The 57,671-nt window shown below is 66.9% G+C and carries 46 protein-coding genes and 1 pseudogene; 17 read left to right on the forward strand and 30 right to left on the reverse strand.

The window, feature by feature from the left end; genetic code table 11:
• Positions 1-33: 33 nt before the first annotated feature.
• The 7 genes from ACO07J_RS16680 to dctP (ACO07J_RS16710) all read right to left on the reverse strand — a co-directional run bounded on the left by ACO07J_RS16680 (position 34) and on the right by dctP (ACO07J_RS16710) (position 7,184).
• A complete protein-coding gene (locus ACO07J_RS16680) occupies positions 34-1,548 on the reverse strand; it encodes an aldehyde dehydrogenase (NADP(+)) (protein WP_422031011.1) in 1,515 nt (504 codons plus the stop codon).
• Between the two features lie 52 nt (positions 1,549-1,600).
• Positions 1,601-2,326 carry a ribonuclease activity regulator RraA gene (locus ACO07J_RS16685; RefSeq protein ID WP_422031013.1) on the reverse strand — a complete coding sequence of 242 codons (726 nt, stop codon included), beginning with the start codon at positions 2,324-2,326 and terminating at the stop codon, positions 1,601-1,603.
• 10 nt (positions 2,327-2,336) lie between these two features.
• Positions 2,337-4,070, reverse strand: coding sequence for an L-arabinonate dehydratase (araD, locus tag ACO07J_RS16690; protein ID WP_422031015.1), 1,734 nt, complete (start codon positions 4,068-4,070; stop codon positions 2,337-2,339).
• A gap of 5 nt (positions 4,071-4,075) precedes the next feature.
• Positions 4,076-4,246, reverse strand: a complete 171-nt coding sequence (locus ACO07J_RS16695; protein ID WP_422031017.1) for a hypothetical protein — start codon at positions 4,244-4,246, stop codon at positions 4,076-4,078.
• Between the two features lie 14 nt (positions 4,247-4,260).
• Positions 4,261-5,577: a TRAP transporter large permease gene (locus tag ACO07J_RS16700; RefSeq protein ID WP_422031019.1), complete on the reverse strand. Its 1,317-nt coding sequence runs from the start codon at positions 5,575-5,577 to the stop codon at positions 4,261-4,263.
• Entirely contained in the window at positions 5,567-6,088 is a 522-nt protein-coding gene (locus tag ACO07J_RS16705) for a TRAP transporter small permease (RefSeq protein WP_350132938.1), read from the reverse strand. The genes ACO07J_RS16700 and ACO07J_RS16705 overlap by 11 nt, the downstream gene beginning before the upstream one ends.
• Before the next feature lie 70 nt (positions 6,089-6,158).
• Positions 6,159-7,184, reverse strand: coding sequence for a TRAP transporter substrate-binding protein DctP (gene dctP / locus ACO07J_RS16710; protein WP_422031021.1), 1,026 nt, complete (start codon positions 7,182-7,184; stop codon positions 6,159-6,161).
• 128 nt (positions 7,185-7,312) lie between these two features.
• On the opposite strand from dctP (ACO07J_RS16710), the gene ACO07J_RS16715 reads away from it, so the two are divergent.
• Entirely contained in the window at positions 7,313-8,032 is a 720-nt protein-coding gene (locus ACO07J_RS16715) for a GntR family transcriptional regulator (protein WP_422031023.1), read from the forward strand.
• A gap of 43 nt (positions 8,033-8,075) precedes the next feature.
• On the opposite strand, the gene ACO07J_RS16720 is transcribed toward ACO07J_RS16715, so the two are convergent.
• The 5 genes from ACO07J_RS16720 to ACO07J_RS16740 form a co-directional block, all read right to left on the reverse strand.
• Positions 8,076-9,701, reverse strand: a complete 1,626-nt coding sequence (locus tag ACO07J_RS16720; protein ID WP_422031025.1) for a hypothetical protein — start codon at positions 9,699-9,701, stop codon at positions 8,076-8,078.
• Positions 9,702-9,717: 16 nt separating this feature from the next.
• A complete protein-coding gene (locus tag ACO07J_RS16725) occupies positions 9,718-10,611 on the reverse strand; it encodes an isocitrate lyase/PEP mutase family protein (protein WP_422031027.1) in 894 nt (297 codons plus the stop codon).
• A 3-nt stretch (positions 10,612-10,614) separates the two neighbouring features.
• Positions 10,615-11,130 (reverse strand): hypothetical protein, encoded by a 516-nt coding sequence (locus ACO07J_RS16730; RefSeq protein WP_422031029.1) that lies wholly within the window; start codon positions 11,128-11,130, stop codon positions 10,615-10,617.
• Complete coding sequence (locus ACO07J_RS16735; RefSeq protein WP_422031031.1) at positions 11,127-12,404, reverse strand: 3-isopropylmalate dehydratase large subunit; 1,278 nt, start codon at positions 12,402-12,404, stop codon at positions 11,127-11,129. Before ACO07J_RS16735 ends, ACO07J_RS16730 begins: the two co-directional genes overlap by 4 nt.
• Before the next feature lie 92 nt (positions 12,405-12,496).
• Positions 12,497-13,291, reverse strand: coding sequence for an IclR family transcriptional regulator (locus tag ACO07J_RS16740; RefSeq protein ID WP_422031033.1), 795 nt, complete (start codon positions 13,289-13,291; stop codon positions 12,497-12,499).
• A gap of 111 nt (positions 13,292-13,402) precedes the next feature.
• On the opposite strand from ACO07J_RS16740, the gene dctP (ACO07J_RS16745) reads away from it, so the two are divergent.
• From dctP (ACO07J_RS16745) to ACO07J_RS16755, 3 genes are all read left to right on the forward strand, one after another.
• On the forward strand, positions 13,403-14,479 hold the full coding sequence (gene dctP, locus ACO07J_RS16745) for a TRAP transporter substrate-binding protein DctP (protein ID WP_422031035.1): 1,077 nt from the start codon (positions 13,403-13,405) through the stop codon (positions 14,477-14,479).
• Between the two features lie 103 nt (positions 14,480-14,582).
• Positions 14,583-15,125, forward strand: a complete 543-nt coding sequence (locus tag ACO07J_RS16750) for a TRAP transporter small permease (RefSeq protein ID WP_422031037.1) — start codon at positions 14,583-14,585, stop codon at positions 15,123-15,125.
• 3 nt (positions 15,126-15,128) lie between these two features.
• Entirely contained in the window at positions 15,129-16,472 is a 1,344-nt protein-coding gene (locus ACO07J_RS16755; protein ID WP_422031039.1) for a TRAP transporter large permease, read from the forward strand.
• A 24-nt stretch (positions 16,473-16,496) separates the two neighbouring features.
• On the opposite strand, the gene ACO07J_RS16760 is transcribed toward ACO07J_RS16755, so the two are convergent.
• A complete protein-coding gene (locus ACO07J_RS16760; protein ID WP_422031041.1) occupies positions 16,497-17,771 on the reverse strand; it encodes a flavin-containing monooxygenase in 1,275 nt (424 codons plus the stop codon).
• Positions 17,772-17,990: 219 nt separating this feature from the next.
• On the opposite strand from ACO07J_RS16760, the gene ACO07J_RS16765 reads away from it, so the two are divergent.
• From ACO07J_RS16765 to argE, 4 genes are all read left to right on the forward strand, one after another.
• Positions 17,991-18,416, forward strand: a complete 426-nt coding sequence (locus ACO07J_RS16765; RefSeq protein WP_300893172.1) for a RidA family protein — start codon at positions 17,991-17,993, stop codon at positions 18,414-18,416.
• Positions 18,413-19,087, forward strand: coding sequence for a DUF1028 domain-containing protein (locus ACO07J_RS16770; RefSeq protein WP_422031044.1), 675 nt, complete (start codon positions 18,413-18,415; stop codon positions 19,085-19,087). Before ACO07J_RS16765 ends, ACO07J_RS16770 begins: the two co-directional genes overlap by 4 nt.
• Positions 19,088-19,184: 97 nt before the next feature.
• Complete coding sequence (locus ACO07J_RS16775; RefSeq protein ID WP_422031046.1) at positions 19,185-20,108, forward strand: LysR family transcriptional regulator; 924 nt, start codon at positions 19,185-19,187, stop codon at positions 20,106-20,108.
• A 10-nt stretch (positions 20,109-20,118) separates the two neighbouring features.
• Complete coding sequence (gene argE, locus ACO07J_RS16780) at positions 20,119-21,264, forward strand: acetylornithine deacetylase (protein WP_422031048.1); 1,146 nt, start codon at positions 20,119-20,121, stop codon at positions 21,262-21,264.
• 37 nt (positions 21,265-21,301) lie between these two features.
• Here argE and ACO07J_RS16785 read toward each other — a convergent pair whose 3' ends face one another.
• From ACO07J_RS16785 to ACO07J_RS16815, 7 genes and pseudogenes are all read right to left on the reverse strand, one after another.
• Positions 21,302-22,294: an adenosine kinase gene (locus tag ACO07J_RS16785; protein ID WP_422031050.1), complete on the reverse strand. Its 993-nt coding sequence runs from the start codon at positions 22,292-22,294 to the stop codon at positions 21,302-21,304.
• Positions 22,295-22,306: 12 nt separating this feature from the next.
• Positions 22,307-23,722, reverse strand: a complete 1,416-nt coding sequence (ahcY, locus tag ACO07J_RS16790; protein ID WP_422031052.1) for an adenosylhomocysteinase — start codon at positions 23,720-23,722, stop codon at positions 22,307-22,309.
• 35 nt (positions 23,723-23,757) lie between these two features.
• On the reverse strand, positions 23,758-24,948 hold the full coding sequence (metK, locus tag ACO07J_RS16795; RefSeq protein ID WP_422031054.1) for a methionine adenosyltransferase: 1,191 nt from the start codon (positions 24,946-24,948) through the stop codon (positions 23,758-23,760).
• 66 nt (positions 24,949-25,014) lie between these two features.
• Positions 25,015-28,751, reverse strand: a pseudogene (gene metH, locus ACO07J_RS16800) (methionine synthase).
• Between the two features lie 15 nt (positions 28,752-28,766).
• A complete protein-coding gene (gene metF, locus ACO07J_RS16805) occupies positions 28,767-29,639 on the reverse strand; it encodes a methylenetetrahydrofolate reductase [NAD(P)H] (protein WP_422031056.1) in 873 nt (290 codons plus the stop codon).
• Positions 29,640-29,720: 81 nt separating this feature from the next.
• A complete protein-coding gene (locus ACO07J_RS16810) occupies positions 29,721-31,412 on the reverse strand; it encodes a methyltransferase domain-containing protein (protein ID WP_422031058.1) in 1,692 nt (563 codons plus the stop codon).
• Positions 31,413-31,905: 493 nt separating this feature from the next.
• Entirely contained in the window at positions 31,906-32,610 is a 705-nt protein-coding gene (locus ACO07J_RS16815; protein ID WP_422031060.1) for a GntR family transcriptional regulator, read from the reverse strand.
• Positions 32,611-32,860: 250 nt separating this feature from the next.
• Between ACO07J_RS16815 and ACO07J_RS16820 the strand changes: the two genes are divergently transcribed.
• The 4 genes from ACO07J_RS16820 (at position 32,861) to ACO07J_RS16835 (ending at position 37,934) form a co-directional block, all read left to right on the forward strand.
• Positions 32,861-34,405 carry an ABC transporter substrate-binding protein gene (locus tag ACO07J_RS16820; protein WP_422031062.1) on the forward strand — a complete coding sequence of 515 codons (1,545 nt, stop codon included), beginning with the start codon at positions 32,861-32,863 and terminating at the stop codon, positions 34,403-34,405.
• A gap of 88 nt (positions 34,406-34,493) precedes the next feature.
• Entirely contained in the window at positions 34,494-35,459 is a 966-nt protein-coding gene (locus ACO07J_RS16825) for an ABC transporter permease (protein WP_350127412.1), read from the forward strand.
• Between the two features lie 10 nt (positions 35,460-35,469).
• Complete coding sequence (locus ACO07J_RS16830) at positions 35,470-36,309, forward strand: ABC transporter permease (protein WP_422031064.1); 840 nt, start codon at positions 35,470-35,472, stop codon at positions 36,307-36,309.
• Between the two features lie 2 nt (positions 36,310-36,311).
• Positions 36,312-37,934, forward strand: coding sequence for an ABC transporter ATP-binding protein (locus ACO07J_RS16835; RefSeq protein WP_422031066.1), 1,623 nt, complete (start codon positions 36,312-36,314; stop codon positions 37,932-37,934).
• Between the two features lie 217 nt (positions 37,935-38,151).
• On the opposite strand, the gene ACO07J_RS16840 is transcribed toward ACO07J_RS16835, so the two are convergent.
• On the reverse strand, positions 38,152-38,775 hold the full coding sequence (locus ACO07J_RS16840; RefSeq protein WP_422031068.1) for a TetR/AcrR family transcriptional regulator: 624 nt from the start codon (positions 38,773-38,775) through the stop codon (positions 38,152-38,154).
• A gap of 80 nt (positions 38,776-38,855) precedes the next feature.
• On the opposite strand from ACO07J_RS16840, the gene ACO07J_RS16845 reads away from it, so the two are divergent.
• Positions 38,856-40,388 carry a 4-hydroxyphenylacetate 3-hydroxylase family protein gene (locus ACO07J_RS16845; RefSeq protein WP_422031070.1) on the forward strand — a complete coding sequence of 511 codons (1,533 nt, stop codon included), beginning with the start codon at positions 38,856-38,858 and terminating at the stop codon, positions 40,386-40,388.
• A 5-nt stretch (positions 40,389-40,393) separates the two neighbouring features.
• Complete coding sequence (locus ACO07J_RS16850) at positions 40,394-42,070, forward strand: acyl-CoA dehydrogenase family protein (protein WP_422031072.1); 1,677 nt, start codon at positions 40,394-40,396, stop codon at positions 42,068-42,070.
• A 4-nt stretch (positions 42,071-42,074) separates the two neighbouring features.
• Here the strand turns inward: ACO07J_RS16850 and ACO07J_RS16855 are convergent, their stop codons facing one another.
• Positions 42,075-43,469, reverse strand: a complete 1,395-nt coding sequence (locus tag ACO07J_RS16855; protein WP_422031074.1) for a hypothetical protein — start codon at positions 43,467-43,469, stop codon at positions 42,075-42,077.
• Between the two features lie 233 nt (positions 43,470-43,702).
• Between ACO07J_RS16855 and ACO07J_RS16860 the strand changes: the two genes are divergently transcribed.
• The 3 genes from ACO07J_RS16860 to ACO07J_RS16870 all read left to right on the forward strand — a co-directional run bounded on the left by ACO07J_RS16860 (position 43,703) and on the right by ACO07J_RS16870 (position 48,763).
• Complete coding sequence (locus tag ACO07J_RS16860) at positions 43,703-44,812, forward strand: efflux RND transporter periplasmic adaptor subunit (RefSeq protein WP_422031076.1); 1,110 nt, start codon at positions 43,703-43,705, stop codon at positions 44,810-44,812.
• Positions 44,809-47,886: an efflux RND transporter permease subunit gene (locus ACO07J_RS16865; protein WP_422031078.1), complete on the forward strand. Its 3,078-nt coding sequence runs from the start codon at positions 44,809-44,811 to the stop codon at positions 47,884-47,886. The genes ACO07J_RS16860 and ACO07J_RS16865 overlap by 4 nt, the downstream gene beginning before the upstream one ends.
• Positions 47,887-47,947: 61 nt before the next feature.
• The gene (locus ACO07J_RS16870) at positions 47,948-48,763 is read left to right on the forward strand and encodes an SDR family oxidoreductase (RefSeq protein WP_422031080.1); all 816 of its coding nucleotides are present in this window, start codon (positions 47,948-47,950) and stop codon (positions 48,761-48,763) included.
• A gap of 10 nt (positions 48,764-48,773) precedes the next feature.
• Here ACO07J_RS16870 and ACO07J_RS16875 read toward each other — a convergent pair whose 3' ends face one another.
• From ACO07J_RS16875 to ACO07J_RS16910, 8 genes are all read right to left on the reverse strand, one after another.
• Positions 48,774-49,196 carry a universal stress protein gene (locus tag ACO07J_RS16875; protein ID WP_422031082.1) on the reverse strand — a complete coding sequence of 141 codons (423 nt, stop codon included), beginning with the start codon at positions 49,194-49,196 and terminating at the stop codon, positions 48,774-48,776.
• A 13-nt stretch (positions 49,197-49,209) separates the two neighbouring features.
• Positions 49,210-51,975: a TRAP transporter permease gene (locus ACO07J_RS16880; protein WP_422031084.1), complete on the reverse strand. Its 2,766-nt coding sequence runs from the start codon at positions 51,973-51,975 to the stop codon at positions 49,210-49,212.
• 109 nt (positions 51,976-52,084) lie between these two features.
• Positions 52,085-53,047: a TAXI family TRAP transporter solute-binding subunit gene (locus ACO07J_RS16885; RefSeq protein ID WP_422031085.1), complete on the reverse strand. Its 963-nt coding sequence runs from the start codon at positions 53,045-53,047 to the stop codon at positions 52,085-52,087.
• A 176-nt stretch (positions 53,048-53,223) separates the two neighbouring features.
• Entirely contained in the window at positions 53,224-55,128 is a 1,905-nt protein-coding gene (locus ACO07J_RS16890) for a sensor histidine kinase (protein WP_422031410.1), read from the reverse strand.
• Positions 55,129-55,199: 71 nt separating this feature from the next.
• Positions 55,200-55,679 carry a DUF6505 family protein gene (locus tag ACO07J_RS16895; RefSeq protein ID WP_422031086.1) on the reverse strand — a complete coding sequence of 160 codons (480 nt, stop codon included), beginning with the start codon at positions 55,677-55,679 and terminating at the stop codon, positions 55,200-55,202.
• On the reverse strand, positions 55,676-56,389 hold the full coding sequence (locus ACO07J_RS16900; protein ID WP_422031087.1) for a DUF4444 domain-containing protein: 714 nt from the start codon (positions 56,387-56,389) through the stop codon (positions 55,676-55,678). The genes ACO07J_RS16895 and ACO07J_RS16900 overlap by 4 nt, the downstream gene beginning before the upstream one ends.
• On the reverse strand, positions 56,386-57,441 hold the full coding sequence (locus ACO07J_RS16905; protein ID WP_422031088.1) for an Mrp/NBP35 family ATP-binding protein: 1,056 nt from the start codon (positions 57,439-57,441) through the stop codon (positions 56,386-56,388). Before ACO07J_RS16905 ends, ACO07J_RS16900 begins: the two co-directional genes overlap by 4 nt.
• A gap of 5 nt (positions 57,442-57,446) precedes the next feature.
• Entirely contained in the window at positions 57,447-57,638 is a 192-nt protein-coding gene (locus tag ACO07J_RS16910; RefSeq protein ID WP_300893249.1) for a DUF6494 family protein, read from the reverse strand.
• Positions 57,639-57,671: the final 33 nt, after the last annotated feature.

The following is a 57,671-nucleotide window of genomic DNA, read 5'->3' on the forward strand; positions in this document are numbered from 1 at the left end:
CCCCGGCGTCTTTACTGCCCGTTCTGGTCTTGCCTACGCGATGTCGGCGGGGAGCACCGCTTCCGGCAGGTTCTGGTAGCAGACCGGCCGCAGGAAGCGGCGGATCGAGAGGGTGCCGACGGATGTGGCGCCGAAATTGGTGGAGGCCGGGTAAGGGCCGCCATGCACCATGCTGTCGGACACCTCGACCCCGGTGGGGAAGCCGTTGGCCAGAAGCCGGCCGGCCTTGCGTTCGAGGATCGGCAGCAGTTCGCGCGCCGCGCCGGCGTCGCCGTCATCCATGTGCAGCGTGCAGGTGAGCTGGCCGCGCAGGCTGCTGGCCACCTGCTTCATCTGGTCCATGTCGGCGACGCGGACGACCAGGCCGAGCGGGCCGAAGACCTCTTCGCCCAGCTCCTCGTTCTCGAGCCACGTGGTGCCGTCGGTCTCGTAGAGGTAGGGCGTGGCGTTGCGCTGGTCGCAGGTGGAGGTGAGCACCTCCTGCACGCCCTTGGAGGCGGCGACGCGGTCGCGCCCGTCGCGATAGGCCTTGGCGATGCCGTCGGTCAGCATGACCTGCGGGCCGGTACCGGCCAGCGCGTCCTTGGCGGCATTGGTGAAGGCGTCGGCTTCCGGCCCGTCGAGCAGGATGGCGATGCCGGGGTTGGTGCAGAACTGGCCCGCGCCCATGGTGAGGGAGCCGGCCCAGCCCTCGCCGATCGAGGCGCCGCGGGCGGCGACGGCCTCGGGCAGGAGGAACATCGGGTTGACCGAGCCCAGTTCGCCGAAGAAGGGGATCGGTTCGGGGCGTTGGGCGCAGAGGTCGAAGAGCGCCCGGCCGCCGGCGAGCGAGCCGGTGAAGCCCACCGCCTTGATCAGCGGGTGTTGCACGAGGGCCTGGCCGACCTGCCGGTTGCCGCCCTGCACCAGGCTGAAGGTGCCCTTGGGCATGTTGCACTTGCCGATGGCGGCGTGGATGGCCTCGGCCACGATCTCGCCCGTGCCGGGATGGGCGCCGTGGCCCTTGACGACCACGGGGCAGCCGGCGGCGAGCGCGGCGGCGGTGTCGCCCCCGGCGGTGGAGAAGGCCAGCGGGAAGTTCGAGGCGCCGAAGACGGCGACCGGGCCGATGGGCCGCTGCATCATCCGCAGGTCGGGGCGGGGCATGGGGGCGCGGTCGGGCAGCGCCTCGTCATGGCGGCGGTCGAGGTAGTCGCCCTTGCGGATATGCTCGGCGAAGAGGCGGAGCTGGCCGGTGGTGCGGCCGCGTTCGCCCTGCAGGCGGGCCTCGGGGAGGCCGGATTCGGAGGTGCCGATCTCGGTGATCTGGTCACCACGCGCCTCGATCTCGTCGGCGATGGTGTCGAGGAAGGCGGCCCGCTCCTCGCGGCTGGTATAGCCGTAGGTGAGGAACGCCTCCTCGCCGGCCCTGGCGGCCTGATCGACAAGCTGGGGATTGCCCACCGAGAAGCTGTGCGCCTCGCCGCTGGCGGGCTCGGAGGTGAAGGTGTCGTCGGTGGCGATCCACTCGCCGGCGATCAGGTGCTTGCCGTGCGGTTTGAATGTCATTCGGGGTCCTTCCGGGCTTGGTCGTGGGTTTGGTTGGCAGGGGCGCGGGCCGTCAGCGGCCGGTCCGTTCGCGCCATGCGTCGAACTTTTTCTGGTTCTCGTCCCTGGTGCAAGGGTAGAGCCCGATGATCGGCGCGCCACCCTCGACTTCTTCCAGCACGAAATCCTCGAAGGTTTCCATGCCGGTGCATTCCTCGGCGATCTCGTCGGCGAGGTGGGCGGGGATGACCATGACGCCGTCGCGGTCGCCAACCAGCACGTCGCCGGGGAAGACCGCCGCATCGCCGCAGGCGATGGGCACGTTGATGTCGAGCGCCTCGTGCAGGGTGAGGTTGGTGGGGGCCGAGGGGCCGGCGCAATAGGCGGGCATGGCAAGCTGGCCGATGCCGTGAGCGTCGCGGAAGCCGCCGTCGGAGACGATGCCGGCCGCGCCGCGCTTGGCCAGCCGGGTCACGAGAATCGAGCCGGCGGTGGCGGCGCGGGCGTCCTTGCGGGCGTCCATCACCAGCACGTGGCCCTCGGGGCAGGTTTCGACCGCGACGCGCTGGGGGTGGTCGGCGTTGCGGAAGACAGTGATCGGGTTGCGGTCTTCGCGCGCCGGGATGTAGCGCAGGGTGAAGGCGGGGCCGACCATGTTCTCGTCCTTGGGAGAGACGGGCGTGACGCCCTGGATGAACTGGTTGCGCAGGCCGCGCTTGAAGAGCGCGGTGGCGATCGAGGCGGTCGAGACCTTTTTCAGCTTGGCGCGGGTCTCGTCGGAGAGCGTGTGTTCAGTCATGGGGGATCCTTCAGAAGATGTCGGGTTCGCCGGCGGTGCGGCCGAAATCGGATTGCAGGAAGTCGAAGTCACAGCCCTGGTCGGCTTGCGTGACGTGTTGCAGGAACATCCAGCCGTAGCCGCGTTCGAACCTGGGTTCGGGGCGCTTGAGGGCCTTGCGGCGGGCGTCAAGCTCGTCCTCGTCGACCAGCATGTCAAGCCGGCGGTTGGCGAGGTCGAGGCGTACGGTGTCGCCGGTTTTCAGCAGTGCCAGCGGGCCGCCCACATGGGCCTCGGGCGAGACGTGCAGGACGCAGGCGCCGTAGGAGGTGCCGGACATGCGGGCATCCGAGATGCGCAGCATGTCGCGGTGGCCCTGCTTGATCAGTGCCTTGGGGATCGGCAGCATGCCCCATTCGGGAAAGCCCGGCCCGCCCTGCGGCCCGGCATTGCGCAGGACCATGACGTGATCGGGGGTGATGTCGAGGCTCTCGTCATCGACGGCCTTCTTCATCTCGGGGTAGCTGTCGAAGACCAGTGCCGGGCCTTGGTGGTTGTAGAATTTCGGGTCGCAGGCCGCCGGTTTTATGACCGCGCCGGAGGGGCAGAGATTGCCCTTGAGAACCGCCAGCGAGCCCTCGTGATAGACCGGGTTCGAGAGCGGACGGATCACGTCGTCATTGTAGACCTCGGCGCCTTCGAGATTCTCGCCCATGGACTTGCCGGTGACGGTGAGGGCGGAGGTATCCAGCATCTCCTCGATCTGTTTCATCAGGGCGCGCAGGCCGCCGGCGTAGTAGAAATCCTCCATCAGGTAGTCCTTGCCGGAGGGGCGGACATTGGCGATGAGCGGCGTGGTGCGGCCGAGGGCGTCGAGGTCTTCGAGCTGCATGTCGACGCCGGCACGCCGGGCCATGGCGATCAGGTGGACGACCGCGTTGGTCGAGCAGCCGGTGGCCATGGCGACAATCGCGGCGTTGCGGCAGGCCGCGTCGGTGATGATGCGGTCGGGGGTGAGGTCTTCCCACACCATGTCGACGATGCGCCGCCCGCAGGCCGCCGACATCCGCTGGTGGCCGCTGTCGACCGCCGGGATCGAGGAGGCGCCGGGAAGGGTGAGGCCCATGGCGTCGGCGATGGCGGTCATGGTCGAGGCGGTGCCCATGGTCATGCAGGTGCCGGCCGAGCGGGCGATGCCGCCCTGCACGCCCAGCCATTCCTCGTCGGAGATGTTGCCGGCGCGGCGTTCGTCCCAGTATTTCCAGGCGTCCGAGCCGGAGCCGAGGATTTTCCCCGCGTAGTTGCCGCGCAGCATCGGGCCGGCGGGCAGGTAGATCATCGGCACGCCGGCCGAGATCGCGCCCATCACCAGCCCCGGCGTGGTCTTGTCGCAGCCGCCCATCAGCACCACGCCGTCGAGCGGGTGCGAGCGGATCGTCTCTTCCGTCTCCATCGCCAGCATGTTGCGGTAGAGCATCGAGCTGGGCTTGGTGAAGCTTTCGTCGACCGAGAGCGAGGGCATTTCGACGCCGAAGCCGCCGGCCTGGGTGATGCCGCGTTTGACGTCCTTCACCCGTTCGCGGAAGTGGGAGTGGCAGGTGTTGAGCTCGGACCAGGTGTTCAGCACGCCGATCACCGGGCGGTCGCGGAAATCCTCCTCGTTGTAGCCGAGCTGCATCATCCGCGAGCGGTGGCCGAAGCTGCGCAGGTCGTCGGGGGCGAACCAGCGGGCCGAGCGCAGGGTTTGCGGGTCTTTCTTGGTCATTCCTGTCACCCTGTGAAGCTGAAGCTGTACCAGATCACGGCGGCCGCGACGGCCAGCCCGACGAGGTCGGGCCAGTTGCCGAAATGGTGGGCGTCGCGCATCTCCTCGGCCGCGAAATGGGCCGCGTCGATGTCTTCGTCCTGGCGGGTGAGATCGTGGTCGTCGTCCTGTGACATGGGGACGGTCCTCCTCAGTCAAGCATGTTGGGCAGCCACATCGCGATCTCCGGGATGAAGAGCACGAGGGCGAGGCCGATGGCCTGCAGCGCGATGAAGGGCAGCACGGCGACGAAGATATCCTGAAGCTCGACGCCCTTTGGCGCCACGGATTTCAGGAAGAAGCAGGCTGGCCCGAAGGGCGGCGAGAGGTAGTAGATCTGGATGTTCATGGCGAAGAGCACGCCGAACCAGACCGGGTCGAAGCCCAGCGCGACCACCACCGGCGCGAAGATCGGGACGGTGATGAAGATGATCGCGATCCATTCCAGGAAGGTGCCGAGCACCATGACGATCAGCATCATTACCAGCACGATCATGATCGGCGCCATGTCGAGCCCGGTCAGCACGCCGCGCAGGAAGTCGCCCCCGCCGATGCGATTGTAGATCCCGATCAGCGAGACCGCGCCCAGCACCAGCCAGATGATCGAGCCCACGGTCAGCACCGTCTGGCGCATGGCGTCGCGCGCCATGGTCCAGTTGAGCTCCTTGCGGATGCCGGCGACGACCAGCGCGCCGACCGCACCGATGGCCGCGGCCTCGGTCACCGTGGCGATGCCGGAATAGATCACCCCCAGCACCGTGAAGATCAGCGCGGCGGGCAGGATGATGCCCTTGAGGAACTTCAGGCGCTGGAAGAACGGCATGCCGGTTTCCGGGATGTCGTAGATCGGCGCCATCTCTGGGCGGAGCCGCACGCGCACCAGGATATAGGTGATGTAGAGTGAGGCCAGCATGATCCCGGGGATGGCGGAGGCCGCGAAGAGCTTGGTGATCGAGACCTGTGCCGCCAGCCCGTAGACGATGAGCACGACCGACGGCGGAATGAGCGTGGCGAGCGCGCCCGCGGCGCAGATGATGCCGATCGAGAGCTTCTTGTCATAGCCCAGCCGCAGCATCTGGGGCAGCGCGATCAGGCCCAGCATGACGATCTCGCCGCCCATGATGCCGGACATGGCGGCCAGCAGCACGGCCACGACACAGGTCTGCACGCCGACCGAGCCGCGAAAGCGGCCGCCGGCGATGGCCATCGAGTCGAAGAGCGACTTGGCGATGCCGGATCGTTCGAGCACGTTGGCCATGAAGACGAAGAACGGCACCGCGATGAGCTCGTACTTGTGCAGCACCTCGCTCACGTTGGCGGCGACGATGAAGAAGCCGGCGCGTTCGCCGAAATAGAGGATCGCCGTGACCAGCGAGACGGTCAGCGTGGTGATGCCCAGCGGCACGCCCACGGCCATCAGCCCAAGAAGGGCGACGACGATCAGGAGTGTGATCAGTTCAATGCCCACCGGTCACGTCCTTTTCTGTGTTCTGGAACCAACGGATGATGTTGGCCAGCAATTGTGCCATGTAGAGACCGCAGCCCACGACGATCAGCACCTTGAGGTATGTCGGCTGGGGCGAGTTGAAGGCGGTGCCGGAATGTTCGGTCCGGCCCAGCACCTTGACCGCCGGCCCCCAGAGCGCCATCGCCAGCACGAGGATCGCGCCGAAGGCGATGCAGAGCTGGGCGAGGCGGAAGTAATGCCAGACCCGCGGGCTGACCAGCAGCTCCATCATGGTGATCGAGATGTGGCGGTTGCGCTGGGTGACGTAGCCCACCGACAGCACCCAGACGGTGGCGCAGAGGGTCATCGCCAGTTCAGTCGACCAGACCGTCGGGCTGTCGAAGCCGTAGCGCAGCACGACCTCGAGCGCCGAGACCGCGATGCAGGTGAAGAAGAGGGTGGAACAGGCATGGCCGATGAAGACGCTGAACCGGTCCATCACCTCGGCATAGCCCGCGAGCAGGCGTTTCATGGGGTCTCTCCCGTTGGCCTTGGAAAGCGGCGGGGCGGCGCGCGTGACGCCGCCCCGGCCAGAGCGGAGATTACTCTTTGAAGAGACCGATTTCGGTCATGTAGGAAATGTGCGCGTCGAGCGCTTCCTGTGCCAGGTCGGATTTCTGGGCATAGGCTTCCCATTCCTTGCGGGCCACTTCGCGCAGCTGGTCGCGGTCTTCCTGGGCCCAGTCGATCACCTCGATATCGTCGGTGGCGTCGTCACGCTCTGCCAGTTCCTTGTCGAGCTTGGTGACCTCGTCGGCCATGGCGTACATCGCTTCGTACCACCAGGTGCGCAGCGCTTCCTGGTCCTGCTCTTCCAGCCCTTCCCAGACCTCGCGGTTCACGGTGAACTGCATGGCGGGCATGGAGTGGATGCCGGGGTAGAGCGGGTACGGCGCCACGTCGTGCAGGCCGGTCGCGTCGTTGTTGACATAGGCCGAGGCGTCGGCGGCATCGACGATGCCTTTCTCGAGCGCGCCGAACACTTCCGAGAAGGGTATCGCGACGGGCGAGGCACCGGCGGCCTGGAAGACGGCGGCGGCCAGCCCCTCGGGCGAGCGGATCTTCTTGCCTTCGAGGTCTTCGAAGGTGCGGATCGGTTCGCGGGCGACGAGCGCCTCGCGTGAGTAGGGCCCGCAGGCCACAACCTTGACCTCGCCGCCGGTTATGGCGTCGGCGGCCTTCTGCATCATCTCCTCGCCCGGGCCTTCCTCGCAGAAGCCGATCATCTGCTGGGGCGTGTCGTAGCCCGAGATCAGGTCGCCCAGCAGGGCAAAGGCGGGTTCCTGGCCGGAGAAGTAGTTGACGGAAGTGAAATCACCGTCGAGCGCGCCGGCGGCCACAGCCTCGGGCGTGTCGCGGGCGGGCACGACCGAGCCGTTGGGCGTCAGCACGATGGAGATGCGGCCCTCGGTGCGTTCCTCGATCTTCGGCAGCCATTCCTCGGTGATGTACTTGGTCGAGAAGTCGCCGGCGTTGAACGAGGTCTGGATGTTGAGCGTGTCGGCCTGGGCCAGCCCGGCCAGCATCGAAACGGACGCGGCCAGCGTGGCGGTTCTGGAAAAGGTCATTCGGGTCCTCCCTGAATATCGCCGGGGGCCTCCCCCCGCGGCTGATTGATGTACTAATATATTAGTGTATTGTTGGCAAGCGAAGCTTATGTTGCCACCGACACCGAAGAGAGGCCCAGCGGAACCCGATGACCGAAACGCCTGACCTGTCTGGAAAATTTGCCGCCGCCCCTGCCCCGCACGGCCGGCCGATCAAGCGCGGCTCGGCCAGTGCGCAGATCCATGATGCGCTGCGCGAGCGAATCATCGCGCTGGAATTCGCGCCGGGCGCCTTCCTGTCCCGCTCGGAAATCGCCACCTATTACGGGGTCAGCCAGACGCCGGTGCGCGACGCGATGATGCGGCTGGAGGAGGAAGGGCTGCTGATCATCTATCCGCAGTCCAAGACGCTGGTGTCGAAGATCGACGTGGCCCATGCGCAGGAGACGCAGTTCCTGCGCCTGTCGATCGAGCTGGAGGTGACGCGGCGGCTGGCGCAGGAGAGCGCGGCCGACCGGATCGGCCGGGCGCGGACCTGCCTGAGCCTGCAGCGGGCGGCGCTCGAGTCGGGCGACCTCGACGAATTCGGCCGGCTGGACCGGGAGTATCACGGCGCGCTTTACGAGGCCGCGGGCGTGGCCAACCTGTGGCAGATCGTGACCGCGCGGTCGGGCCATATCGACCGGCTGCGCAAGCTGAACCTGCCCGATCCGGGGAAATCGACCTCGATCCTGTCCTGCCATGACCGGATCCTGAAGGCCATCGAGTCGGGCGACGTGCCGGGCGTCGAGGCGGTGGTGCGCGAGCACCTGTCAGGCACACTGGCGCAGGTGCCGAAAATTACCGAGAAGTATCCGGAGTATTTCTGAGGCGCGCCCTGCCCGGTTGCCTCGGACAGGGCGCGATCAGGCCTCAGCCATGCCCGCCGCAGCAATTGCCCGGCAGCCCGCCGCCGGTGACGCCCGAGTGGTTGCAGCAGCCGCCCTTCCACCACTCGGCGCCCGCGCCGTGGCAATACTTGCCGTCCGCCCCGGTCATCTTCATGAACAGCGGGTGGTAGTTGCGGCAGACCTCCAGCTCGGTCTTGACCCAGTGCAGCGGGTCGCGGCCGTAGTGATCCCAGTAGTCGCCTTCCATGTTCAGCCCCGGCACCGCCGGGTTCCAGCTTTCGTCCAGCCACAGGTCGACATCGCCGTACTTGGCGCAGAGCTTGCGGATCTCCGGGTCGTCCAGCGCGCCGAGGCGACCGTTCTCGATCAGGGTCTCGTTGTCGCCTTCCCGCTCCATCGTGTAGGTCGGGAAATAGAGGTGCAGGTGCCAGTGGCCCACCGGGTGCCCGGCCCGCGCCGCGCGGCGTTCCGCCATCGACGAGATGATCGTGCCGAAGCCCATGTGGATGACGCCCGAGCGCACCCGCTCGTAAAGACAGTTGACGAAGCCCGACGGGAAATCCTTGCGCGGGCGGTGGACGTGGGGGTTCGTCCCGATCGAGGCTTCCCACCAATAGAGCAAGCCCTTGCCCGGAAACTCGGGGTATTCGAGGTGGTCGGTCTGCTCCTTCAGCTCGCGCAGCCGGTCGCCGAATTCGCCGCCCTCGTTGATCTGGGTGATCTTCGAGTTCTCGACGATCAGCTGGGTCCAGTCACAGGGCGCGATGTGGTTGGTGGTGCCGGCGATGACGCCGTTGCCGTCTTCCTTGCCGGGCAGGAACATCCACGGGCGGCCGGTGACGTGGCCGGGCAGGTATTGCTTGCCGAAATGCTCGTTCGTGGTCCATGTCCGCCCGGTCAGCTCCGGGTCGTAGAACTCGCGCTTGCTGTCCCAGTAGCCGGCATGGTTGGTGAACTCGATATCGGTGCCTTCGGGGTCGACGATGCGGGCGCGTTTGCAGGTGCGCACGCGGTCCCATGTCCAGCGGTCGATGGCGTTCAGCACCTCGATCGGCATGGTATGCGCCGGCGAGGCCAGGATTTCCGGCGTGATGAACGGCATGCGCTGGATCTTGATGTGCCGCTCGGCCAGAACCGGGCCGCCATAGCCCATCAGGATCTTGTCATAGGCCTGTTCCTTCTCGGCCTCTTCCCACCAGTCCATCCACTCGGCCAGCTCGCGGGTGCGGAACAGGTAGTAATCCACCTCGTCCGTGCCGATCCACTGGGGCACGGGGCCGCGGTCGATCTTCTTGATCTCGTACTTCACCCCGTATTTCTCGAGGATCTTCTGGCAGGCCCGGATCACCAGGTCGGAATGCCAGTTGTCGACCCGCAGAAGCACGCGCTCGCCCGGTTTCAGATCCCAGCAGGCATTGAGCCCGTGGTTGTAGGGGCGCTGCGCCACGTGTTCGAGATAGGGCAGCAACTGGTCGGGGTCGGTGACCTCAACAAAGGGCGGACAGCGCGGCGGGCGCGTCTCGATCAGCGGCGGGCGGTCGAAGCTGGGCACGGCCTTGGGGCGCGCGGCGATCCGCTCGCGGCCCGGCGTGGCGCCGAGCGCATGAGGCGGGCGTTCGGCGGCGATACGGGTGAAATCTTCTGGCATCCTGGTCTTCCTTAACTCATTCCGCGGCGCTGGCCCGGATATCCATCAGCAGGAACTTCTCCTGCTGGTTCTCGATTTCCTCGAACCCGATGAAGGTTTTGAAATCGCCCATGCTCATGACCGGATGCGGCAGCGCCCCGGTGTTCAGGTCGGCCATCAGCCTGGCGTAATTGTCCTGCATCGCCTGCGCGGCGGACATCAGCCCGACCAGCGGATAGGTCGCCAGCCCCGCAACTTCGCGGATCTGGTCGGCGTCGAGGTCCTTCTCCAGCCAGCCGAGGATCTGCAGCGAGAGGGGCACGCCCGCCGCCTCGCGCAGTTGCCTGAGGCTGTCGAGATCGGTGAAGGTCTTGCTGATCGGCTGGACGAGGTCGGCGCCGGCCTCGACATAGAGCTTCGCCCGTTCGATGGCGCCCGAGACGGTGGGCGCGTCGGTGCGGGCGATGATCAGCGTGTCGGGGTTCCTGCGGGCCGACACGGCGGCACGGATCTTGCCCGCCTGCTCATGCGCGGGCAGGATTTCCACCTGGTTCGCCACGGCGGGGCAGCGTTTGGGGGCGAGCTGATCCTCGAAGATCATGGCGGCCACGCCCGCGTGCTCGAACTCGCGCACGGTGCGCATCACGTTGATGGCGTTGCCATAGCCGGTATCGGCATCGGCAATGACCGGGATGTTGACGGCATTGGCCACGTTGCGCACCACGCCGAGATTCTCGGTCATGGTGTAAAGCTCGACATCCGGGAAGCCGAAATTCGTGGCCGAAAGCGCGAAGCCCGAGGTCATGACCGCCGGCGCCCCGGCCTTCTCGGCCAGCATGGCCGACATGGCGTCGAAACAGCCAGCCACGAACTGGGTCTCGCCCGCGCGGGCCTTTGCCGCGAAATCGCGTTTCACGTCATCTTCAATCATGGATCAGGCCTCCTCGCCTTCACGTGCATGCAGGTATCCCACGATCCCGCCGGCCTCGAGCATTTGCCGGTCGCTCTCGCTCAGCGGTTCGATGGGCAGTTCCGTACCGGCCGTCAGGTTGCGCAGCACGCCCGCCTCCCAGTCGACCTCGATCTCGTCCCAGCGGCTGACCGCGCCGATGATGCCGGGGCAGACCACCTGCGGAAAGCCCATCGCGATCTCGCCGCGCCAGTAGCCAGGCGAGAAGCTTTCGCCGATCACCCCGCCGATCCCCAGTTTCCGCATGCCGATCATCGGCGGGTAATGCGGGTGGCCGTAGCCGAAATTGTGGTTGCCGATCAGCAGGTCGCCGGGCTTCACCTTCTCGGCGAAATCGGGCTCCTCGGCGGCCATGCACAGCCTGGCCAGCTCGTCGGGGTCCTTGATCTTGATGTTCTTCACGCCGACGATCTGGTCGACGTCGAAATCCTCGTCCTCGAAGATCCAGGCCACGCGGCCCCGGAGATTGGCCAGCGTCATGACGGCACCTTTTCCTTGGCCAGGTAGGGGCGCGGATCGGCGATCTGGCCCTCGATGGCCGAGGCCGCGACGGCAGCGGCGTTGACGATGTAGATATCGCTGTCGGGCGAGCCCATGCGCCCGCGCACGTTGAGCGTGCCGGTCGAGACGGCCTTCTGCCCCTCGCGCATCGCGCCCATGCGGCCGAAGCAATAGTCGCAGGAGGACGAGCTGATGAAGGCGCCCGCGTTGATCAGGCGGTTGAGGATGCCCTGCCGGGCGGCCTCCTCCATGATCTCCTGGCTGGTGGGGATCACGTAAAGCTGGAAGCCGTCCTTGATCCGGCGGCCTTCCAGCACGTCGGCGGCCAGTGCCAGGTCCTCGACCCGGCCGGAGGCGCAGGAACCGAGATAGCCCACCTGCACCTCTGTGCCTGCCACCTCGCTCAGGTCGCGGGTATTGGCGGGGCTGGGCGGGATCACGGCGACGGGTTCGAGGTTGGTGATGTCGATCTCGTGCCGCGCGTGATAGGTGGCGTCGGGGTCCGAGAAGAGCGGCTCGATATCCAGCTTCTGGCGCTCGCGCATGTAGGCCAGCGCCTTCTCGTCGGGGTTGTTGATGGCGGTGATGGCGCCGGTGAACATGGCCAGGCAGTTGATCGTCTGCCGCGCCTCCAGCGACATCGCCTCGATCGCCGGGCCGCCGATCTCCATCACCATGCCACGGCAGGCCCGCGGGCCCAGTTCACGCACGATATGGTGGAACACGTCGCGCGAGGTCACGCCCATCTGCAACTCGCCGGTGATGTCGATGCGCACCGTCTCGGGCACCTGGAACTTGATCCGTTCCTTCACGAACGCCTCGAGCAGGTGGCGGCGGACACCGATGGCGAGCGTCCCGAACGTGCCAAGCTGCGAGATATGCCCGTCGAAATGCACCACGAAGGCGCCGGGCGTGGCATAACCCAGCTCGGCCGCGACCTGGTGGCCGATGCCCTTGCGCTCGTAGACGGGTACGTTGTTCTTCTTGCCCCAGCTTCGCGTGTTCTCGTGCAGGTCCTCTTCCGCCGCGGTGGCGGTGGGGACCATGTGATCGATGAACAGCGCGTAGCGGTCCGGTTCGGCGACCTTCTCGATGCCGAACTCCTCTTCCATCTGGCGGAAGATCACGTCGGTGTAGCCCGGGAAATCATAGGCGATGACGAAATCCGGCTTGGCGAGCAGCTCGTCGCCCGCCCGCGCTTCGGTTTTGCCCGAGACCCGGGCGAGAATCTTTTCGGCTATGGTGAAGCCCATGCTCCGACCTCCCTTCGGATTGGGTTTGCGCGATGGTGAGCCTTCCGGCGCGGCAAGTCAACCAACAACTCTGATTTCATCTGGTGAAACGATCAGACCGCCAGGCCGCGCACCGCGTTGCGCATGTCCGATACGGCCGTCTGCATCTTCTCCAGGTGCTCCGCCTGCGCGGCGCCCACGTAATTCGGCGTCAGCCCGCCCGAGGAGATCGCGCCCAGCAACTGGCCGTTGTCATCCAGCAACGGCACCGCCATGGCCGATATCCCCTCGACGATCTCGTCATGCTTGACGATGAACCCCTTCTTGCGGGCGCGGGCAATCTCGGCGCGCAGGGTCTTCTCCTCGCCCGGCTCCAGCTTCAGCGGGCCGGACAGGATGCGCTCCTGCTCCGATTCGGGCAGGTAGGCGAGCAGCACGCGCGGCCCGGTGCCCCGGTCGAACGCGCGGATTTCCCCCACCGCCCACCAGCGCACCTCGATCGCCTGCCCGCCGTTGTGACAGGCCTGGCAGATCGCCACGTCGTTATCGACCGTGGACAGGTAGATCGTCGTCTGGGTGTCGCGGGCAAGTTGAAGCAGCCGGTCGTTCACGAGGCTGACAAGCGTGACCGTTTCCGGCACGGCGCGGGCCAGTTCAAGCAGGCCGGCCGACGCGCTGTAAAGCCCGTTCACCGGATCCTGGAAGACCAGCCCCTCGTCCCTCAGGGTGACCAGAATCCGCCGGGTGGTCCCCGCGTCCAGCCCGGTCTCGCGCACGATTTCATTGAGCGCCCGGTGCGGGTGCGTCGACGAAAAGGCCCGGAGAATCGCCACCGCGCGGGAGATCGACCGGACCCGCGGAAGGGTGGCGCCCTGCTGGCCTCGCAACTTTACCGCGTCATTTGCCATTTTATCTCCCTTTCATCTAGTGAAATATAAATTGACTGTTGACACAACGCAATCCTCTCGTGCGATATTCGGCACGACTGGCCGGCATCGGCCTGAACAGGGAGGAATACCATGAAACACATGCTCAGGGGGCTTGTGGTCCCCGCACTCGTATCGGCCGGCCTCGTGTCCGCGGCCCTGACCACCGCGGCAGAGGCGCAGACGCGCGAGCTGCGCTTTGCCGAGTTCGGCCCGAATGCCGGCGCCCGGGCGGGCGGCCTCGTCTGGCTCGACGAGGAGCTGCGCAAGCGCACCGACGGCGAGCTTGGCCTCGATATCATCTGGGGCGGCGCCCTTGTCGGCGCGGCCGGCGCGGCGCAGGCGATTTCCGACGGCGTGGCCGACATGGGCTCGATCGTACCGGTCTATGCGCCGGGCGAGCTGGTGGTCTACGAGGTCGTGGATACCGGCGAAATCGCCGACGAATACGCCGGGATGATGGCCGCCTACGAGCTGATGACCACGCACCCCGACGCGCTGAAGGAAGCCGAGGATTTCAACGTCAAGTATTTCGGCAACTACACCACCGGCCCGACCCAGCTTCTGACCCGCGACAAGCCGGTGCGCAGCCTCGAGGATCTCGAGGGCCTGACCATCCGCACCACCGGCGCCCACGTGCCGGCGCTCGAGGCCCATGGCGCGGCCACCGTGTCGATGTCGCAGCCCAAGGTCTACGAGGCGCTGTCGAACGGCTCGGTCGACGGCTCGACCACCTATTACTACGTGGTCAACGGCTACAAGCAGTACGAGGTCGCCGACTACATGACCGAAACCGCGCTCGGCCAGACGCTGGGCTTCGGGATCATCATGAACAAGCAGACCTTTGACAGCCTGTCGCCCGAGCACCAGGAAATCGTCGAGGAGCTGGGCCGCGACTTCACACTCGAAATGGCACAGATCATGGCCAACTCGCGCGTCGAGACCAAGGCCATGCTGGCCGAGGGCATCGACGGCAAGAAGGTCGAGATGATCGACGCGCCGGAAGAGATGCGCCAGGCGCTGATCGAGGAAGCCCTGAAGGACAACGTCAACTGGGTCGAGAAGGCGAATGCCAAGGGCCTGGATGGCGAGACGATCTCGCAGGACTGGCTCTCGCTGGCCGAGAAGTACCGCAAGGAAGTCGAAGAGAACGGCTACCCCTGGGACTGATCCCAGCTCTCAAACGGCACATGGCGCCGGGCACTCGATCGAACGGGTGCCCGGCGTTTTTGAAATCCCTTCCCTTTCCGCACAGCTTCAAGGTGTCGCCCCCATGACTTCCGTAGGCACGCATGTTCGCAAGGCGCAGTCGCTGCTCGAAACCCTCGCCATGATCCTTGCGGGGATCGTCCTGCTGACGATGGGGCTGATCATCGTCGCCTCGATCCTCGGCAAGCTCCTGTTTCTCCGGCCGATCCCCGACGACCTGCTGATGGTGGGCCTGCTGAACGTGGCGGTGATCGTCCTGCCGCTGGCCTATGTCGAGCGGATGCGCGGCCATATCACCGTGACCGTCACCACCGACTGGCTCGGCACGCGGATGCTGGGGGCGCTGCGGGTGTTCGGCGCGCTGGCGATGGCGGTGTTCTTCGGTGGGATCGGCCTCATGGTGGCCGGGCGGATGCCCAACGAGATCGCCAAGGGTGCCTATTACGACGGCGTGCTGCAAATCCCCACATGGCCGATGAAGGCGGTGTTCGGCGCCGCCATCCTGCTGTTCGTCGCCCGCCTTGTCCTGAGCATGATCGACGGCATCCACACCGTCATCACCGGCCGCGACGAGACCGCCCCCGAAACCCCGAACGAAGAGGTTTGACCCATGGATCCGCTTATGGTCGGCCTGATCGCGCTCGGCATCACCATCCTGCTTCTGGCCATCCGCGTGCCCATCGCGGCGGCGCTCGGCATTTCCGCCTCGGTCGGCGTGTTCATCATCTTCTCGTGGCGCCCCGGGGCCGAGTTCATGCCGGAATACGCCTGGCGCCCCACCCTGTCGCTGATTGCGAACGGGCCCTATGACTTCCTCAAAAGCTACAGCCTCGCCACCGTGCCGCTTTTCGTGCTGATGGGGCATCTCGCCTACGAGGCGGGGTTCACCACCGATGTCTACCGCGCCGCGCGCCTGTGGCTGGCGAAGCTGCCGGGCGGCGTGGCCATGGCCTCGGTCGTGGGCTGCGGCGGGTTCTCGGCGATCACCGGCTCCTCGGTCGCCTGCGCGGCGGCGATGGGGCGGATCGCGATCCCGGAAATGCTGAAATTCGGCTATTCCAAGCCGCTCGCCACCGGGTCGGTCGCCATCGGCGGCACGCTGGGCTCGCTGATCCCGCCGTCGATCCTGTTCATCCTCTACGGCGTCTTTGCCGAGCAATCCATCGCGCGGCTGTTCATGGCGGCGATCGTGCCGGGCCTCCTGTCGCTGCTGGCCTACCTGATGGTGATCTTCCTCTGGGCCAAGTTCAAACCCTCCGCCGCGCCGCGCCCCGAGGAGACCATCTCGGCCCGCGACCGCTGGCAGAGCCTCGGGAACTGCTGGTCCATCGTGGCGCTGTTCGTGGTGGTGATCGGCGGCATCTATGCCGGCTTCTTCACCCCGTCCGAGGCCGCCGGCGTCGGCGCCATCTCGGCGCTGGTGCTGGGCCTTCTGCTCGGCCGGCTGAACTTCCAGCGCATCGTCTCGGCCCTGCGGGAAAGCGTGTTCCAGTCATCGATGATCTTCGCCATCGCCGTGGCGGGCAAGATCTACGTCAGCTTCATCGCGCTCACCGGCCTGTCGGGCGCCATCGGCGACTGGATAGCCGCGTCGGAGGTGTCGATGGTCGCGGTGCTGCTGCTGATCGTGCTGTTCTACCTCGTCCTCGGCATGTTCCTCGACCCGATCGGGATCATCCTGCTGACCCTGCCGCTGACCATCCCGATCGTCAGCGGCTACGACCTGTCGCTGATCTGGTTCGGCGTGCTGGTCATCAAGCTGCTGGAAATCGGGCTGGTGACGCCACCCATCGGGCTGAACGTCTTCGTGATCAAGTCGATCCTGGGCGAGAAGGTGCGCCTCGAGTCGATCTTCGCGGGGATTTCGCTGTTCCTGATCGCCGAGGTGGTGGTGCTGGGGCTGATCGCGGCGATACCGGCGATATCGCTCTGGCTGCCCGGCATCCTGATGTAACCATGGCCCCGCCGGCGCCAGAAATCAGGCGCCGGCAAGCGCCTTCTGCGGCATCGGCCGGTACGCGAGATAGCCCTCGCGCGTGGCGATGTGGTCGGCGATGTACCTGGCGTCGTGCCACACGCCCCAGATGAACGACGACCCCCGCCGCGACAGCCACGGCAGGCCGACGAAATAGACCCCCTGTTCGGGCGAGACGCCGCGCTGGTGGCGGGGCTTGCCCGAAGCTTCGAAAACATCGACATCCAGCCAGCCGTAATCGAGCGTGAAACCGGTGGCCCAGATGATCGATGTGATCCCGGCCCCGGCAAGGTCAAGCTCTTGGATCGGATCGGTCACGCAGTCCGGGTCGGGGCCGATCTCTCGCGCCGACGGCTCCTTCGGCAGGTCGAGCCCGTTGCGGGCGATATAGGCATCCGCCTCGTCCAGCACCGACAGGTAATTGCTGTCGCCATGGGCGATATTCCCGGCAAGGTCCGCCGCGAAGCTCAGCTTGCCGCCCTTGCACGCCTCCGTCCGCCCGACCAGCACCATGCCCTGCGCCGCCAGCCTGCGGAAATCCACGGTCTGCCCGCCATTGGCACCGCTCACGGCAATCGTCACGTGCTCGGTGCCCGGCCCCGGCGTGGACAGGTCCCACTTGCCCAGCACGCCCAGCCACCAGGTGAAATCCCGCCCGCGATAGCTGCGCGGCGGGCGGTCATGCGGCCCGACCGACAGGTAGGTCTTGCGCCCCGATCTCAGCAGCTCTTCGGCGATCTGCGAGCCCGACGATCCGGCGCCCACGACCAGAACCGCCCCCTCGGGCAGCTGGTCGGGGTTGCGATAGCCGGTAGAATGCATCTGCACCACCCCCGTCTCCTCCGGCACGATCTGGGGTATCACGGGCCGCTGGAACGGCCCGGTCGCCGCCACGACGTTCTCTGCCTCGATCACGCCGGCCGAGGTCTCCGCCCGGAACCCGGGCCGCCCCTCGTTGCGCCGGACATGCGTCACCTCGACCCCGCAGCGCACCGGCGCGCCGATCATCTTCGCGTAGTCCACGAAGTAATCCGCCACCTCCTCCTTGCCCGGAAAGTCGTCCGCCACCGAGCGGGTGAATTCCATGCCCGGAAACCGGTCATGCCAGGCCGGCCCGTTCGCCACCAGCGAATCCCACCGCTCCGAGCGCCAGCGCTCGGCGATCCGGTGCCGTTCCAGCACGATATGGTCGATGCCGTTCTTCGCCAGGTGCTCGCTCATCGCGATCCCGGCCTGTCCGCCGCCGACGACGAGCGTGTTGGTTTTCTCGGGGGTCATCTCTGCGTCCTGTTCTCGTGTCCTGTTGCGTCCTGTCCAGAAGACTAGGCGAGCGGCCGGCGTACAAAAACGATGATCTCTCTAACCGTTGCTTGGGCCCAGCCTAACCCCGTCCCTTAGCTTGCGCCTAATCCGCGATGAGGCATAGCGTGCTTTTGCAACGGCGCCCCGCGTGACAGGATCGCGCCACCGCCCGGCGCACGTGAATCGGAGAGACCCATGGCCCATACCCGCATCCGCAAGTTCAACACCAAGGACACCTACCCCGAACAGAAGCTCGACAACGATCTCTGCCAAGCCGTGGTGACGGAAGGCGGCCGGATCGTCTGGCTGCGCGGGCAATGCCCCCAGAACCTCGACGACGCGAAGAACATCGACAGCCACGACCCGGTCGAACAGACCCACAAGGTGATGCAGAACATCCAGCAGCTGATCGAGGAGGCCGGCGGGCGGATGGAACACCTCGTCAAGGTCGTGGTCTACATCACCGATGTCCGCCACCGCGAGGCCGTCTATCGCACCATGGGCGAATACATCAAAGGTGTGCATCCCGTCTCGACCGGGCTGGTGGTGCAGGCGCTGGCGCGGCCCGAATGGCTGGTGGAAATCGACGGCACCGCCGTCATCCCGCAGGGGGACGCATGACCTTTTCCCTCGTCGCCCGCTGCGCCGAAACGGGCATGTTTGGCGTGGCGATCTCCTCCTCCTCCCCCGCCGTCGCCGCGCGCTGCTCCTATGCCCGGGCGGGCGTGGGCGCCGTCGCCTCGCAGAACGTCACCGACCCCACGCTCGGCCCGCTGGCGCTCGACCTGATGGAACAGCGGATGAACGCGGCGGAGGCCATCGCCGAGGTGCAGAAACGCGGCCGGTTCATCGAGTACCGGCAGGTTCTGGCGATCGACCCCCAGGGCGGCACCGCCATCCATTCCGGCCCCAACTCGCTGGGCATCTGGACCCAGGCCCAGGGCCGTGACGTGGCCTCGGGCGGCAATCTTCTGGCCAATGACGGCGTGCCGTCGGCCATCGTCGAAGGATTCGAAACCGCCACCGGCCACCTTGGCGACCGCCTGATCGCCGCCATGCGCGCAGGGCTGGCGGCGGGCGGCGAGGCCGGGCCCGTCCACTCCGCCGGCATGATGCTGGTCGACCGCGTGCCATGGCCCGTCGCCGACCTGCGCTGCGACTGGACAGAGGATTGCCCCGTAGAGGCCATCGCCACCGCATGGGCCGTCTACAAACCCCAGCTCGACGCCTATATCCAGCGCGCCCTCGACCCGCGCGAGGCGCCCTCCTACGGCGTGCCGGGCGACGACTGACGCCCGGCCCCTCCCTTCCATGTACGCGCCCCGTCGCTATAATCCCGCCCCAGCGGCCCGGATGCCCCACCCCTCCCCGGCCGCCGGAGGCGCGCGCATGCTGGGATACACGCTCAGGCAACTGGAATATTTCGTGGCCGTCGGCGAAACCGGCAGCATCGCCGCGGCATCGGAAAAGGTGAACGTCTCCTCGCCCTCCATTTCCGCCGCCATCGCCCATCTCGAAGCCGTCTTCGGCCTGCCCCTCTTCGTCCGGCAACACGCGCAGGGCCTGTCGCTGACCTCGGGCGGGCGGCGGATGCTGGAACAGGCCCGCACCGTCCTGCGCGAGGCCGACGCGCTGATGGACCTTTCCGGCGACATCTCCGGCCTCATACGCGGGCCGCTGGCCGTGGGCTGCCTGCTGACCTTCGCGCAGGTCGTCCTGCCCCCCGTCCGCCGCAGCTTTCAGGATGCCTTCCCCGAGGTGCGCGTCGAACAGCACGAACTGAACCAGGCCGATATCTTCAGCTTCCTGCGCCGGGCCGAAATCGACGTGGCCCTCACCTACGATCTCGACCTGCCCGCCGACCTTTCCTTCGAGCCGCTGATAGAACTGCCCCCCTACGCCATCGTCGCCGAGGATCACGTGCTGGCCGACCGCAAGACCGTCGCGGTCGAAGACCTGCTGGGCCTGCCCATGGTCCTGCTCGACCTGCCGTTCAGCGCGGAATACTTCCTGTCCTTCTTCACCCGGATCGGCGCCAAGCCGGTGATCGCCGAGCGCACCCGCGACATGGCTGTGATGCGCGGGCTGGTGGCCAACGGCTTCGGCTATTCGCTGGCCAATGTCCGCCTGCTGAGCGATGTCTCGCCCGACGGCAAGCCGCTGAAATTCATCCCCCTCGAGGGCGACGCCCGCCCGATGCGGCTGGGCCTGCTGATGGCCGAAGGCGCCGGCAGTGCCAGCGTGGTGCGCGCCTTCGTCGAGCATTGCAAGGCGCGCGTCACCCCCGACCACCTACCGGGTGTGAAGATTTGAGCGGCGCGATATGACACGCACGTTGGAGCATCTCGAGAAGCTGGTGAGCTTCGACACGGTCAGCCACCGCAGCAACCTGGCGATCATCGACTACATCGAGGGCGTCCTGCAAACCCTCGGCCTCCGCACAACCCGCCTGCCCGATGTAAGCGGGCAGAAAGCCGGGCTCTACGCCGAAACCGGGCCGGGCGATGGCGGCATCCTGCTCTCCGGTCATACCGACGTGGTGCCCGTCGAAGGTCAGAACTGGACCCGCGACCCCTTCCGCCTCACACCCGAGAGCGACCGCCTCTACGGTCGTGGCACCACGGACATGAAGGGCTACCTCGCCTGCATGCTCACCGCCGCGGAACGGGCCGCCGGGCAGAACCTGCGCGAACCGCTGAAACTCGTCTTCTCCTATGACGAGGAAATCGGCTGCGTCGGGATACAACAGATGGCCGAAACCCTCGCCCCCCTCCTCGGCCAGCCCCGCGCCTGCATCGTGGGCGAGCCCACGCAGATGCGGATCGCCACCGGCCACAAGGGCAAGGCCGCGTGGCGCGCCACCTGCCACGGGCAGGCCGGCCATTCCGCGCTGGCGCCGGGCTTCGTCAACGCGCTGCATCTCGCGGGGGATTTCATGGCCGAACTGCGCGACCTGCAGGCATGGCTTGAACGGACCGGCGCGCGCGATCCGGGCTATGACATTCCCTACAGCACCGTGCATGTGGGCCAACTTTCGGGCGGGCTCGCCGTCAACATGGTGTCGGACCGGGCCGAGATGCGCTTCGAACTCCGCCACCTCGCCGCCGACCCGGCCGACGAGATGTCCCAACGGATCGCCGAGGCGGCAGAGCGCGTCGCCGACCGCTACAAGGGCACCTTCCCCGAGGCCCGCATCGAGCTTGACCAGACCACCGCCTATCCCGGGCTCGACGTGGCCGAGGATGCCGCAGTCACCCAACTCGCCCGCAGTCTTGCACAAACCGAGCTCACCAAGGTTGCCTTCGGCACCGAGGCCGGCGTGTTCGACCGGCTGGGCATCCCCACCATCGTCTGCGGTCCGGGCGACATGGCCGGCCAGGGCCACAAGGCCGACGAATACATCACCACCGCACAGCTTGACGCCTGCGACCGGATGATGACCCGGATTGTCTCGGAAATATCCAACTAGGGTCAGGCCCCGCACCACCGGCGGGGCCTGCCAGTCCTTACGCCGCGGGCAGCGAGATCGCCTGCGCCGCCGCCCCGTTCCGGGCGCCGTAATGGGTCAGCACGCGCGCGGCCATCTCGGCGCCGCGCCTGCCGGCCTCTTCGACCGTCTCGCCCCGCGCCAGCGCGCCGAGGAAGCCGCTGGCATAGGCATCGCCCGCGCCGGTCGTGTCCACGACCTTCGCCACGGGCGCGGCGGGAATGCGGTAGACGCCGCTGGCATCCGCCACCATCGAACCCTCGTCATGCAGCGTCACCGCCGCCACCGGCGCGTTGCCGATGGCCCAGCCCATCGCGCTGTCGGCGTCCTCCGTGCCCGCCAGCTGCCCGACCTCGGCCAGGTTGCCGACAAGGATATCCACGTGCCGGGTGATGAAGTTCCACATCACGTCGCGGTTGCGCTCGACACAGCCGGCATCCGACGGGGTCAGCGCGATGCGCGCCCCCGCCGCCTTGGCCTTCTGTGCCGCATCCTCGATCACCGCGGCCCCCTGCGGGGCGTCCCACAGGTAGCCCTCGATGAACAGGATATCCAAGCCCTCTGGCATCGCCTGCGCCAGGTCCGAGGGCGCCATCGTCACGGCGGCGCCGAGGTAGGTGCTCATCGTCCGCTCGCCATCCGGCGTCACCAGCACGACACAGCGGCCCGTGCCGGTGCTGGCATCCGGCGACGGGGCCACCGGGGCGGCGATCTTCAGCCCCGACATCTCCTCGCGGAAGGTCTGGCCAAGGTCGTCATCCGCAACCTTGCCCAGGTAGGTGCCGGTGACCCCGGTTTCCGACAGGTGGGCGATGGAATTGGCCACCGACCCGCCCGATTGCCGCACGCCGGGGCCGACCTCGTCGAACAGCGCCTGCGCGGCGCCGGCATCGACAAGGTGCATGCCGCCGGGGGTCAGGCCGTGGCGGTCGATCACGGCGGTCTCCACCGCCGCGACCACGTCGACAATCGCATTGCCGAGGCCCACGATATGGGGCGTCTTGTTGCTCATGTCAGCCATCCCTCAGTACCTGTAGTGTTCCGGCTTGTAGGGGCCGTCCTTCGGCACGCCGATATAGTCGGCCTGGTCTTCCCGAAGTTCGCTGAGCTTAACGCCGATCCGCTCGAGATGGAGCCGCGCGACCTTTTCGTCGAGATGCTTGGGCAGGATGTAGACGTTGTTGTCATACTGATCGCCCTTGGTCCAAAGCTCGATCTGCGCCAGTACCTGGTTGGTGAACGACGCGCTCATCACGAAAGACGGGTGCCCGGTGGCGTTGCCGAGGTTCAGCAGGCGCCCCTCGGAAAGCAGGATGATCCGAGCTCCGCTCGGCATCTCAATCATGTCCACCTGGTCCTTGATGTTGGTCCATTTGTGGTTCTTCAAGTTCGCCACCTGGATCTCGTTGTCGAAGTGGCCGATATTGCCAACGATCGCCATGTCCTTCATCTCGCGCATGTGCTCGATGCGGATCACGTCCTTGTTGCCGGTCGTGGTGATGAAAATATCGGCCGATTTCACCACATCTTCCAGCGTCACCACCTCGAACCCGTCCATCGCCGCCTGCAGGGCGCAGATCGGGTCGACCTCCGTGACCTTCACGCGAGCGCCCGCACCGCGCAGAGAGGCGGCCGATCCTTTGCCCACGTCACCGTAGCCACAGACCACGGCCACCTTGCCGGCCATCATCGTGTCGGTCGCCCGCCGGATGCCGTCGACAAGGCTTTCCTTGCAGCCGTACTTGTTGTCGAACTTCGACTTCGTGACAGAGTCATTTACGTTGATCGCCGGGAACGGCAGGTGCCCCTTCTCCATCATCTTGTAGAGACGATGCACGCCGGTGGTCGTTTCCTCGGAAACGCCCTTGATCATGTGCCGCTGCTTGACGAACCAGCCCGGGCTTTCCTTCATCCGCTTCTTGATCTGCGCGAAAAGGTATTGCTCCTCCTCGCTCTGCGGATTCTCGATCAGGTCGGTCTCGCCCTCTTCGACGCGGGCGCCGATGAGAACGTAGAGCGTCGCATCCCCGCCATCGTCGAGGATCATGTTGGCGCCACCCTCTTCGAACTGGAAGATCCGGTCGGCGTAGTCCCAATACTCCTCCAGCGTCTCGCCCTTTACGGCGAAAACCGGCGTGCCACCCTCGGCGATCACCGCCGCCGCGTGGTCCTGCGTGGAAAAGATGTTGCAGCTCGCCCAGCGCACCTGCGCCCCAAGCGCCACCAGCGTCTCGATCAGGCAGGCCGTCTGGATCGTCATATGCAGCGACCCCGCGATGCGCGCGCCCTTCAGCGGCTTCGCCTCGCCATACTCTTCCCGCAGGGCCATCAGCCCCGGCATCTCCGTCTCGGCGATGTCCAGTTCCCGCCGGCCAAAGCCGGCGAGGTTGATGTCGCGGATCGCGCTGTCTTCGGGTGCAAAGCTTTCCGGCTTGTTCATGTCCCGTGTCCTTTCTTTTCAGTCCGTGTTCCGTCTCACTCGGCCGCGGCAGAGGCGCCAAACGTGCGCGCCAGCTCGTCGGCGAGGTCGGTGCGTTCCCAGCTGAACCCGCCATCCTCGGCCGGCACCCGCCCGAAATGGCCATAGGCCGCGGTGCGGGCATAGATCGGCTTCAGCAGGTCGAGGTGATCGCGGATGCCGCGCGGGGTCAGGCGCACCATCTCGCGCAGCATCGCGGCCAGCTTGGTCTCGTCCACCCGGCCGGTGCCCAGTGTGTCGACATAGACGGCCACCGGTTCCGGCACGCCGATCGCATAGGCGAGCTGGATCTGGCACTTGTCGGCCAGCCCGGCGGCCACGACGTTCTTCGCCATGTAGCGCGAGATATAGGCCGCCGAGCGGTCGACCTTCGTCGGGTCCTTGCCCGAGAACGCCCCGCCGCCATGCGGTGCCGCCCCGCCATAGGTGTCGACGATGATCTTGCGGCCCGTCAGGCCCGCGTCGCCATCCGGCCCGCCGATCACGAAATTGCCGGTCGGGTTGACGATGATCTTGTCCTGCGACGGCAGGCTCCAGCCCTCTTCCTTGAAGCAGTCGGTGATATAGGGCTCCACCAGCTTGCGCACGTCATCCTGGCTCAGCCCCTCGGCATGCTGCGTGGACACGACGACCGTGTCGATCCCCACCGGCTTGCCGTTCTGGTACTTCAGCGTCACCTGGCTTTTCGCATCCGGCCCGAAATTCGGCTGCTTGCCGGATTTCCGGTCCTCGGCCATCGTCCGCAGGATCTTGTGGGCGAACTGGATCGGCGCCGGCATCAGCTCCTCGGTCTCGTTGCAGGCATAGCCGAACATGATGCCCTGGTCGCCGGCACCTTCCTCGCCCTTGTCGCCCTCGTCGACGCCCATGGCGATATCGGCCGATTGCGCGTGCAGGCGGCAGACGATCTCGGCGTTCTTCCAGGAGAACCCGTGCTGGTCATAGCCGATATCGCGGATCGCATCCCGCGCGATCTGCTCGACATCCTTCAGCACGCTTTCCGGCCCGCGCACTTCGCCGGCGATGGTCACGTGGTCCGTGGTGGCCAGCGTCTCGCAGGCCACGCGCGATTGCGGATCGGCGGCCAGATAGGCATCGAGCACCGCGTCCGAGATCCGGTCGCAAACCTTGTCGGGGTGCCCTTCGGACACCGACTCGGAGGTGAAAAGCCATGACTTGTCGCTCATGATTGGTCCTTTCTCCACTGTCGTGGGGTTGGGTCGCTTTTGGCAAAAACCGTATTTTTGCGGGGGTCAGGCGATCTTGCGATCGGCCGATGACTTGTCGGGCGTGTAGGACAGGCTGGGCTGCAGCCAGGCCTCCACCTCGGCAATCTTCATGCCCTTGCGCTCGGCGTAATCGGCCACCTGGTCGGGGCCGATGCGGCCGATCCCGAAATAGGCCGAGTCCGGGTGGGCGAAATACAGCCCCGACACCGCCGAGGCCGGCCACATCGCGCAGCTTTCGGTCAGCGTCACGCCGGTATGCTCGGGCGCATCGAGCAGGTCGAACAGCGTGCGTTTCTCGGTGTGGTCGGGGTTGGCCGGATAGCCGGGCGCGGGGCGGATGCCGCGATACTGCTCGCTGATCAGCGCCTCGTTATCCAGCGCCTCGTCCGAGGCATAGCCCCACAGGCTGCGCCGCACGCGGGCGTGCAGCGCCTCGGCAAAAGCCTCGGCGATCCGGTCGCCCAGCGCCTGCACCATGATCGAGTCGTAATCGTTGCCCTCGGCCTTCATCCGGTCGGCAATCTCGTGCACCTCCGGCCCGGCGGTGACGGTGAACCCGCCGACCCAGTCGTCGGTGCCCTCGGGCGCCACGAAATCGGCAAGACACATCTGCGGGCGGCCGTTCGACTTGCTGCGCTGCTGGCGCAGCTGCGGCATCCGGGCGCTCACGTGCTTGCGGCTCTCGTCGGCCCAGACCACGATGTCGTCGCCCTGCGCATTGGCGGGCCAGAGCCCGACAACACCCCGCGGGCTGAGCCAGTCCTCTTGCTCGATCCGGTCCAGCATTTTCTGCGCGCTGTCATACAACTCGCGCGCGGCGGGCCCCTTGTCGGGATCCTCGAATATCTTGGGGTACTTGCCCTTCATCTCCCATGTGTTGAAGAACGGCGTCCAGTCGATGAACTCCCGCAGCTTGGCGATGCCCATGTCGTCGATCACGGTCAGGCCCGGCGTCTGCGGCGCGGGCGGGGTGTAATCCTCCCATCCGCCGTCGAACTTGTCCTTCCGCGCCTCGGCCAGCGGGGCGGTCGGGCGGTCGCCCTGCCCGCTCATGCCGTCGCGCAGGGTCTCCTGCTCCTGAACGATGCCAGCCAGGTACTCGGGCCGCGCCGTCTTCGACAGCAGCCGCGAGACCACGCCCACGGCCTTCGACGCATCGTCCACGTGGATCACGCCGTGCTCATACTCCGGCGCGATCTTCAGCGCGGTGTGCTTCTTCGAGGTGGTCGCCCCGCCAATGAGCAGCGGCAGGTCCATCCCCTGCCGCTTCATCTCGGCGGCCACGTCGACCATCCGGTCGAGCGAGGGCGTGATCAGCCCGGAAAGCCCGATGATATCGGCCTTTTCCTTCTTCGCGGCGGCCAGGATATCCTCGGTCGGCACCATCACGCCAAGGTCGACCACGTCGTAATTGTTGCACTGCAACACGACGCCCACGATGTTCTTGCCGATATCGTGCACGTCGCCCTTCACCGTGGCCATCACCACCTTGCCCTTGGCCGAAGTATCGCCCGACTGGCGCTTTTCCTCTTCCATGAAAGGCAGAAGATGCGCCACCGCGGCCTTCATCACCCGGGCCGATTTCACCACCTGCGGCAGGAACATCTTGCCGTCGCCGAACAGGTCGCCGACCACGTTCATCCCGTCCATCAGCGGCCCCTCGATCACGTCGAGCGGCTTCTCGGCGCGCTGGCGGCACTCCTCGGTGTCATCCACCACGTAATCGGTGATGCCATGCACCAGCGCGTGCTCGAGCCGCTTCTCGACCGCCTGCTCGCGCCATTTCGGGTCTTCCTTCTTCGACGCCTCGCCCGAGCCCTTGTACTTGTCGGCAATCTCCAGCAGCCGCTCGGTCGCATCGTCGCGCCGGTTCAGCAGCACGTCCTCGACCCGCTCGCGCAGCTCCTCGGGAATGTCGTCATAGACGGTGATCTGCCCGGCATTGACGATCCCCATGTTCATGCCCAGCGGGATCGCGTGATACAGGAACGCCGAATGCATCGCCTCGCGCACGGCATTGTTGCCACGGAAGCTGAAGGACACGTTCGACAGCCCGCCCGAGACATGGCAATGCGGCATCGCCTCCTTGATCATCCGGGTCGCCTCGAAAAAGGCGTTGGCATAGTCGTTATGCTCCTCGATGCCCGTCGCCACGGCAAAGATGTTGGGATCGAAGATGATGTCCCAAGGCTCGAACCCCGCCTTTTCCACCAGCAGGTCATGCGAGCGTTTGCAGATTTCGAACTTGTGCTGCGCGGTCTCGGCCTGCCCGTTCTCGTCGAAGGCCATGACCACCACGGCGGCGCCATAGCGGCGCACGGTGCGGGCCTGTTCGAGGAACGCCTCCTCGCCCTCCTTGAGCGAGATGGAGTTGACCACGGCCCGGCCCTGCACGCATTTCAGCCCGGCTTCGATCACCTCGAACTTCGAGCTGTCGATCATCACCGGCACGCGGCTGATATCGGGCTCCGAGGCGATCAGGTTCAGGAAGGTCTTCATCGCCTCTTCCGAGTCGAGCAGCCCCTCGTCCATGTTCACGTCGATGATCTGCGCGCCGTTCTCGACCTGCTGGCGCGCCACGTCGAGCGCGGCGGCATAATCGCCGTCCATGATCAGGTTCTTGAACTTGGCGGACCCCGTCACATTGGTGCGCTCGCCGATATTGATGAAGCTGGAAACGCCTGTACTCATGCCGCGCCCTCCTTCGTGTCGGCGCCCTGCGCTTCGAACATCTCCAGCCCGCTCAGGCGCATCCGGCGCACCTTCTGCGGTATCTTGCGCGGGCTCTTGCCCTCGACCGCCTGCGCGATGGCGCGGATATGATCGGGCGTCGTGCCACAGCAGCCGCCGACGATATTGACCAGCCCCGACCGGGCCCACTCTTCCAGGTGCTCGGCGGTCTCCTCCGGCGTCTCGTCATAACCGCCCATCTCGTTGGGCAGGCCGGCGTTGGGATAGGCGCTGATGCGCGTGTCCGCCACTTCGGACAGCGTGCGCACGTGCTGGCGCATCTCGCCCGCGCCCAGCGCACAGTTCAGCCCGATGGAAAACGGCCGCGCATGGCTCATCGACACCCAGAACGCCTCGGGCGTCTGCCCGGTCAGCGTGCGCCCCGAGCGGTCGGTAATGGTGCCGGAAATCATCAGCGGCGGAATGGCCAGCCCCTCGTCCGACAGGCTGTCGATGGCGAAAAGCGCGGCCTTGGCGTTGAGCGTGTCGAAGATCGTCTCGATCAGCAGCAGGTCGGCGCCCGCCTCGATCAGCGCGCGGGCGGCCTCGCCATAGGCTTTAGCGAGATCGTCAAACGTCACCCCCCGGAAGCCGGGATCGTTCACGTCCGGCGAAATGCTGGCGGTCTGGTTGGTCGGCCCGATCGCACCCGCCACCCAGCGGGGTTTCTCGGGCGTCGCCACCGCGTCCGCCGCCTCGCGCGCCAGCTTCACCGACTCGACATTCATCTCGACCACCAGGTCGGTCATGTCGTAATCCGCCTGGCTGATCGCGTTGGCCCCGAAGGTGTTGGTGCCAAGGATATCGGCGCCCGCCGCCAGGAAGTCATCGTGGATCTTCCGGATCATGTCCGGCTGCGTCAGCGAGAGCAGCTCGTTGTTGCCGCCCACGTCGCTGGGATGATCCTTGAACCGCTCCCCGCGATAGGTCGCCTCGTCCGGCTTGCCCTGCTGGATCATCGTGCCCATGGCCCCGTCCAGCACAAGGATACGGTCCTCGATCGCGGCTCTTATGTCGTTGGTCTTGGTCATGCGTCTTTCAGTCCTTCAGGCAGCGTCTTCCGCAGGTATATCCGGTGTCAGCCCCAATGTCCTGCACACGGCCAGGGTCACCTTGGGCTGGTTGAGCGTGTAGAAATGGAACTCGGTGATCCCCGCGTCGATCAGGCGCCGGCATTGCTCGGCGGCCACGCCGGTGGCCACCATGGCGCGGGTCTCGGGCGCATCGTCCAGCCCGTCGAACATCTGGCCCAGCCAATCGGGGATCGACGCGCCGCACCCTTCCGAGAACCGCTTCAGCCCGGCAAAGTTCGACACCGGCATGATCCCCGGCACGATCGGCGCCGCGATACCGGCCGCCCGGGCCCGGTCGATGAACCGCAGCACCGTGTCGGTATCGAAGGCATATTGCGTGATCGCCCGTGCCGCGCCGTTGTCGATCTTGCGCTTGAGATGGTCAAGGTCTCCCTTCGCATCGCTCGCCTCCGGATGCACCTCCGGATAGGCCGCGACGGAAATGTCGAAATCCCCCACCCGGCGCAGCGCCCCGACCAGCTCGGCGGCATCGCGATAGCCGTCCTCGGGCACCGTCTCGCCATCGGGCAGGTCCCCGCGCAGGGCGACGATCTTGCGGATACCGCTCTCCCAGAACCCCTCGGCCTGCCGGTCGATCTCGGCCCGGCTGGCGCCGACACAGGTGAAGTGATGCGCCACGGGAAGGCCCGTCCGGTTCGCCACCATCTCGACCATGCGCGCGGTGCGGTCGCGGGTCGTGCCGCCGGCGCCATAGGTGACCGAGAAATACTTCGGATCGGCCGCGCTCAGCTGCGTCACGGTATCCCGCAGGCGGGTGACGCCGGCCTCGGTCTTGGGCGGGAAAAGCTCGAAGGATATCGACAGATCGTCGGACATACCTGTCATGTGCGGGGTCTCCATCTCGGGGATCGGGAAGGACGTAAGCGGGCGGCGGCGGGGGTGATCAAACACCCCCGCCCCGTCGGGTCAGTGCCGCACGGGTTTGCGGAACTGCTGGATGCCCCAGGCAAGATGCCCGTCATCCGCGGCCTTGACCCAGTTCTGCAGGCCCGTCGCCATCTTGTCGAGATACTCGGCCGAACAGCCCTTCTCGCGAAGCTGCTCGTAATGGGCCAGAAGCTCCTCGCGGACCCGGTCGTAATGCGTCCGCAGGTCCGACACGGCGTCTTCCTGTTTGACCGTCTCGAAGCCCAGCTTCTCGGCCGTCTCGCGATAGAAGGCGGGCGAGCCCAGGCTGTTGAGCTGAAGCCGGTCATAGACGGGCTGCAACACGCCCTCGGGCACGTCGTCGGCCTGCATCGGGTCGGTAAAGATCAGGTGCCCGCCGGGCTTGAGCACGCGGAACGCCTCGGCCAGGACCTGGTCGCGCTGGTCGGAATGCAGGAACGCATCCTGGCTCCAGACCACGTCGACGCTGTCGTCGGCCTCGGGCACATCCTCGAACACGCCGTGGCGGATGCCGATCTTGCCGGCCAGCCGTGCGGCCCGGACCTTGCCCAGGTTGTACTCGTTCTGCGTCTCGGAAATGTTCAGGCAGACGGCCTCGCACCCTGTCTTCTTCACCAGTTGCCGCATGGCCCCGCCATAACCGGCGCCAAGATCCAGCACCCGCGAGCCCGATTTCAGCTCCGGCAGCGCCTCGATCATTGCGTCGATCGACAGGTCGCTCGCCTCGCGGATGTTCTTGGTGGTCTCGTACCGCCCGATATGCAGGTCCTCGCCACCCCAGATGGTGGAATAGAACGTGTCGGCATCGTCGCTGTCGTAATAGGTCTCGGTGATATCGCGGATATCGGCCTCGCCATCGGCGCCGTTGCCGCCCCAGCGCGCCACGTGCTCGGCCGATTTCTCGGCGACGTGGATGAAGAAGTCGGGCTCCTCCTCGGCATAGGTCTCCTGGAAGTCGCCATAGGTGCGCACCCGCTCGAACCCGGCCTCGCGGAACAGGCGGCGCATGTAATCCTTGCGGATCGGACACAGGTTCAGCGTGTAGGACGCCCCGTCGGGGAAGTCATAGCGCATCCGGCACAGCCCCTCGTCGATATGCTCGGGCTCGGCGCTCACGTCGTCGCCGCAGTAATAATACTTGTGCTTGCTCGAGAACCCGTGGTCGAGCATGTGGTCGTAATTCCGCTGGTCGAGGATCAGCACCCCGTCATGCTTGAGCGCGGCATAGAACTCGGCCAGCGCGCGGCGGCGGTCCTGTTCCTTGTGCAGGTGGGTGAAGGAATTGCCCAGGCAGATGATCGCGTCATACTTGCCGTGAATGTCCCGGTTCAGCCAGCGCCAGTCGGCCTGCGAGGTCTTCAGGATCAGGCCGCGGCTCTGGCCGTTCTCGAAGGCCTTGGCGACCATCGCGGCGTTGCCGTCCGACGCCGTCACGTCGAACCCCGCCTCGGTCAGCCGGACCGAATGGAACCCGGTCCCGCAGGCCACGTCCAGCACCCGCTCCTTGCCGCGGGCCTTGAGGATGTCGATGAAGAACTGGCCCTCGCTCTCGGCCCGGCCATCCCAGTCGATCAGCTCGTCCCACTTGTCGACGAAGGGCGTGACGTATTCCATCCGGTAGTGCCCGGTCTCACGATCCTCCAGCGGATCCTTGCTGTAAGCCTGCTGGGTCATGGTGAGTTCGGCATTGCCGGCGAGGTCGCTGGTCATGTGTTTCTCTCCGCTATCTGGCTGGCGACAACCCCGGTCCGGGCGCTGGTCAGCCCCCCGCAAACCGCAATGCGGAGCACGGAAGCGTCGCCAATGGTGTCGTTGTTTTCGCCCTGCACCTCGGGTCGGATGCACGGCCTGTCAGCCCGCGCGGCCGGTGTCATCCACCTCGCCGCCGAGGGTCGGGATGCTTTCCTTGTCGAAGCATTTCGGTTCCCGACTCGATGTGCCTAGTGTTATCACCGGCAAGTTACGACTATTCAAGGTTTGTATGCGACTTTTTCATGAAGTTTGGTACTTTGGCGCACAAACCATTCTTCTTGCCTAAAAATCCGTCTGCGCAATCGGTAGGCATCAGGTGCACGTCACACTTAAAGGTTGTGCGTAGATCACACCAAACTACCGTAAGATGCAAATCACCAGGCTAAGTTTTCCTGCACCTGACGCCACGGCAGCCTCGCGCCGCCGGTCGCCGTCCCCGGCCCCGGTGTCGTCACCGTTTGGCGGCCTCTTCCGCCTCCAGCTTGCGGAACCGGCCCACCACCGTCTCCCTTGCCACGCCGATATGGTAATCCAGCGCCGCGCGCGCCTCGTCCTCGTCGCCCGACAGAAGCGCGTCGATGATCAGGTAATGGTTCCGCGCCACCAGCCCCGGCTCGTCGAACACCGTCTCGATCATCGCCGTACAGGCCTGGATTTCCGACGCCAGCTTGTCGAAGGCCGCAAGGAACCGCTTGTTGCCGCTGCTCTCGACGATCAGCCGGTGAAACTGAAGGTCCACCCCGATCTGCAGGATAAGCTGGTTCTCCTCGGACATGCCCACCATGTCCTCGATCTGCGCCCTCAGCCGGTCGATGATTCCCGCCACCTTGCCCTCGCGCACCACGCGCGCGGCGGCCTCTCGTTCGATGCACAGGCGCAGCTCGTAAAGCGAATCGAGGTCCTCTGCGTCGATCGTCCGGACAAAGAACCCCCGGTTCGCATGCGACACCAGCAGCCCCGCGCTTTCCAGCAGGCGCGCCGCCTCGCGCACCGGGGCGCGGCTGACCCCGAACTCCTTGGCAATCACGGATTCGGCGACCCTGGCGCCCGGTTTGAGCTTCCCCGACACGATCGCATCGGTCAGCATCTTCGCGATCTGCTGGGACAGCGCGTCGCGCGCCAGAGGCTGGAAGAGGGGGCCGGGTTTCGTCGTCATGATCTCCAAATTAGCCACCAAACTGTCGGTTGTCGACAATTCGGCTTGACTCGGCGCCAGCCAGCCGCTGAACATGGCCCCCGTGATGGCCGGCAGCGACACGTTGCCCGGCCACGAGACAACCTGCGCCGCAGACCGGGCCAACCGGCAGGGCGCGCAAGGACGAACGAAGCGGGGCCGGCGCACACCATCGGCGCATGGCACTGGCCGGACAAACCGGCACCCGCGCAACCAAATCAGGGAGCCACAGATGAAGAAACTACTCACAGCCTCGATCCTGGGCCTCGGGCTGGCCATGCCGGCCGCCGCACAGGACGCGGGCGGACGTCTCGACATCGTCGTTCAGCCCGAGCCGCCCAGCCTGATGCTGGGCCTTGTGCAGAACGGCCCGACCCAGCTTGTCGCGGGCGACATCTACGAAAGCCTGCTGCGCTACGACACCGACCTCGAGCCGCAGCCCTCGCTCGCCAAGTCGTGGGAAGCCTCGGATGACGGGCTGACCTATACCTTCACCCTGCATGACGGCGTGAAATGGCACGATGGCGAGCCCTTCACCGCAGAGGACGTGGTGTTTTCCGTCGACACCTTCCTGCGCGAAACCCATGCCCGCCTGCGCGTGAGCCTCGAGCATGTCGAGTCGGTCACGGCCCCCGACGACACCACCGTCGTCTTCAAGCTGAAGAACCCCTTCGGGCCCTTCATGGGCGTCTTCGAGGTCGGCACCATGCCGATCGTGCCCAAGCACATCTACGAAGGCACCGATTTCGCCAACAACCCGGCCAACAACACGCCCATCGGCACCGGCCCCTTCAAGTTCGAGGAATGGGAAAAGGGCAGCTACATCCACCTGGTGAAGAACGAGGATTACTACCTCGACGGCCAGCCCTACCTGGATGAAGTCTACTACCGCGTCATCCCCGACGCAGCCTCGCGCGCCGTGGCGTTCGAGAACGGCGAGGTCGATGTCCTCCCCGGCGGCTCGATCGAGAACTGGGACGTCAAGCGCCTGACCGAGATGGAAGGCGTCTGCTCGACCGGCGAGGGCTGGGAATACTTCGCCCCGCACGCCATGGCCTGGATGAACAACCGCGAGGGCCCGACCTCCGACAAGCTGTTCCGCAAGGCGGTCATGTACGCGATGGACCGGAACTTCGTGAAGGACGTGATCTGGAACGGCTTCGGCACCGTCGCCACCAGCCCCGTGTCGTCCAAGACCAACTTCTACTCCGACGACACGATCATGTACGACCACAACCCCGAGAAGGCGAAAGAGCTGCTCGAGGAAATGGGCTATGACGGCGAAACCGTCCGCATCCTGCCCCTGCCCTATGGCGAAACCTGGCAACGCTGGGCCGAGGCGATGAAGCAGAACCTCGAAGAGGTGGGCATCAGCGTCGAGATGGTCGCCACCGACGTGGCCGGCTGGAACCAGAAACAGGCCGAGTGGGACTTCGACATCGCCTTCACCTACCTCTACCAGTACGGTGACCCGGCGCTCGGCGTAGCCCGCAGCTACCTGTCCTCGAACATCGCCAAGGGCAGCCCGTGGAACAACGTCGCCGGCTACGAGAACCCGGAAATCGACGACATGTTCGCCGAGGCCGCCGTCGCCGCCAGCGCCGAAGAGCGTCAGGAGATCTACACCGAGATCCAGAAACAGCTCGTCGACGACGTGCCCGTGGCCTGGCTGCTCGAGATCGAGTTCCCGACGATCTACCGCTGCGAGGTGCAAGATCTCGTGACCACCGCGATCGGCGTCAATGACGGCCTGCGCGACGCGTGGATCGAGCAATAACTCCGAAAAGATCGCGGCCGGCCCCACCTCACGCGGGCCGGCCGCTTTCGGCGACCGACGTCCTCAACAAACCGGGTAGCCTGATCTCATGACACTTGCCGCCGCCATCCTCGGGCGCCTTGCCAAGGCGGCGATCACGCTCCTGCTGATCGTCATCCTGAACTTCTTCCTGATCCACGCCGCCCCCGGCGACCCGGCCATGGTCATGGCGGGCGAAGCGGGCGCCGCCGACGAACAGTTCATCCAGCAATTGCGCGAACAGTTCGGCCTCGATCAGCCCCTCTACGTCCAGTTCTGGAACTACGTCTCCGGCGTGCTCCAGCTCGACCTCGGCTATTCCTATCGCCAGCAGATGCCGGTCCTCGACCTGATCCTCGACCGCCTGCCCGCGACCCTGCTGCTGACCCTCACCGCCTTCTTCATGTCGCTCCTGCTCGGCATCGCCTTCGGCCTCGCCGCCGCCGCGCGCCAGGGCCGGATGGGCGACACCGCGATCACCTCGATGGCGCTTCTGTTCTACGCCACGCCGCTCTTCTGGGTGGCGCTGATGGCGGTGGTGCTCTTCTCGGTCAAGCTCGGCTGGTTCCCCGCCTTCGGCTACGAGACCGTGGGCGCCGGCTATACCGGCCTCGACCTAGTCCTCGACCGGCTCAAGCACCTGTTCCTCCCCGCCCTTACGCTCGGCCTCTTCTTCATGGCGGTCTACCTGCGCATGACCCGCTCCTCGGTGCTCGAGGTCAGCCAGATGGATTTCGTCAAGACCGCCCGCGCCAAGGGCCTGGGCGAAGGCACGATCCGCCGCCGCCACATCCTGCGCAACGCGCTCCTGCCGGTGGTCACGCTCGCCGGCCTTCAGGCGGGCCAGCTGGTCGGCGGCGCGGTTTTGACCGAGACGGTCTTCGCCTGGCCCGGCATCGGCCGGCTCATGTTCGAAAGCCTCACCGCCCGCGATTACAACACCCTTCTCGGCGTGTTCCTTGTCTCGGCGGCCATGGTCATCGCCTTCAACATCATCACCGATATCGTCTATCGGCTGATCGACCCGCGGATATGAGGAGCCAGCCATGATCGACTTCCTCAAACGCTTCTCCCGCAACCGCGGCGCGCTCTTCGGGATGATCATCCTGATCGTGGTGATCCTGCTCGCGGTCTTCGCGCCGCTGATCTACCCCGACAGCCCGTGGAAGATGGTCCAGCGCCCCTTCCTGCCGCCCTTCTCGACCGATGGCCTGCCGCTCGGGACCGACACGCTGGGCCGCGACGTGGCGGCGGGGCTCGTCCACGGCGCCCGCGTCTCGCTCATCGTCGGGCTGGTCTCGACCCTCGTGGCCCTGCTGATCGGCGTGCCGCTCGGCGCCTTCGCCGGCTTCTACGGCGGGCTCGTCGATGACGGCGCAATGCGCTTTACCGAGTTCTTCCAGACCATCCCCAACTTCGCGCTGGCCATCGTCCTCGTCGCGATCATGGAACCGACGCTCCCCACCATCACGCTGGCCATCGCCATCGTAAGCTGGCCCCCCGTCGCCCGCCTTGTCCGGGCCGAGGTGCTCTCCTTGCGAAAACGCGAATTCGTCGATGCCGCGCGGCTGGCGGGCCTGTCGAACATCCGCATCCTCTTCGGCCACGTGCTGCCCAACGCCATGTCGCCGATCATCGTCATGGCCTCCCTCATGGTCGCCACCGCCATCCTGCTGGAAAGCTCGCTCTCCTTCCTGGGCCTCGGCGATCCGAACATCATGAGCTGGGGCTACATGATCGGCGCCGCCCGCACGGTGATCCGCACCGCCTGGTGGCTCAGCTTCATCCCCGGCGTCGCCATCCTGCTGACGGTGCTGTCGCTCAACCTCATCGGCGAGGGGCTCAACGACGCCCTGAACCCCCGGCTGGCACGGAAGGGGCGCTGATCATGACCACCCCCGTTCTCGCCATCCGCGACCTCGCGATCTCGCTCCCCCGGGGCGCCGACCGCGAATTCGCCGTCCAGAACATCGATTTCGACCTGAACTCCGGCGAAATCCTCTGCGTCGTGGGCGAATCCGGCTCGGGCAAGTCGATGACCGCCAACGCGCTCATGGGCCTCCTGCCCGACCAGGTCGAGGTCGCCAAAGGCTCCGCCGAGTTCGAGGGCCGCGACCTGCTCGCCCTGCCCGACAACGAACGCCGCAAGCTGCGCGGCGCCCGCATCGGCATGATCTTCCAGGAGCCGATGACGGCGCTCAACCCGCTGATGCGCATCGGCGACCAGATCGCCGAGGTGTTCGAGGCGCACAACCTCCACACCACCTCCGAACGCCGCCAAAAGGCGCTCGCCCTGATCCGCGAGGTCGGCCTCCCCGACCCCGAGAAGATCATCCGCGCCTACCCCTTCCAGCTGTCCGGTGGCCAGCGCCAGCGCGCCATGATCGCCATGGCCCTCGCCCTCGACCCCGCGATCCTCATCGCCGACGAGCCTACGACCGCGCTCGACGTCACCACGCAGGCCCAGATCCTCGAGCTGATCAAGTCGATACAGTCGAAACACGGCATGGCGGTGATGTTCATCACCCACGATTTCGGCGTCGTCGCGGAAATCGCCGACCGGGTGATCGTCATGCGCTACGGCGAGATCGTCGAACAGGGCGCGGCAAGCGAGGTGCTGGAAAACCCCCAGCACAGCTACACGAAGGCCCTGCTCGAGGCGATTCCGTCCGACCACGTCCCCGAACCCACGCCCATCACCGAACAACCGGTGCTCGAGGTCCGCAACCTCCGCAAGACCTTCGTCACCTCCGGCGGCCTCTTCAAACCCAAGCGCAGCGTGACGGCCATCGACGACATCTCATTCACCATCGCCAGGGGCGAGGTGCTGGGCATCGTCGGCGAATCCGGCTCCGGCAAGTCCACCGTCGGCCGCGCCATCGTAAGGCTGGTCGAGGCCGACAGCGGCGAGATCATCCTCGACGGCAAGGACATGAATTCGCTCACGACCGAGGAACTCCGCTCCGCCCGCCGCCGCGTCCAGATGATCTTCCAGGATCCCTACGCCTCCCTCAACCCGCGCAAGAAGATCCTGCACGCCCTCTCCGAAGGGCCCATCGTGCAGGGAGTGGCAAAAGAAAAGGCCCACGCCCGCGCCCGCGAGCTGCTGGAGATCGTCGAACTCGACGCCGGCGCCGCCGACCGCTACCCGCACGAGTTTTCCGGCGGCCAGCGCCAGCGCATCGGCATCGCCCGCGCCCTCGCGATGGACCCCGACCTGATCATCGCCGACGAGGCGGTCTCCGCCCTCGACGTCTCGATCCAGGCGCAGGTGCTCGAACTCCTCCGCGACCTGCAGACCCGACTGCACCTGTCGCTGATGTTCATCACCCACGACATGCGCGTCGCGGCCCAGCTCTGCGATCGCGTGGCAGTGATGCAAAAGGGCCAGCTGGTCGAGATCGGCCCCGTCGCCGAGGTCTTCCTGCGCCCGCAGAAGGACTACACCCGCACCCTTCTCGCCGCCGTGCCGGGCACGGACTGGCAGATCGGCAGCGCACAGGCGGGCTGAGGCCCGCCGGTGCGGAGCCGCGCATCGACGGGACGTGGTACGGCGAACCAACGATGGTAGCTGCCCCTTTATCCCCGCCAAGCACATCCAACCCAAGAGCGTGGCACTCCGACCGCAAAATCGCCGTGCCGTCGGGGCGGCCCGTCGATGCGCGGCGGGCTTCGCCCTTGTCCCGCGCAGGCGCTTCACGGATATGTCCAGTGGGCCGGTAAAGCCCCTATCCCGCCCTCAACACCGCCACCTGCTGCTCCACATACTGCGCCATCAGCGCCTCGGCCGAGGCGCCGAACATCCGGATCCGCCCGGTGTGCAGCAACAACAGCAAGCCCGTCGCATGGGCGAAGATATTCACCATCGACAGCCCCGCCGCCTCCTCCCCGGCACCCATATCCCGCGCCGCCGCCGCCAGCGGCATCAACGCCCCCTCCAGCGCCGCGTTCAGCTCTCGGTCGGTGTCCCGGTCCAGCCCCGCGGGCTTCATGCCCCCGCGAAACAGGTAGAACCCCAGGTCCAGCTCGCTCGGGTTCGCCGCGTAATACCCGAAGAACCCCATCCCCGCCGCGCGAAACCGCGCCTCTGCCGTGTCGGCCCCGTCCACCGCCGCTGCAACGCTCTCGCCCAAAGAGTGCAAGGATGTGCGCAACAACTCTGCATAAATCGCTTCTTTCGACGAAAAATGGAAATACAGCGCCGCCGGCGTATACCCCGCCTTCGTCGCAATTGCCCGCAGGCTCGCCTTCTCCAGCCCGTCCTCCGCGAACGCCTCCCGCGCCGCATCCAGGATGATCTGCCGCTTGCTCTCCGCCAGCCGTCTCTGTCGCGCCGCCTTCCGATCCTCCACCGGGCATCCTCCAATTCGAACACTTGACGCAAAATCTAACAGTGTTTAATTTTCGCCGCAACCCACGGGAGGACCACCACATGCTCATGACCGCCGAAGCCTACCGCGACTCACTTCGCGCCTATTCTCCCCGCGTCTTCATCGACGGTGACCGCATCGACAGCGTCGCCGACGACCCCCGCCTCGCCCCCGGCATCAACGGCGTCGGCATCACCTACGATTTCGCCCACCGCCCCGAATCCGAACGCCTGCTGACCGCCACCCAGTCGACCAGCGGGAAGACGGTCAACCGCATGCTCCACATCAACGAGAGCAGCGACGACCTCCTGCAAAAGCTCGAAGCCGTCCGCCTCGTCTGCAAGGTCTCCGGCTGCGCCCAGCGCTACCTCAGCCACGACGCCCTGAACGGCATCTACCAGGCCACCCACCGCACCGATGCCACCCACGGCACCGACTATGCGCAACGCTTCATGGCCTACCTCCACGACGTGCAGGACCGCGACCTCACCCTCGGCGTCGCCATGACCGACGCCAAGGGCGACCGCTCCAAGCGCCCCGGCCAACAGGCAAACCCCGATGTCTATGTCCACATCAAGGAACGTCGCCCCGACGGCATCGTCATCCGCGGCACCAAGGCCATCGTCACCGGCGCGCCCTACATGCACGAATTCCTCGTCATGCCCTGCCGCACCCACACGGCGGAAGACGCCGACTACGCCGTCTGCTGCGCCGTCCCCGTCGACGCCGAGGGCGTCACCATCGTCGCCAAGCCCGCCGGCCGCCCCGGCGAGGCTGCGGCGAAATTTTCCGCCCGCTACGGCCAGTCCACCGGCGTGGTGATCTTCGACGACGTCTTCGTCCCGCACGACCGCGTCTTCCTCGCCGGCGAGACGACCGAGGGCGGCTTCCTCACCACCTCCTACGCCACGCACCACCGCCATTCCTGCATCGGCGCCCGCGCGGGCTTCGGCGACCTCCTGATCGGCGCCGGCGCCATGATGGTCGACGCCAACGGCCTCGACGTCGACCGCCACGCGCATATCCGCGACGCCATGGTCGACCTGATCACCATCACCGAAAGCTTCTACGCCTGCGGCGTCGCGGCCTCGGTCTATTGCGAGGCTGACCCCGCCGGCTCGGTCATGCCCGACGCCGTCTTTTCCAACATTGGCAAGCTGCTGCTCGCCACCAAGATCTACGACATGCACCGCGTCGCCCACTACGTCTCCGGCGGCCTGATCGTCGCCCTCCCCGGTCCCGACGAGGATCACAACCCCGAAACCCGCGCCGACCTCACCGCCGTCCTCGGCGGCCGCCCCGACATCCCGGCGGAACGGCGCATGGAAATCTCCCGCATGATCGAAGACCTCACCGTCTCGAACCAGGGCAACTGGTACTCCGTCATCTCCCTCCACGGCGGCGGCTCGCCCGAGGCCATGAAGCGCGAGATCTGGCGCAACTACCCCGTCGCCGAACGGCAGGAGCTGGTCTCCGATCTGATGGATCGCGGCGTTCTCGCCGAAGGGCGCAAGGTCTCGCGCCAGCCCGGCCGCTGCTGTGCCACCGGCTGCCAGCCGCCCGAGAAAATCTCCACCACCGAAGCCGCGGAATGACCCCCATGCCCGACACATTCGCCACCCACGAGGTCCGCAACCAGGCCCGCCCCGCCACCGGCTTCAACGCCTTCACCGGCGACACCGTCCTGCGCGAGGCCATCGCCCGCGAAGCCCCCTGGGCCGCCGACAAATGCGCGGCCCTCGGCGCCATGGCCGGAGACGAGCACGTGCAGGAGCTGGCCTACCTCGCCAACCGCCATGCGCCCGAGCTGAAGACCCATGACCGCTTCGGCAACCGCATCGACTGGGTCGAGTTCCACCAAAGCTGGCACGACCTGATGGCGCTCGCCTGGAAGCACGAGGTGCCCAACCTCGCCTGGCGCACCAACCAGCAGAACGGCCACTATGCCCGCGCCGTCCTCTCCTATGTCTGGAACCAGGTCGAACAGGGCACCGGCTGCCCCACCGGCATGGCCTATGCCTCCTATGCCGGGTTCGAAGCCGAGCCGGCCCTCGGCATCTGGGCGGAAAAGGTGAAAGGCACCGAGTACGAGTACAGCCGCCGCGAAGTGGCCGACAAACCCTCCGTCGTCATCGGCTACGGCATGACCGAGAAACAGGGCGGCTCCGACCTGCGCGAAACCCAGACCACGGCCCGCTTCCTCCATACCGAGGACTACCACGGCAAACCCGCCCACTGGTACGAACTGACCGGGCACAAGTGGTTCTGCTCCGTCCCGCAATCCGACGGCTTCTTCACGCTGGCCAAAGTGGGTGGCGGCGTCACCTGCTTCTTCCTGCCCCGCACCCTGCCCGACGGCAGCTACAACCGCTTCAACATCCAGCGGCTCAAGGACAAGGCCGGCAACCGCTCCAACGCCTCCTCCGAGGTGGAGTACAACGGCACCCTCGCCATCCGCGTGGGCGAAGAGGGCAAGGGCATCCGCGAGATCCTCTCCCACTCCCACCTCACCCGCCTCGACTTCGCCATAGGCTCCGCCGGGCTCATGCGCCAGATGCTCACCCTCGCCATGACCCACACCTCCACCCGCACTGCCTTCGGCACCTCCATCGCCGACCGGCCGATGATGACCAGCGTGCTGGCCGACATGGCGGTCGAGACCGAGGCCTGCACCCTCATGGCGCTGCGCGTCGCCAAGGCGACCGACCGGCTGGCCGAGGACGCGCATGACCGCCTCCTCGCCCGCCTCGCCACGCCCGCGGCCAAGTATTTCAACTGCTCCCGCGTGCCCGCCATCGCCAACGAGGCGCTGCAATGCCACGGCGGCAACGGCTTCATCGAGGAAAACCCGATGGCCCGCCTCTACCGCGAGGCGCCGCTCAACTCGATCTGGGAAGGCACGGCCAATATGATGTGCATGGACGTCCGCCGCGCCATGCTGAAAGACCCTGCCACCATTGACGCCCTGCATGACGAGGTGGCGCCGCTCAAGGGCAATGACGACCGCTTCGACGCCATGATCCGCCACACCGAAAGCCTGATCGACGCGGCCCGGGAAGACGAATTCTACGCCCGCCCCATGACCGAGGCCGTCGCCCGCCTCCTGCAAGGCGCCGAACTTCTCCGCGCCAGCACGCAGGAGGTGGCCGATACCTTCCTCACCACCCGCACCCCCGGAAGCCCTGGCACATGGGGCGCGCATTTCGGCACCCTCGCCCGGCCGGTCACGCAGGCCACCGCGAAAGCCATCATGGACCGCGCCATGGTCACCCCCTGACCCCTCAGGTCAGGACCAGCCCGTAAAGCAGCACCCACCCGGTCAAAATCGACGTCGCCACGAGGAAATACACCCCGTTCCAGCGCACCCCCACATGGGTCGCGCTGACCCCGCCGAACGACCCGATCAGCAGCGTCGTCGCGGTAAAGGGCGAGGTCGCCCCGCTCATCGCCCAGCCGGCGGCAATCGCCGCCACCATCGCGCCGGGGCTGATACCCAGCGCCTCGGGGCTGGGAAACAGCGGCGAAATCAGCGTCACGGCCAGGATCGGGTTCATGCCCACCTGCCCCAGCGCCGGCACGATCCAGACAAGGATCACCAGCACCAGCCACGTGGGCAGCGCCTCGGGCGAGAAGCCCGCCGACATCAGCAGCGGCTGCAAGACCGGCGCGCCCACCGTGCCGATATACCCCGCCATCATCAGCAGCACGATTTCGCCCCGATAGCCCGGCAACTCGCCCGTCACATATCCCCGCACCCGTCCGCGCAAGCTGCCCTCCCGGCCCAGCCCGATCCGCTGGATCACCGCCCAGACCGCGGCAATCGCCGGCACCACCACCATCACCACACCCACCACCCGGATGCCTGTCAGGACATGCGCCCCCGACACCGACACGGCCAGCAGCGCCAGCAGGACCAACAGCGGCAGCATCAGGCTCCAAGACCCCTCCACCTCCCGCTTGGGCGGCGGCCGGCCCAGCCGCGGCTTGAAGATCGAATCCATCGCCCAGCCGGTCATCGTGATGATCACCGCCGTCACCAGCCCGGGCAGCGCCGCCCCGGCCCAGCTCGCCCCGGGGATAAGCGCCGTGGTGATGGCCAGCGAAAACGCCAGCGGCGACCACGGCAGCGAGGCGATGAACCCCCGCTGGATCGCCAACAGCATCCGCCGCGTCCGGTGGCCCCGGATCACCGGGTCGGCCTCGGCCCGCGCCGCGTTCGACGCCAGGCTCCCCAGAAGCGAGATCGAGCCGTAATTGATCAACAGCGCAAAAAGATGCCCGCCCACCGTCAGCGCCCCGTAGCGCCGCCCCGGCGGCTGCGCCGCAAGGAACGCCCCGCCCTTCCGCAGCGCGGGCGAGGTCTCGGCCACGTTCCGCAATGTCGACAGCGCCACGAAGAACGCCGCCACGAAGGCCGCCTTCTCCAGCCCCCGCCGCGCATGGCCCAGCCAGTCCTCCCCCGCCAGCGCCAGCCACAGCGTCAGCGCAAGCCCCACGAGGATGAACGCCTTCCGCGTCAGCCGGACATTCACCCCCAGCAGCCCCAGCACCGCCAGCGTCAGCCCCTCGACGATCTCCCCCGGCACCGCCGCGCCCCATTCCCGCGCCGCGAACAGCGCCGTCAGCACGATCAGCAGCCCGGCGGCGGCACGGTCGATGAAGGCATTGGGGGGCATCAGGCTCGGGGATGTCGCGACAGGGGCATGACCCGGTTTAATCCGCCCGTCCGGCATCGCCAAGGGGCTGGCGGCCCGAAGGTGCTATCTGCCGGATTTATGGGCAATCATGCCCGCCGGTCACGACGCCGGGCCGGCTCGGCCGCCCGAACCGGCCAACATCGCGCCCGACAGGTGACGGGGCGGCAATTCGGGCTAGGTCCAGCCCAAAGCCGGGCCGCAGGGAACAGCCGTTGAAGAAAACCGCCTTCTGGAAACAAGCCCTCGTCTCCGCCGTCCTGATCGGCGGCGCCGTGCTGGCATGGCAGAACCGCGACGCGCTGCGCACCTTCTGGACCTCCGCCACCGCCCCGGACCAGCGGCAGACCGAGACCGAAGCCCAGGGCCCCGGCACCCCCGTCATCGTCGCCGAGGTCCGCTTCGTGCAGGACGACCTCGCCTTCTCCGCCATCGGCACCGGTTTCGCCCTGCGCTCGGTCACCCTGCGCGCCCCCTCCTCGGGCGAGGTTACGGCGCTGGAAATCGCCCCCGGCGCCAGGTTCGCCGCCGGCGACACGCTGATGCAGCTCGACGACACCGACGAACGCCTCGCCGTGGCGTTGGCCGAGGCCCGCCTCTCCCGCGCCACCTCCGAACGCGACCGCTACCAGGCGCTGCAGGACACCGGCGCCGCCGCCACCGCCCGCTTCGAACAGGCCCAGACCGATTTCAAGGTCGCGCGGATCGAGCTCGACCAGGCCCGCGCCGACCTCGCCCGCCGCACCCTCCGCGCCCCCTTCGACGGCGTCACCGGCCTCGCCTCGGTGGAAACCGGCGACCGGATCGCCACGGATGAAACCGTCTCCAGCTTCGACGACCGCAGCCGCATCCTCGTCGAGTTCGACCTCCCCGAGGCGCTCCTCGGCCGCGTCGAGATCGGCCAGCCCGTCACCGCCAGCACCCCGGCGGTCGAAGACCGAAGCTTCGACGGCGAGATCACCGCCATCGACAGCCGCGTCGACGTCGCCACCCGCACCGCCCGCATCCGCGCCGCCATCGACAACGCCGCCGACATCCTCCGCCCCGGCGCCTCGTTCAGCCTCCGCATCGACCTGCCCGGCAAGACCTACCCGGCCGTCCCCGAGCTCGCCCTGCAATTCTCCCGCGGCGAGCTCAACCTCTGGCGCGTCTCGGGCGGCACCGCCGAGCAGGTCACCGTCCGCCTCGTCCGCCGCCGCGAGGGGCTGGTCCTCGTCGACGGCCCCCTCGCCGAGGGCGACCACATCGTCGTCGAGGGCACCCAGCGCCTGCGCGAGGGCGCCCCCGTCAACGTCCTCAACACCGCCACGGATGGCAGCTCATGAGCCCCGGCGGCCGCGGCCTCTCCGACATCAGCGTCCGCCGCCCCTACCTCGCGGCGGTGATGAGCCTCTTGATCATGATCGCCGGCATCGGTGCGCTCTGGGGCATCGAGGTGCGCGAGCTTCCCGATGTCGACCGCCCCATCGTCTCGGTCCGCGCCAACTACCCCGGCGCCTCCCCCACCACCATGGATGCCGAAGTCGCCTCGCTGGTCGAAGGTGCCGTCGCCCGCGTCGCCGGCGTCGACTCCGTCCGCACCTCCTCGGAAGAGGGGAATTTCCGCATGCGGGTGGAATTCAGCCCCTCCCGCGACCTCGCCAACGCCTCCAACGACGTGCGCGAAGCCGTCAGCCGTGTCGAAAACCGCCTCCCCGACGGGGTCGAGGACCTCTTCGTCGTCAAGTCCGAGGAAGACGCCGACCCCGTGCTCGACGTCACCGTCTGGAGCAACGAACGCTCCATCGACGAGCTCACCCAGCTAGTCGAGGACGCCATCGCGACAGAGTTCACCGCCGTCGACGGCGTGGCCGAGGTGGTGCTCTTCGGCGACCGCCAGAAGGTGCTCCGCGTCGAGGTCAAACCCGACCGCCTCGCCGCCTTCGGCCTGTCGATCGGCGAGGTGGCCGACACGCTCGACTCGGCGCAGTTCGACGTCCCCGTGGGCAGCTTCGCCTCCGGCCCGCTCGAGGTGCTGGTGCGCGCCGACGCCACCGTCGCCGACCCCCGGCGCATCGAGGACCTGATGCTGCGCGAGGGCGTCCGCCTCGGCGATGTGGCCGATGTCTATTTTGGCCTCGCCACCCCCGACAGCGTCGCCCGCCTCAACGGCCGCCTCGTGGTCAGCCTCGGCATCGTCCGGCAGGCGCAATCCAACACCGTCCGCATCTCCGACGAGGTCAACCGCGCCATCGACCGGCTCGAAACCCGCTTCCCCGACCTCGGCTTTCAGGTCACCAGCGACGACGCCGTCTTCATCCGCGGCGCCATCATCGAGGTGCTCAAGACCCTCGCCGCCGCCTTCTGCATCGTCATCGCGGTGATCTGGGTCTTCTTCGGCCGCTTCACCGCCACGCTCATCCCCGCCGTCGCCATCCCCATCGCGCTCGTCGGCTCCGTCGCGGGCATCTGGCTGATGGGCTTTTCCATCAACCTCATCACCCTCCTCGCCCTCGTCCTCGCCACCGGCCTCGTGGTCGACGACGCCATCGTCGTGACCGAGAACATCCAGCGCCGAAGACAGGAAGGCATGGGGTCAAGGGCCGCCGCCGTCCTCGGCGCCGGGCAGGTCTTCTTCGCCGTCATCGCCACCACCCTCACCCTCGTCGCCGTCTTCGTCCCGATCTCCTTCCTCCCCAGCGACGCGGGCCGCCTCTTCACCGAGTTCGGCTTCGCCCTCGCCATCACCGTCATCATCTCCACCTTCGTGGCGCTCACCATGTGCCCGATGCTGGCCTCCCTCTCCGACAGCCTCGGCCGCTCCGGCGGGCTCTTCACCGGGCTGGGCCGCCGGCTGATGGCGCTCTATGCCGCCATGATCGGCCCGATGATCCGCGCGCCCCTCGTCACCATCGTCTTTGCCGGCGTCCTCGCCGCCGGCGCCGCCCTCTTCTACGGCGAGCTGGGAGAGGAACTGGTCCCGCCGGAAGACCGCGGCATGGTCTCGGTCTGGCTCCAGGGGCCAGACGGCGCGGGGCTCGACTATACCGACCGGCAGGTCGTGAAAGTGGAAGAGATGCTGCGCCCGTATGTGGATAACGGCACCGCCGAGGGCCTCTATTCGATAACCGGCCGCTACGACCTCAACCGCGGCAGCATCGGCGTCCGCCTTATCCCGTGGTCCGAACGCACCACCACCCAGGCCGAGATCGAGGACGCCCTCCGCGACCGGCTCGACAGCCTGCCCGGCGCCGATTCCCGCATCCGCAGCGGCAACAGCCTCGGCCTGCGCGGCGGCTCGGGCGGCGGGCTCAGCATCGCGCTGACCGGCCCCAACTACCCCGACATCGCTGCCGCCGCCGACACCTTCGCCCGCGACCTGGCCGAGGTCACCGGCCTCTCCGGCATCCGCGTGCAGTACCAGGCCACCCAGCCCCAACTGTCCATCAGCGTCGACCGCGACCGCGCCTCCGACCTGCGCGTGCCGATCTCCACCCTCTCGGGCACCCTCCGCGCCCTGATCGACGAAGACGAGATCTCCGAGCTCACCATAGATGACGAGGCCGTGCCGATCCTCCTGCAATCCGCCGCCGGCGCGGTGCGCGACCCGGCCGACCTGATGAACCTCTACGTCCGCGCCGACACCGGCGATCTCGTCCCCCTCAACCAGATCGTCTCGCTCACCGAGGAAGGCGTCGCCGCCGAGCTTGACCGCCACGCCCAGCGCCGCGCCATCGAGATCGACGCCTCCGTCGCACCCGAGGTCACGCTGCGCGAGGTTATCGACGACGTCCGCGCCCTGTCACAGGACCGCCTGCCCGACGGCATCGGCCTGATCTTCCTCGGCGAAGCCGCCTCGCTCGACGAAACCTCCACCGCCATGACCGCCACCTACATCATCGCGCTGCTGGTGGTCTTCCTCGTCCTCTTGGCCCAGTTCGAAAGCCTCACCAGCGCCCTCGTCGTCATGACAACCGTCCCCTTCGGCGTCTGCGCGGCGATCTACGCCATGCTGCTCACCGGCACGACCATCAACATCTACAGCCAGATCGGCGTGCTGATGCTCATCGGCGTGATGGCCAAGAACGGCATCCTGCTGGTCGAGTTCGCCAACCAGCTCCGCGACCAGGGCCGCTCGGTCCCCGACGCCGCCTACGAGGCCGCGCTGGCCCGCCTGCGGCCCATCGCCATGACGCTGATCTGTACGGTGATGTCCGGCCTGCCCCTCATCCTCGGCACCGGCCCGGGGGCCGAGGCGCGCGCCTCGATCGGCTGGGTCATCGTCGGCGGGCTTGGCATGGCCGCGATCTTCACCCTCTTCCTGACCCCGGCCGCCTACGCGCTGGTCTCCAGCACCACCCGCTCCCGCGCCTCCTCCGCCCAGGCGCTGGAGGAAGAGCTTCGCACCGCCGGCAACTGACCCGCTTCCCGCCCGGCGCCTCCCCGGTTACGCTCAGGCCAAACCACGCCGGAGCCCGCCCATGAACCTCGACCAGAAAACCGTCATCATCACCGGCGGTGCCAGCGGCATCGGCGCCGCCATGGCAACCCGCTTCGCCGCCGAAGGCGCCCGCGTCGTCGTGGCCGACCTCGACGCCGCCGCCGCTCAAGCCACCGCCGCCACCTTCGGCGGGCTGGGCCTGCCCTGCGACGTCACGAAGGAAGACGACATCCAGGCCCTCGTCCAACGGACCGAGGCCGAACACGGCCCCATCGACCTCTTCTGCTCCAATGCCGGCCTCGCCGTGGGCGAACCCTCCCACGCCGCCTCGGCCAGCAACGCCGACTGGTCCCGCGCATGGGAGGTGCATGTCATGGCCCATGTCTACGCCGCCCGCGCCGTCCTGCCCGGCATGATCGACCGCGGCCAGGGCTACCTGCTGCAAATGGCCTCCGCCGCCGGCCTCCTGAACCAGATCGGCGACGCCGCCTATTCCGCCACCAAGCACGCGGCGGTCAGCTTCGCCGAATCCCTCGCCATCACCCACGGGCGCGACGGCATCAAGGTCTCGGTCATCTGCCCGCAATACGTGGCAACACCCCTGCTGGGCTATTCCACACCGGACGAGGCCGGCGATGCGCCGGGGCTTCTCTCCCCGGAAGAGGTGGCCGAAACCGTCCTGCAGGGCGTGGCCGAGGAACGCTTCCTGATCCTGCCCCACCCCCAGGTCGCGCAATACCTGCAATTCAAATCCGCCGATCACGACAAGTGGCTCGAAAGCATGCGCCGCCTGCGCGACAAGGTGACGGGCGAGGCCGGCACCACCGACCTCCGCCGCATCCACCGTCACATCTGACGAAAACGCCTCAGCGCACCACCAGCACCGGCCGCGTGGCATGCCGCACGACCTTGCCAACGTGCGAGCCGACAAGGAAGGTCCGCAGCTCGCTCGGATGCGCGGCGATCACGATCAGGTCGGCCGCCACGTCGTCGGCCGCCGACAGGATATGCTCCGGCACATGCCCGTGCCCCACATGCGCCACCGCCTTCGTGCCCCCGGGCACCTCGTTGGCGACAAAGGCATCGAGATCCGCCTTCGCCCCCTGCAGCGCCTTCTGCTCGAAATCCTTCGGCAGGTAACTGGCCACCATGGCAGAGCCCACGTCATGCACGATCGCCAGAACGTGCAGCGTGCCACCCTCGCCGCACATCTTCACGGCAAGCGGCAGGGCCTTTTCCCACGATTCCGGATGGGTCAGGTCGATGGGCAGCAGGACGTTATCGAACATCTCTCACACCTCCTCAGGCCGGTTGCGCCTGCGGCACCGGCTTCCGCCGCCGCTGCAGGACCACCACCAGCGCCAGCAGCACCAGCGCGGGAATGAACATCCAGTATTTCGACGGCTGCGGCGCCGGCGCCTTGACCGCGACGATCTCCTGGTCCCAGTCGAGCCCCGCCTTCTGCGCCACGCTGTCGAAGGTGACGTTGTCGATGATCACCTCGCCGTCATTGTCGATCCACTCGATCCCGGCGGCCAGCACGCGGTCGGCCCCGGTCTCGCCCGCCGGCACCGGGATCAGCGCCGTAAAGGTCACCGGGTCGCCCACGGCATTCATGCCGTTGACCGTCATCCGGATATCCTGCCCAACCTGCGCATCACCGAACGCCTGCTCGATCTGCGCGGGCGGCACGTCCTCGAAGGGCGGCACCACCATGTCCATCCAGAAGCCGGGCCGGAACAGGGTGAACGCCACCAGCAACAACAGCACCGTCTCGTAAATCCGGTTCCGCGCCAGGAACCACCCCTGCGTCGCCGCCGCGAAGAGCAGCATGGCAATCGTCGACACCACGAAGACGAAGATCCCCTGCGCCCAGTTCACGTCGATCAGCAGCAGCTCGGTGTTGAAGATGAACAGGAACGGCAGCGCCGCGGTCCGCAGGCTGTAGAAGAACGCCACCACCCCGGTGCGGATCGGGTCACCCCCCGACACCGCCGCCGCCGCGAACGACGCCAGCCCCACGGGCGGCGTCACGTCCGCCATGATCCCGAAATAGAACACGAACAGGTGCACCGCGATCAGCGGCACGATCAGCCCGTTCTGCTGGCCCAGCGTCACGATCACCGGCGCCAGCAGCGCCGACACCACGATATAGTTCGCCGTCGTCGGCAGCCCCATCCCAAGGATCAGCGACAGGATCGCCGTCAGCACCAGGATCGCCATGATGTTCCCGCCCGACAGCACCTCGACCACGTCCGCCAGCGCCGAGCCCACGCCGGTCTGGCTGACCGCGCCCACGATCACGCCGGCTGTCGCCGTGGCGATGCCGATGCCGATCATGTTGCGGGCACCGGCTTCCAGCCCCTCGAGCAGCTCTCGGAAGCCCCGTTTCACCGCCCCGCCGAAATCGCCCTCGCCGCGGAACATCGCCTCGATCGGGCGCTGCGTGACAAGGATGAACACCATGAACGCCGCCGCCCAGAAGGCCGACAGGCCCGGCGACAGCCGGTCGATCATCAGCGACCAGACCAGCACCACCACCGGCAGCAGGAAGTGCAAACCCGACCGGATCGTCGGCCCCGGCACCGGCAGCTTGGTGACCGGCGCGTTCGGGTCCTCCATCTTCAGCCGCGCCTCGCGGCACGAGACGTAAAGCAGCCCCAAGTAGACCGCCACCAGCAGCGCGAACACCACGTACCCCGCCGAGGCGCCGAAGGCCGGCCGGATCCAGCCCATGCCGTAATAGACCGCGAAAGACAGCGCACAGATCGCCGCGATGGTGAACGCCAGCGAGATCAGCCAGGCCACCAGCGGCTTGGGCTCATAGGCACGCGGCAAGCCTTGCATGTTGGCCTTCATCGCCTCGAGATGCACGATATAGACCAGCGCGATGTAGGAAATCACCGCCGGCAAAAAGGCGTGTTTCACCACGTCGAAATACGGGATGCCCACGTATTCCACCATCAGGAAGGCCGCCGCCCCCATCACCGGCGGCATGATCTGCCCGTTGACCGAGCTGGCCACTTCGACCGCGCCCGCCTTTTCCGAGTTGAACCCCACCCGCTTCATCAGCGGAATGGTGAAGGTGCCGGTCGTCACCACGTTGGCAATCGACGAGCCCGAGATCAGCCCGGTCATCGCCGAGGACACCACCGCCGCCTTCGCCGGCCCGCCCCGCATGTGGCCCATCAGGCTGAACGCCACCTGGATGAAGTAATTCCCGGCCCCCGCCTTGTCGAGCAGCGAGCCGAACAGCACGAACAGGAACACGAACGAGGTCGACACCCCCAGCGCGATCCCGAAAATCCCCTCCGTGGTGATCCACTGGTGGTTCACCACCTCCGACAGGTTGTTGCCCTTGTGCGCGATGATCGAGGGCATGTGCGGCCCGAGGAACGTGTAGATCAGGAAACACGACGCCACGATCATCAGCGCCGGGCCCAGCGCCCGCCGCGTCGCCTCCAGCAGCACCATGATCCCGATCGCCGCGATCACGAAATCCTGCAGGATCGGCGCGCCGACCCGTTGCGCGATGCCCTGGTAGGCGAAATAGATGTAAAGCGAGGCGACGGCGCCGGCGATGGCCAGCCCCCATTCCCACGGCGGCACCCGGTTCTTGGGCGAGCCCAGCAGCACGGCGGCGATCACCGCGACCCCCACGATGGGAATCCACCAGATCGGCGTGCCGTCCTTGGCGCCGTAGATGAACAGGAAGGTCAGCAGCGCCGGCACACCCACCGCCAGCACAAGCTGGAACGGGCTCCGCGCCGCCGGATAGGCCAAAAACGCCAGGAACAGCGCAAAGGCCAGGTGGAACGACCGCGCCTCGGTATCGTTGAACACGCCCCAGCCCAGCATGAAGGGCAGCGGGCTCGCGATCCACAGCTGGAACAGCGACCAGACGATCGCCACCACCATGATCAGCCTGGTGATGAAGGGCCCCGCGCTGCGCCCGCCGGTATCGGCAGAGGCGACAAGCTCGTCCAGCTCTTCCTGGCTCAGCCCGCCCCGGCCCGCGGCCGCCTGTTCGACGGCAGAGGCCTCGAACTGCTTGTCATCATCGGTCATCGCATGTCCCCCGTTGGTTGTCTCGCATCCCGGTCATGGCCGGCACGTCGCTTGTTATGGGCGGACCCGCCCGAAGGCGGGGCCGCAAGGGTGCGTCACGAACGCCGGATCACTCGATCCAGCCGCGCTCGCGATAGTATTTCTCCGCACCGGGGTGCAGCGGCGCCGACAGGCCGGCGGCGATCATGTCTTCCTCGGCCAGGTTCTCGAAGGCCGGATGCAGCCCCTTGAAGCGGTCGAAATTCTCGAACACCGCCTGGACCACCGTGTAAACCACGTCTTCCGGCACGTCCGCCGAGGTCACGAAGGTCGCCTTCACGCCGAAGGTCTCGACGTCCTCGTCGGTGCCGGCATACATGCCGCCCGGAATGGTCGCCTTGGCGTAATAGGGGTTCTCGTCGACCAGCGTGTCGATCGCCTCGCCGGTCACCGGCAGGATCTTCGCCTCGACCGTCGATGTCGCCTCCTGGATCGAGCCGTTGGGATGGCCCACGGTGTAGACGATGGCGTCAACCTTGTTGTCGCCCAGCGCCGCCGACTGCTCCGCCGGCTTCAGCTCCGAGGCCAGGACGAAATCGTCCGTCGACTTGCCCATGGCGTTCAGCACCACGTCCATCGTCGCGCGCTGCCCCGAGCCGGGGTTGCCCACGTTGACGCGCTTGCCGAACAGGTCCTCGAAGTTTTCCGCCCCGGAATCTGCGCGGGCCACCACGGTGAACGGCTCGCCATGCACCGAGAAGACGGCGCGCAGCTTGTCCACCTGCTTGCCCTCGAATTCCGAGCTGCCGTTATAGGCGTGGTACTGCCAGTCCGACTGGGCCACGCCCATGTCCATGTCGCCCGCCGAGATGGCGTTGATATTGGCAATCGAGCCGCCGGTCGACGGCGCGGTGCATTTCAGGTTGTGCTCAGACGTGCCACGATTCACCAGGCGGCAGATCGACTGGCCGACGACATAGTAAACGCCGGTCTGCCCGCCCGTGCCGATGGTGATGAACCGCTCCTGCGCCGTGGCGGCGGTAGCGGTCATTGCGAGAATCGCGGCCGTGGCCGATTTGATGAAGATATTCATGCTGTCTCCCTGGTTGCATGTCAGTTCGCCGCTCGGTCGTTCCTGGCGCCTGCCTCAAGTTTACTGCCACGTTAGCAGCTTGTTGATAGCGTTCAACTTTTAATCGCCCCGCTCCGCAAATCAACAAGATTGCGCACAACCCCGGCGAGTCGGACGGCAATCGGCACGGAGGCCGGTTATGCCTCCCCGGCCTCCGCCGCGGGCAGCCAGACGCGGAATTCCGCCCCGCCCTCGGCCAGGTTGCGATAGGTGATCCGCCCCCCGGCCCGCTGGATCAGCGTCTGCGAAATCGACAGTCCCAGCCCCGTGCCCTCGGCCCGCTTGGTGGTGAAGAACGGGTCGAACATCTTGTCGATCAGCGTGTCCGGCACCCCCGGCCCGGTATCCCGCACCGACAGCAGCGCCCCCTCCCGGCCGTCGCGCATCTCCTCCCGAAGCGCCAGCCGGATCATGCCCGCTTCCTTCATCGCCTGCGCCGCGTTCACCAGCAGGTTCACCACCACCTGCTGCATCTCCCCGGCCTCGATCCTCACCCGCGGCGCCTCCGCCAGGTCGGTCTCCACCTCGATCTCCGCCTTCGACAGCACATGCTCGACCAGCACCAGGCAATCCTTCACCAGCGGCCCCAGGTCCACCGCCTCCTCCGCCCCGGAGAACTCGTGCGGGCGGGCGAACTGCAACAGCTTGCCGACGATGGCGTTGATCCGCGCCACCTGCCGGTCGATCAGGTCCAGCTCCACCGCCACGCTGTCCGCGCGCTCGCCCAGGCTCTCGCGCATCACGTCGAGATTGCCCTGGATCACCGCCACCGGGTTGTTGATCTCATGCGCGACCCCGGCCGTGATCTCGCCGATCGAGGCCAGCTTCTCGCTCATCACCAGCTGCTGCCAGGTATCCTCCAGCTTGGCATTCGCATCGCGCAGCTCGGCGGTCCGCTCCTCCACCCGCTGCTCCAGCTCGTCCGCCCAGGCCCGCAGCTTGGCGTCCCGGTCCTGCAACTCGTCCAGCAGGTCATCGAGGTGCCCCGCCACCTGCCCGATCTCGTCCGTCGACCGCGTCTCGCCGTTGCGCGCGTTCAAATCCCCCTCGCCCACCCGGCGCATCGTCTGGTTCATCTTCTCCAGCGGCGCGAAAATCCCCTTCGCCATCCACAAAAACAGCGGCACCGACAACAGCAAAACCCCGCTGAACGCGGCGAATATCACCAGCACCGCCTGCCGCTTCGCCGCCGTAAACGGCGCCTCGAGGAAGCCCACATACAGCATCCCCACGGCATTCCCGAAACTGTCGCGCAGCGGCAGGTAGCCGGAAATATACCAGTCATTCACCACGAAGGCCCGGTTCAGCCAGGTCCGCCCCTCGTCCAGCACCGCCTCGCGCACCACCGCCGACACCCGTGTGCCCAGCGCCCGCACATCCTCGAAAAGCCGCACGTTGGTGGACACCCGCACATCGTCCAGGAACAGCGTCGCCGTCCCCTGCCGCTCGCCCCCGGTCACGGCGTTGAGGTAGACCAGCGCGTTGATCGTATCGATGAACTGCAGGTTCCGGTTCAGCAGGATACCCCCCACCAGCACCCCCTCGAACCCGTTCCGCCGGATCGGTGCCGCGGAATGCACCACCATGCCCCGCTCCTCGACCACCCGGTCGGTCGGCACGGCGGCCCGCGTCGGGATCAGGTCGATCCGCGCCTGGTCGGCCAGGTCCGCGTCGAACGCCGCCAGCTCCGCCGACCGGAAAATGTCGATCTCCGTCGCCGGCCGCCCGCCCAGCGCCGCCTCCACCACCGGCCAGCGCTCGGCAGTGGGCCCCGCCTCCGCCACCGGCAGGATATACAGGAAATCGAGGCCCAGCCGCGCCTGCGTCTCCTCCAGGAACCGCTCCCGCGCCGCGCCCTCCGCCGCCAGCACCTCGGCAAACCGCACCGATTCCGCCACGCCGGTCAGCTCCTCGCCGGTCGTCTCCATGATCCGCGCAAGGTACTGCTCGGCAATCCGTAGGTCGGATTCCACGTTCGCGATCAACACCTTGTCATAATCCGCCGTCCACCGGGTCATCCCCAGCAAAAGCAGCAGCGGCATCAGCACCACCAGCGGCGCCAGCGCAAGGAAAAGCAGGCGTACCCGGATCGAACGGAAGACGCCCAGCGCCCTCACTCGTCCAGCGATCCGTGAATCGCGAATTGCTCCAGCCCGGCATCCTGCGGCTCGATCACCCGGAACACCTCCCGCACCCCGGCCTCGGTCAGCTCCCGCGCCACGGTCAGAAGCGTGTTGGGGTCATGCTCGTCACACAGCTCCGCCATGTGCCCGATCTCCTCCCGTGCCACCGGCAGGGCCGCCTCCGCCGAAGGCGCGCCGTAATAGACCACGAAATGCTCCGCCAGCGCCCGTTCCAGCACCTCGACCTCCGCCGTCTCCACCTGTGTCACCGCCACGAAGGTGACCCGCCCGAACGTCTCCAGCCCCAGCCAGCCATTGGCGAAGGCCTGCCGCGCCTTGCCGACAAGGTCACCCTCGCCCCAGTCGGAAAACTCGAAGCCCCCCGGCACGCACCATTCCCCGGTGCGCGCGGGCTTGGCGAACACGTTCATGTCGCTCTCGTCGAAATGGATCGCACGGGCCAGTTTCATGGGCTCTCCTCCAGGTTTCTCGTCAGCGGGATCAGCACCGTCTCCTCGCCCTGCCGCAGCAGCATGCCAAAGCTCTCGTCCAGGCCGAGGAACGTGCCGGATACCCCGTCCACGCTCACGGTTTCGCCCATGCCATGCGCCAGCCCGCGCCACTCCCCATGCAGCGGCCCGGCGCCGGAATCCTCCCACTTGGCAATCCAGTTCAGCGTATGCCGTGCCCAGGCCTCCACCAACTGCCCGGGGTCCACATCGGCACAGCCTTCCACGTAAAGCGCCGTCTCCTCCGGCGTCAGCCCGGTCTCCTCGCCCGGCGGCAGAAGCGGCATCTCCCACCCCACGACCAGCCAGTCCGGCACTGCCTCAACGTCATCGCCCGAGGCAAACGCCCGGAACCGCCCGCAGCCCGCGCCGTTCACCCGCACGCCGCCCGACCACTCCAGGTGCACCGCCACCTCCGGCGGCGCCAGCGCACCCAGCGCGTTCTGAAACCCCACCTGGCACAGCGGCAGCATCACCATCGCCTGCGCCAAGGGAACCTCCGGCGCGAACACCAGCGCGGCCCCCACCCGGTCGGCGGCCACCCGGTACACGACCAGCCCCGCATCGACCCCCTGGATCGCCCGCAGCACCGCCGCCTCCGCCGGGTCGCCCGACACCGCCTCCCCCGCCATCGCGGGCGGAAAGACCAGCGTATCGAGCGCGGTGCTCATGCCGCCCCCGCCTCCACCAGCGCGCGGGCCACGGCATGAAACGCCTGCGCCTGCGCGCTGTCCGGTTGCGTCACGACAATCGGCGCCCCCCCGTCCGAGGCCAGCCGGATCTGCAGATCGAGCGGCACCTCCGCCAGCAACGGCACGCCAAGGCCAGCCGCCTCCTTCGCTACGCCGCCATGGCCGAACACATGCTCCTCGTGCCCGCACTTCGAACAGATATGCGTCGACATGTTCTCGATCATGCCCAGGATCGGCACGTTCAACTGCTTGAACATGTCGATCCCCTTGCGCGCATCCAGCAGCGCCACGTCCTGCGGGGTAGACACGATCACCGCGCCATCCACCACCGCCTTCTGCGCCAGCGTCATCTGCACGTCCCCGGTGCCCGGCGGCAGATCGACGATCAACACGTCGAGCGCCCCCCACTGCACCTGCATCATCATCTGCTGCAACGCGCCCATCAGCATCGGGCCACGCCACACCACCGCCTGGTCCTCGTTGGTCATCAGCCCGATCGACATCAGCGTGACGCCATGATTGCGCAGCGGCAAAATCGTCTTCCCGTCGGGCGACGCCGGCCGCCCGGAAACCCCCATCATCCGCGGCTGCGACGGGCCATAGACATCGGCATCCAGCAAACCAACCCGCTTGCCCTGCTGCGCCAAGGCGCAAGCAATATTCGCCGACACCGTCGACTTGCCGACCCCGCCCTTGCCCGAGGCAATGGCGATGATATGCGCCACGCCGGGGATCCGCTCCGGCCCCGTCTGCGCGGGTCGCTGCGGCTTCAGCTCCGGCGGCGCCTTCTCCACGTGGCCGGTCAGCGCAATCGACACCTCCGCCACGCCCGCGCCCTTCAGCGCGCCTTCGGCCTTCTGCCGCACGGCCTCCCACGCCTCGGCCTCCTTCGGCGGCACCTCCATGACAAAGCGCACCGCGCCGCCCTCGCCCACCGTCAGCGCGCGCACCACGCCCGCCGACACGATATCGCCGCCGCGCGGCGCCTCGACGCCCTTCAGAAGCTCCAGAACCTCGTCCCGTGTTGCCAAGCGGATTACTCCTGACCCTTGATTTCGCCCGTCACCTCGTGGTGCAGGTCCAGCTCCTCGATGGTCACGACCGCCTTGATCGCATAGGTCTTGCCGGCCGTGTCGGCCTCCCGCATCGCCTCCTCGATCGCCTGCTGCGAGGTCACGCCGACCTGCTTCAGGAACTTCCGCATCGACATGTTGAAATCGTCGCTCATCGTCTCTCTCCATTGAACGTTGACGCCCGCACG

The sequence above is a fragment of the Roseovarius sp. genome (assembly GCF_965228755.1).
Taxonomy (GTDB): domain Bacteria; phylum Pseudomonadota; class Alphaproteobacteria; order Rhodobacterales; family Rhodobacteraceae; genus Roseovarius.

Bases quoted from the DNA above. Each gene is read 5' to 3' on its own strand.
- ACO07J_RS16680 (WP_422031011.1), bottom strand. From the start codon at position 1,548: ATGACATTCAAACCGCACGGCAAGCACCTGATCGCCGGCGAGTGGATC.
- ACO07J_RS16685 (WP_422031013.1), bottom strand. From the start codon at position 2,326: ATGACTGAACACACGCTCTCCGACGAGACCCGCGCCAAGCTGAAAAAG.
- araD (WP_422031015.1), bottom strand. From the start codon at position 4,070: ATGACCAAGAAAGACCCGCAAACCCTGCGCTCGGCCCGCTGGTTCGCC.
- ACO07J_RS16695 (WP_422031017.1), bottom strand. From the start codon at position 4,246: ATGTCACAGGACGACGACCACGATCTCACCCGCCAGGACGAAGACATC.
- ACO07J_RS16705 (WP_350132938.1), bottom strand. From the start codon at position 6,088: ATGAAACGCCTGCTCGCGGGCTATGCCGAGGTGATGGACCGGTTCAGC.
- dctP (WP_422031021.1), bottom strand. From the start codon at position 7,184: ATGACCTTTTCCAGAACCGCCACGCTGGCCGCGTCCGTTTCGATGCTG.
- ACO07J_RS16715 (WP_422031023.1), top strand. From the start codon at position 7,313: ATGACCGAAACGCCTGACCTGTCTGGAAAATTTGCCGCCGCCCCTGCC.
- ACO07J_RS16720 (WP_422031025.1), bottom strand. From the start codon at position 9,701: ATGCCAGAAGATTTCACCCGTATCGCCGCCGAACGCCCGCCTCATGCG.
- ACO07J_RS16725 (WP_422031027.1), bottom strand. From the start codon at position 10,611: ATGATTGAAGATGACGTGAAACGCGATTTCGCGGCAAAGGCCCGCGCG.
- ACO07J_RS16730 (WP_422031029.1), bottom strand. From the start codon at position 11,130: ATGACGCTGGCCAATCTCCGGGGCCGCGTGGCCTGGATCTTCGAGGAC.
- ACO07J_RS16735 (WP_422031031.1), bottom strand. From the start codon at position 12,404: ATGGGCTTCACCATAGCCGAAAAGATTCTCGCCCGGGTCTCGGGCAAA.
- ACO07J_RS16740 (WP_422031033.1), bottom strand. From the start codon at position 13,291: ATGGCAAATGACGCGGTAAAGTTGCGAGGCCAGCAGGGCGCCACCCTT.
- dctP (WP_422031035.1), top strand. From the start codon at position 13,403: ATGAAACACATGCTCAGGGGGCTTGTGGTCCCCGCACTCGTATCGGCC.
- ACO07J_RS16750 (WP_422031037.1), top strand. From the start codon at position 14,583: ATGACTTCCGTAGGCACGCATGTTCGCAAGGCGCAGTCGCTGCTCGAA.
- ACO07J_RS16755 (WP_422031039.1), top strand. From the start codon at position 15,129: ATGGATCCGCTTATGGTCGGCCTGATCGCGCTCGGCATCACCATCCTG.
- ACO07J_RS16760 (WP_422031041.1), bottom strand. From the start codon at position 17,771: ATGACCCCCGAGAAAACCAACACGCTCGTCGTCGGCGGCGGACAGGCC.
- ACO07J_RS16765 (WP_300893172.1), top strand. From the start codon at position 17,991: ATGGCCCATACCCGCATCCGCAAGTTCAACACCAAGGACACCTACCCC.
- ACO07J_RS16770 (WP_422031044.1), top strand. From the start codon at position 18,413: ATGACCTTTTCCCTCGTCGCCCGCTGCGCCGAAACGGGCATGTTTGGC.
- ACO07J_RS16775 (WP_422031046.1), top strand. From the start codon at position 19,185: ATGCTGGGATACACGCTCAGGCAACTGGAATATTTCGTGGCCGTCGGC.
- argE (WP_422031048.1), top strand. From the start codon at position 20,119: ATGACACGCACGTTGGAGCATCTCGAGAAGCTGGTGAGCTTCGACACG.
- ACO07J_RS16785 (WP_422031050.1), bottom strand. From the start codon at position 22,294: ATGAGCAACAAGACGCCCCATATCGTGGGCCTCGGCAATGCGATTGTC.
- ahcY (WP_422031052.1), bottom strand. From the start codon at position 23,722: ATGAACAAGCCGGAAAGCTTTGCACCCGAAGACAGCGCGATCCGCGAC.
- metK (WP_422031054.1), bottom strand. From the start codon at position 24,948: ATGAGCGACAAGTCATGGCTTTTCACCTCCGAGTCGGTGTCCGAAGGG.
- metF (WP_422031056.1), bottom strand. From the start codon at position 29,639: ATGACAGGTATGTCCGACGATCTGTCGATATCCTTCGAGCTTTTCCCG.
- ACO07J_RS16810 (WP_422031058.1), bottom strand. From the start codon at position 31,412: ATGACCAGCGACCTCGCCGGCAATGCCGAACTCACCATGACCCAGCAG.
- ACO07J_RS16815 (WP_422031060.1), bottom strand. From the start codon at position 32,610: ATGACGACGAAACCCGGCCCCCTCTTCCAGCCTCTGGCGCGCGACGCG.
- ACO07J_RS16820 (WP_422031062.1), top strand. From the start codon at position 32,861: ATGAAGAAACTACTCACAGCCTCGATCCTGGGCCTCGGGCTGGCCATG.
- ACO07J_RS16825 (WP_350127412.1), top strand. From the start codon at position 34,494: ATGACACTTGCCGCCGCCATCCTCGGGCGCCTTGCCAAGGCGGCGATC.
- ACO07J_RS16830 (WP_422031064.1), top strand. From the start codon at position 35,470: ATGATCGACTTCCTCAAACGCTTCTCCCGCAACCGCGGCGCGCTCTTC.
- ACO07J_RS16835 (WP_422031066.1), top strand. From the start codon at position 36,312: ATGACCACCCCCGTTCTCGCCATCCGCGACCTCGCGATCTCGCTCCCC.
- ACO07J_RS16845 (WP_422031070.1), top strand. From the start codon at position 38,856: ATGCTCATGACCGCCGAAGCCTACCGCGACTCACTTCGCGCCTATTCT.
- ACO07J_RS16850 (WP_422031072.1), top strand. From the start codon at position 40,394: ATGCCCGACACATTCGCCACCCACGAGGTCCGCAACCAGGCCCGCCCC.
- ACO07J_RS16855 (WP_422031074.1), bottom strand. From the start codon at position 43,469: ATGCCCCCCAATGCCTTCATCGACCGTGCCGCCGCCGGGCTGCTGATC.
- ACO07J_RS16865 (WP_422031078.1), top strand. From the start codon at position 44,809: ATGAGCCCCGGCGGCCGCGGCCTCTCCGACATCAGCGTCCGCCGCCCC.
- ACO07J_RS16870 (WP_422031080.1), top strand. From the start codon at position 47,948: ATGAACCTCGACCAGAAAACCGTCATCATCACCGGCGGTGCCAGCGGC.
- ACO07J_RS16875 (WP_422031082.1), bottom strand. From the start codon at position 49,196: ATGTTCGATAACGTCCTGCTGCCCATCGACCTGACCCATCCGGAATCG.
- ACO07J_RS16880 (WP_422031084.1), bottom strand. From the start codon at position 51,975: ATGACCGATGATGACAAGCAGTTCGAGGCCTCTGCCGTCGAACAGGCG.
- ACO07J_RS16885 (WP_422031085.1), bottom strand. From the start codon at position 53,047: ATGAATATCTTCATCAAATCGGCCACGGCCGCGATTCTCGCAATGACC.
- ACO07J_RS16890 (WP_422031410.1), bottom strand. From the start codon at position 55,128: ATGCCGCTGCTGCTTTTGCTGGGGATGACCCGGTGGACGGCGGATTAT.
- ACO07J_RS16895 (WP_422031086.1), bottom strand. From the start codon at position 55,679: ATGAAACTGGCCCGTGCGATCCATTTCGACGAGAGCGACATGAACGTG.
- ACO07J_RS16900 (WP_422031087.1), bottom strand. From the start codon at position 56,389: ATGAGCACCGCGCTCGATACGCTGGTCTTTCCGCCCGCGATGGCGGGG.
- ACO07J_RS16910 (WP_300893249.1), bottom strand. From the start codon at position 57,638: ATGAGCGACGATTTCAACATGTCGATGCGGAAGTTCCTGAAGCAGGTC.